At 30.3% G+C, this 57,671-nt stretch carries 42 protein-coding genes and 2 tRNA genes (2 of these 44 running past the window's edge); 7 read left to right on the top strand and 37 right to left on the bottom strand.

The window, feature by feature from the left end:
* On the top strand, positions 1-817 hold the 3' portion of the coding sequence (secA, locus tag BLA55_RS02810; RefSeq protein WP_073372575.1) for a preprotein translocase subunit SecA. 1,757 nt of this gene lie to the left of the window's left edge; only the last 817 of its 2,574 coding nucleotides appear in the window; its start codon lies off the left edge, out of view; the stop codon is at positions 815-817.
* Positions 818-1,002: 185 nt separating this feature from the next.
* Here the strand turns inward: secA and BLA55_RS02805 are convergent, their stop codons facing one another.
* From BLA55_RS02805 to BLA55_RS02775, 7 genes are all read right to left on the bottom strand, one after another.
* Entirely contained in the window at positions 1,003-3,378 is a 2,376-nt protein-coding gene (locus BLA55_RS02805) for a phosphoketolase family protein (protein WP_157089937.1), read from the bottom strand.
* Between the two features lie 241 nt (positions 3,379-3,619).
* Positions 3,620-4,492, bottom strand: a complete 873-nt coding sequence (locus BLA55_RS02800; protein WP_073372573.1) for a MurR/RpiR family transcriptional regulator — start codon at positions 4,490-4,492, stop codon at positions 3,620-3,622.
* Positions 4,493-4,586: 94 nt separating this feature from the next.
* Entirely contained in the window at positions 4,587-6,437 is a 1,851-nt protein-coding gene (locus tag BLA55_RS02795) for a hypothetical protein (protein WP_073372572.1), read from the bottom strand.
* Positions 6,438-6,447: 10 nt separating this feature from the next.
* Positions 6,448-8,448 carry a hypothetical protein gene (locus BLA55_RS02790; RefSeq protein ID WP_073372571.1) on the bottom strand — a complete coding sequence of 667 codons (2,001 nt, stop codon included), beginning with the start codon at positions 8,446-8,448 and terminating at the stop codon, positions 6,448-6,450.
* Entirely contained in the window at positions 8,432-9,295 is an 864-nt protein-coding gene (locus BLA55_RS02785) for an ABC transporter permease (RefSeq protein ID WP_073372570.1), read from the bottom strand. Before BLA55_RS02785 ends, BLA55_RS02790 begins: the two co-directional genes overlap by 17 nt.
* Positions 9,288-10,139 (bottom strand): ABC transporter permease, encoded by an 852-nt coding sequence (locus BLA55_RS02780; protein WP_073372569.1) that lies wholly within the window; start codon positions 10,137-10,139, stop codon positions 9,288-9,290. Before BLA55_RS02780 ends, BLA55_RS02785 begins: the two co-directional genes overlap by 8 nt.
* A complete protein-coding gene (locus BLA55_RS02775) occupies positions 10,123-11,496 on the bottom strand; it encodes an ABC transporter ATP-binding protein (protein ID WP_073372568.1) in 1,374 nt (457 codons plus the stop codon). Before BLA55_RS02775 ends, BLA55_RS02780 begins: the two co-directional genes overlap by 17 nt.
* Before the next feature lie 356 nt (positions 11,497-11,852).
* Between BLA55_RS02775 and BLA55_RS02770 the strand changes: the two genes are divergently transcribed.
* Positions 11,853-13,646 (top strand): ABC transporter ATP-binding protein, encoded by a 1,794-nt coding sequence (locus BLA55_RS02770; protein WP_073372567.1) that lies wholly within the window; start codon positions 11,853-11,855, stop codon positions 13,644-13,646.
* A gap of 9 nt (positions 13,647-13,655) precedes the next feature.
* Positions 13,656-15,524, top strand: coding sequence for an ABC transporter ATP-binding protein (locus BLA55_RS02765; protein ID WP_084107654.1), 1,869 nt, complete (start codon positions 13,656-13,658; stop codon positions 15,522-15,524).
* Positions 15,525-15,562: 38 nt separating this feature from the next.
* Here BLA55_RS02765 and BLA55_RS02760 read toward each other — a convergent pair whose 3' ends face one another.
* From BLA55_RS02760 to BLA55_RS02685, 16 genes are all read right to left on the bottom strand, one after another.
* Entirely contained in the window at positions 15,563-18,025 is a 2,463-nt protein-coding gene (locus BLA55_RS02760) for an endonuclease (protein WP_084107652.1), read from the bottom strand.
* A 155-nt stretch (positions 18,026-18,180) separates the two neighbouring features.
* Positions 18,181-19,029 carry a YhjD/YihY/BrkB family envelope integrity protein gene (locus BLA55_RS02755; RefSeq protein ID WP_157089915.1) on the bottom strand — a complete coding sequence of 283 codons (849 nt, stop codon included), beginning with the start codon at positions 19,027-19,029 and terminating at the stop codon, positions 18,181-18,183.
* A 199-nt stretch (positions 19,030-19,228) separates the two neighbouring features.
* Positions 19,229-20,659: an Asp-tRNA(Asn)/Glu-tRNA(Gln) amidotransferase subunit GatB gene (gatB, locus tag BLA55_RS02750; RefSeq protein WP_073372564.1), complete on the bottom strand. Its 1,431-nt coding sequence runs from the start codon at positions 20,657-20,659 to the stop codon at positions 19,229-19,231.
* Entirely contained in the window at positions 20,649-21,977 is a 1,329-nt protein-coding gene (locus BLA55_RS02745; RefSeq protein WP_073372563.1) for an amidase family protein, read from the bottom strand. Before BLA55_RS02745 ends, gatB begins: the two co-directional genes overlap by 11 nt.
* On the bottom strand, positions 21,977-22,279 hold the full coding sequence (locus tag BLA55_RS02740; RefSeq protein ID WP_073372562.1) for an Asp-tRNA(Asn)/Glu-tRNA(Gln) amidotransferase subunit GatC: 303 nt from the start codon (positions 22,277-22,279) through the stop codon (positions 21,977-21,979). Before BLA55_RS02740 ends, BLA55_RS02745 begins: the two co-directional genes overlap by 1 nt.
* Before the next feature lie 10 nt (positions 22,280-22,289).
* Positions 22,290-23,144, bottom strand: coding sequence for a pseudouridine synthase family protein (locus tag BLA55_RS02735; protein WP_084107650.1), 855 nt, complete (start codon positions 23,142-23,144; stop codon positions 22,290-22,292).
* Between the two features lie 2 nt (positions 23,145-23,146).
* Positions 23,147-23,734, bottom strand: a complete 588-nt coding sequence (gene scpB, locus BLA55_RS02730; protein WP_073372561.1) for an SMC-Scp complex subunit ScpB — start codon at positions 23,732-23,734, stop codon at positions 23,147-23,149.
* Complete coding sequence (locus BLA55_RS02725; RefSeq protein ID WP_073372560.1) at positions 23,724-24,455, bottom strand: segregation/condensation protein A; 732 nt, start codon at positions 24,453-24,455, stop codon at positions 23,724-23,726. Before BLA55_RS02725 ends, scpB begins: the two co-directional genes overlap by 11 nt.
* Position 24,456: 1 nt before the next feature.
* On the bottom strand, positions 24,457-25,203 hold the full coding sequence (locus tag BLA55_RS02720) for a lysophospholipid acyltransferase family protein (protein WP_073372559.1): 747 nt from the start codon (positions 25,201-25,203) through the stop codon (positions 24,457-24,459).
* 2 nt (positions 25,204-25,205) lie between these two features.
* The gene (locus tag BLA55_RS02715; RefSeq protein ID WP_073372558.1) at positions 25,206-25,511 is read right to left on the bottom strand and encodes a 4'-phosphopantetheinyl transferase superfamily protein; all 306 of its coding nucleotides are present in this window, start codon (positions 25,509-25,511) and stop codon (positions 25,206-25,208) included.
* A gap of 1 nt (position 25,512) precedes the next feature.
* A complete protein-coding gene (locus BLA55_RS02710) occupies positions 25,513-25,920 on the bottom strand; it encodes a hypothetical protein (protein WP_073372557.1) in 408 nt (135 codons plus the stop codon).
* The gene (gene gltX, locus BLA55_RS02705) at positions 25,904-27,316 is read right to left on the bottom strand and encodes a glutamate--tRNA ligase (protein ID WP_073372556.1); all 1,413 of its coding nucleotides are present in this window, start codon (positions 27,314-27,316) and stop codon (positions 25,904-25,906) included. Before gltX ends, BLA55_RS02710 begins: the two co-directional genes overlap by 17 nt.
* Before the next feature lie 84 nt (positions 27,317-27,400).
* The gene (locus tag BLA55_RS02700) at positions 27,401-29,047 is read right to left on the bottom strand and encodes an MHO_4530 family protein (RefSeq protein ID WP_073372555.1); all 1,647 of its coding nucleotides are present in this window, start codon (positions 29,045-29,047) and stop codon (positions 27,401-27,403) included.
* Between the two features lies 1 nt (position 29,048).
* On the bottom strand, positions 29,049-31,196 hold the full coding sequence (locus tag BLA55_RS02695) for an ATP-dependent helicase (protein WP_073372554.1): 2,148 nt from the start codon (positions 31,194-31,196) through the stop codon (positions 29,049-29,051).
* Positions 31,197-31,210: 14 nt separating this feature from the next.
* Entirely contained in the window at positions 31,211-31,891 is a 681-nt protein-coding gene (locus BLA55_RS02690; protein ID WP_073372553.1) for an RDD family protein, read from the bottom strand.
* A 153-nt stretch (positions 31,892-32,044) separates the two neighbouring features.
* Entirely contained in the window at positions 32,045-32,911 is an 867-nt protein-coding gene (locus tag BLA55_RS02685) for a glycosyltransferase family A protein (RefSeq protein WP_084107648.1), read from the bottom strand.
* Between the two features lie 163 nt (positions 32,912-33,074).
* On the opposite strand from BLA55_RS02685, the gene BLA55_RS02680 reads away from it, so the two are divergent.
* Positions 33,075-33,165: transfer RNA gene (locus BLA55_RS02680), tRNA-Ser, on the top strand.
* 63 nt (positions 33,166-33,228) lie between these two features.
* Here BLA55_RS02680 and BLA55_RS02675 read toward each other — a convergent pair.
* Genes BLA55_RS02675 through BLA55_RS02655 form a run of 5 tightly spaced genes read right to left on the bottom strand, consistent with a single transcriptional unit; the run spans position 33,229 to position 39,826 of the window.
* Entirely contained in the window at positions 33,229-36,183 is a 2,955-nt protein-coding gene (locus tag BLA55_RS02675) for an AAA family ATPase (RefSeq protein WP_073372552.1), read from the bottom strand.
* A complete protein-coding gene (gene rnc / locus BLA55_RS02670; RefSeq protein WP_073372551.1) occupies positions 36,170-36,880 on the bottom strand; it encodes a ribonuclease III in 711 nt (236 codons plus the stop codon). Before rnc ends, BLA55_RS02675 begins: the two co-directional genes overlap by 14 nt.
* Positions 36,864-37,859, bottom strand: coding sequence for a phosphate acyltransferase PlsX (gene plsX, locus BLA55_RS02665; RefSeq protein WP_073372550.1), 996 nt, complete (start codon positions 37,857-37,859; stop codon positions 36,864-36,866). The genes rnc and plsX overlap by 17 nt, the downstream gene beginning before the upstream one ends.
* Positions 37,860-37,878: 19 nt before the next feature.
* Entirely contained in the window at positions 37,879-39,513 is a 1,635-nt protein-coding gene (locus tag BLA55_RS02660; protein WP_073372549.1) for a DAK2 domain-containing protein, read from the bottom strand.
* On the bottom strand, positions 39,506-39,826 hold the full coding sequence (locus tag BLA55_RS02655; protein WP_073372548.1) for a hypothetical protein: 321 nt from the start codon (positions 39,824-39,826) through the stop codon (positions 39,506-39,508). Before BLA55_RS02655 ends, BLA55_RS02660 begins: the two co-directional genes overlap by 8 nt.
* Before the next feature lie 110 nt (positions 39,827-39,936).
* Between BLA55_RS02655 and BLA55_RS02650 the strand changes: the two genes are divergently transcribed.
* Positions 39,937-40,617, top strand: coding sequence for a recombination protein O N-terminal domain-containing protein (locus BLA55_RS02650; protein WP_073372547.1), 681 nt, complete (start codon positions 39,937-39,939; stop codon positions 40,615-40,617).
* Here the strand turns inward: BLA55_RS02650 and rsmD are convergent.
* On the bottom strand, positions 40,607-41,158 hold the full coding sequence (gene rsmD, locus BLA55_RS02645) for a 16S rRNA (guanine(966)-N(2))-methyltransferase RsmD (protein WP_073372546.1): 552 nt from the start codon (positions 41,156-41,158) through the stop codon (positions 40,607-40,609). The genes BLA55_RS02650 and rsmD overlap by 11 nt on opposite strands.
* A gap of 49 nt (positions 41,159-41,207) precedes the next feature.
* Between rsmD and def the strand changes: the two genes are divergently transcribed.
* Together def and BLA55_RS02635 are read left to right on the top strand one after the other, a co-directional pair.
* A complete protein-coding gene (gene def / locus BLA55_RS02640; protein WP_073372545.1) occupies positions 41,208-41,756 on the top strand; it encodes a peptide deformylase in 549 nt (182 codons plus the stop codon).
* Between the two features lie 13 nt (positions 41,757-41,769).
* Positions 41,770-43,158, top strand: coding sequence for an ABC transporter permease (locus BLA55_RS02635; protein ID WP_073372544.1), 1,389 nt, complete (start codon positions 41,770-41,772; stop codon positions 43,156-43,158).
* 141 nt (positions 43,159-43,299) lie between these two features.
* Here BLA55_RS02635 and BLA55_RS02630 read toward each other — a convergent pair whose 3' ends face one another.
* The 8 genes from BLA55_RS02630 to rpoB all read right to left on the bottom strand — a co-directional run.
* Positions 43,300-43,818: a DUF4256 domain-containing protein gene (locus tag BLA55_RS02630; RefSeq protein ID WP_073372543.1), complete on the bottom strand. Its 519-nt coding sequence runs from the start codon at positions 43,816-43,818 to the stop codon at positions 43,300-43,302.
* 16 nt (positions 43,819-43,834) lie between these two features.
* Positions 43,835-45,133 carry a glucose-6-phosphate isomerase gene (locus tag BLA55_RS02625; RefSeq protein ID WP_073372542.1) on the bottom strand — a complete coding sequence of 433 codons (1,299 nt, stop codon included), beginning with the start codon at positions 45,131-45,133 and terminating at the stop codon, positions 43,835-43,837.
* 99 nt (positions 45,134-45,232) lie between these two features.
* Positions 45,233-48,973, bottom strand: a complete 3,741-nt coding sequence (locus BLA55_RS02620) for a hypothetical protein (RefSeq protein ID WP_157089914.1) — start codon at positions 48,971-48,973, stop codon at positions 45,233-45,235.
* A 179-nt stretch (positions 48,974-49,152) separates the two neighbouring features.
* Positions 49,153-49,229, bottom strand: a tRNA-Ile gene (locus BLA55_RS02615).
* A gap of 60 nt (positions 49,230-49,289) precedes the next feature.
* Positions 49,290-49,685: a 30S ribosomal protein S9 gene (gene rpsI, locus BLA55_RS02610; protein ID WP_073372540.1), complete on the bottom strand. Its 396-nt coding sequence runs from the start codon at positions 49,683-49,685 to the stop codon at positions 49,290-49,292.
* Positions 49,686-49,687: 2 nt separating this feature from the next.
* A complete protein-coding gene (gene rplM, locus BLA55_RS02605; RefSeq protein ID WP_073372539.1) occupies positions 49,688-50,122 on the bottom strand; it encodes a 50S ribosomal protein L13 in 435 nt (144 codons plus the stop codon).
* Positions 50,123-50,315: 193 nt separating this feature from the next.
* Positions 50,316-54,752, bottom strand: coding sequence for a DNA-directed RNA polymerase subunit beta' (locus tag BLA55_RS02600; protein WP_073372538.1), 4,437 nt, complete (start codon positions 54,750-54,752; stop codon positions 50,316-50,318).
* A protein-coding gene (gene rpoB / locus BLA55_RS02595; protein ID WP_073372537.1) for a DNA-directed RNA polymerase subunit beta crosses the window boundary here: on the bottom strand, positions 54,745-57,671 show its 3' portion. 679 nt of this gene lie beyond the right edge of the window; 2,927 of the gene's 3,606 nt are visible here — the last part of the coding sequence; its start codon lies beyond the right edge, outside the window; its stop codon occupies positions 54,745-54,747. Before rpoB ends, BLA55_RS02600 begins: the two co-directional genes overlap by 8 nt.

Genomic DNA, 57,671 nt, shown 5'->3' with positions numbered 1-57,671 from the left:
CGATTCAAGAAAAAGTGTTTTAAATTATGATGACGTTATCCGTCAACAAAGAGACTTAATTTATTCACAAAGAGATTTAATTTTACTATCTGACGATACTCCTTATATTGTTGAGAGAATGATTATTTCTTCAATTAAAACAATTGTTAATAGTGATATTTACAAATTACACAATCATACTTTTGATTATCAAGCTTTATATAATTTCTTACAAGAAAACATCGGAAAAATCATTAAATATGAATTTGATTTTGAAGAAATGAAAACAATTCATGAAGCTGATTTATGAGAATATATTTCTGAAAAAGTTATTAAAGCATTTGAAGATTGAAAAGCAAATGCAATCGAAAATTCGGATGAAACTTATGTTAATTCCGAATTACGTAGAATCATTCTTGGTGTGTTGGATAGCAAATGACAAAACCACATTAACGTAATGGATAAATTACGTTCGAATGTTAATTTAGTTCAATATTCACAAAAAAATCCTTACCAAATTTATACCGAAGAAGGTACCAAGAAATTTGAACAATTACTCGAAGATATTGCATACGATGTTATGCTTTACGTATTTAGAAATTCACTTGGACGTAAGAGTTTGATTTCTAAAGAAATTAGAAACGATGATTTATTTGTTCAATTGCAATCGACTTTTGCTTATTTACCACATTTAACACAAGAAGAAAATGAACAAGAATTGCTTAATTTATATCAATCAATCAAACGTAGAATTGAAGAATTAAATAACAAGCAACAAAGTACACAAAATATTGAATCTCAAAACGCCGCCGGGGAAGATAACAAATCAAGCGAATAATCATTAATTTGAAATTACAAAAACAAAACGAATATACCTATAAATAAGAGATAAAATCTGATTTAGGGTGTGTTCGTTTTATTTTTTTGCTCGACAATTTAAGAAGCCAACTCCGTAACTGGGATAGTAAGCGACAAAAAATCTCCATCGTTAATCGATGGAGATAATTTAATAGATTAAGAAAATTATTTATTGATGTTTTCTCATTTTCAATCAACAACTTCAGGCATGTCGTATCCGTATTCACGAATGTATTCTTTGTGTTGTTTAAGTTTTTGATCCATTAAATCGCTGAAATCTTTAGCTTTGTCACCATAAACAGCATTTGCTGCTCTTTGTGCCATGTGGAAACGGTCCATTTCTGACATTTGACGAATGTCAAATGAAGTAGTAATGTCTCCATGTTCACGGTATCCATGAATTAATAAATTGTGGTTGTGACGTGCAAAGAAAATGTCACGAATTAATGCTTCGTATCCATGGAAAGCAAATAAAATTGGTTTATCTTTTGTGAATAATGCATCAAATTCTTCATCACTTAATCCACGTGGATCAATTGAAGGATGACGTAATTTTAATAAATCAACTACATTAATAAATCTAATTTTAAGATCAGAGAAGTGTTTATTTAAGTATGAAATAGCTGCTAAAGCTTCTAAGTTAGGTTCTGTACCTGAAGCAACAACAACCAAATCAGGTTCTTCGTTTAATAAAACATTTGAAGCTCAATCGATTGCTTTAAGACCTTTTTCAACTAATTCTTTAGCTTCTTCAATTGAATAGAATTGTTCTCTAACTTGTTTAGATGCAACAATTAAATTGATTAATTCTCTTTCTCTTAATGATTTGTCCATCACCGCTAATAAGGTATTTGTATCAGCAGGTAAGTATTCACGAATAAATTTAGGATCTTTATCAGCCAAATGACCTAAAATACCTGGATCTTGGTGTGTGTAACCGTTGTGGTCTTGCTGGAATGCTGTTGATGTAGCGATTAAGTTTAATGATGGATAATCTTTTCTTCATTCAACTTTTGCTGCTTTTTTCATTCATTTAAAGTGTTGTGTAATCATTGAGTCAACAACTCTTAAGAATGATTCATAACTTGCAAAGAATCCGTGTCTTCCAGTTAAAACATAACCTTCTAAGAAACCTTCAGCTTGGTTTTCTGATAATTGTGAATCGATAATTCTTCCGCTAGGTCCGATTGATTCATCTAATCTTGAATCGATTCTTTCAAGTCATTGACGTTTTGTCACTTTTAAAACATCTCATAGACGGTTTGATTTAGTTTCATCTGGTCCAAATACTCTAAAGTTAGTTGGGTTTAATTGAATTACTTTAGCAAAGTATTTACCTAATTCAATCATATCTTGAGCTTTAGTGTCCCCAGGTTGGCTTAATTTCAATGTGTAGTCTTCTCAATTTGGTAAAACCAATTCTTTTGGATCAATTCCTCCATTTGTAATTGGATTCATTGCCATTCTTTTGTCACCTTTAGGGGCTATTTCACGAATGTATGATTTAACTTTTCCATTAGTTTCGAATAACTCTTCTGGACGATATGAACGTAGTCATTGTTCAAGAGCATCAACATGTTGCATTGCTTTAGCGCTAACTGGGATTGGAACTTGGTGAGCTCTGAAACTTCCGACAATTTGTTCGTGGTTTCATTCTTGTGGACCTGTTCAACCTTTAGGTGTGCGATAAATAATAACTGGTCAATTAGGTCTTGTTGCTTCATCAGCTGATTTTTTACGTGCTTCAGCTCAAATTGATAAAATCTTTTCAATCGCCTCATCCAATTTTTGAGCCATAATTGGATGTAATTTTTCAGGATCTTCCCCTTCAACAAAAATAGGATCTCATCCTAATCCTTTAAAGAACATTTCTAATTCTTCATTAGTTTTACGAGCTAAAATAGTTGGATTTGATATTTTTCCACCATTTAAGTAAAGAATTGGTAAAACTGCTCCGTCAGTAACAGGATTAATGAATACGTTTGAGAATCAGCTAGTTGCAAGAGCCCCAGTTTCAGCTTCACCGTCCCCAACAACTGTTGCAGCAATAACATTAGGATTATCTAAAATTGCCCCAGTTGCGTGTGAAATTGAATAACCTAACTCTCCTCCCTCGTGAATCGAACCTGGAGTTTCTGGCGCAGCATGTGAAGCTGTACCACCAGGATAAGAGAAGTTTTTAAATAAATAAGTTAGACCAGGAATGTCTTCTGAAGCTTTAGGGAACAGTTCTGAATAGCTACCATCTAAATATGAATTAGCGATCATAACTTGTCCACCGTGTCCTGGACCTTCGATGTAAAACATGTTTAAATCATATTTATTAATTACACGATTTAAGTGTGCGTACACAAAGTTTTGTCCCGCAATTGTACCCCAGTGACCAATAGGGTATATTTTAACATCGTCCTTTGTTAAAGGTGTTAAAAGTAACGGATTATTTCTAAGGTACATTTGTCCTACAGAAATGTAATTTGCAGCTCTTCATCAAGCATCTATTGTTTTTAGATACTCAGGAGAGTCGTATTTTGTATTTTTAATCACAGCTTTCTCCTTATAATTGTGTGAAAAAATAGAAACATCTTTCTAATTTCAATTTAAAAATTTCTAAAAATTATTTAAAGAATATTTCTATCAAGTTTGGATTCTTTTAATATTATATTAAAATTTGTACTCCTATGAGCAATTAACTTGAATGTGGAATGTCAAATCCGGTAATTTTTCTTTAAATAAAAAATGGAAAATTGAAAATTTTTCACATTTTCATATTCTCCATTTTAAATTAAAATCTTCTGTTATATCATATATCTAAAACTTGTTTTGTGTTAGCAAGTTTTTGACGATTTTGAGGATAATTTTTAATGAGTGCATCAAAAACTAAATCAATCACAACTGCTTGTGAAATTTTTGATGAAATAGGTACATCTTTATCAGTATCATGAATGTTTGCATAAACAATTTTATGGTTAACCCTGTATTGGGGACGAATAAAATTATTTGAAGTGACCACTAAAACTTTAGCGCGTTTTGAATTTGCTAATTTAATTGAAAAGTCGATTTCCATGTTTTCTAATTTATTTGAAATAACAAATAATGTGTCATTTTCATTTAAGTTACCTAAAATTGGTAAAAATACGTGAAAATCTTGACATGCAACACTCGAAATTCCAATTTTAATTAAATTGGCGTGTAATTCTTGAGCGTATTTTTGACTTGAACCTAAACCTAAAATGTACACATTTCGAGATTGTTGGATAATTTCAGCAAATTTGTCGATCTCTCAATGTTCTTGACCGTTTAAAATATTATCAATTGCATATTTATGCGAAAGTAAGATATTTTTATGCTTCATGTTTGAGTTTTTAAATTGCTCATTAAAATAATCTTTATAAAAATCACGAATGACAGAATTTAAGTGAGCTAAAAATTCACGATAATGCTTAAAACCAATTTTATGTACGAAACGACTTACACCACCTTCACTAGTGTTTGATTTGATAGCTAATTCTTTTTGACTTAGGTCAAAATATTCACCGCTAAAACTATTAATGTAGTCTAAAATTGATTGGTCAGTATTAGTTAAATTTCCATTTATGCAGATAAATGGTTTAACAAGTGTGCTTTCTTTAGTTTTGATATATTGTGTTCTATTCATATTATTAATGATATATTTTTTTATCGAATTATCAATTTTTTAACAAAAGTTGCATCAATAAATTAAAAAAATGGAAAATATCCACTTTTTTTATTTAGCTTTTTGTACTATTGTAGTAATAATTCGATACTTTAGATAATAAATCATCACTAATTGGTTGAATTGATTTATGCTCGTAATACTCATTAGTTTGATCTTTTTCAAAATCGATCTTGTAAATTGTTTGAGCATCAGTGTTGACTTCATAAGTTTCAGTATCAACAAAATAATTGTTATAAATTAATTCATATTCAAAATTATTTGTCGGAGTATAGTTAATAAAATCAAAATTCTCTAAATTTGAGTATTTTGAAGCTAATTCTTCACTCTCGAAATTATCTGAAATGCGAATAAATGATAAATATCTGGCTAAATCATTTTTTTCTTCGATAGCAAAGACTGATTTTGCAAATTGATAGTATTTATCATTTTCTAAAACTGAAAGAGCAAATGGATTTTCATATGAATAAATCATTGAATAATCTTGCTTCATTTGTTTTAAGAAGGATTCTTTCAGTTCTGGATCATAATCTTGAAATTTAGAATTATTAATTTCATTTTCTAGAAAGTCTAAATGCACTTGTGCACCATATTCTCTAATTGCTGCTTTTTGATACTCTATTCTTTTAGCTTCTGAATCATTAAAATTTCAACCATTCTTTTTCATGATATTTGGTATTTTTCCAGAATTCTTGTAGAAAATGTTCGAAACTGTATTAGCAAAAATTTCTTCGGTGTTTTTACTTAAATCTTTCATCATTATCACACCATCAACTAAAAGAACATTTTTTGATGGTTTAAGATACTTAATTGTTCCCTCTGGGACATCTTCAAAGTTATCTTCGGAATAATAAGCATCCAAAGCATCACCATTATATAAAAGACCGGCTTGATATTGTTTTTCACCATTCCCTGGGGAAATGATTTTAGTCAATAGTTCCAGACCATCAGCTGTAAAATTAATATTATTTGAGTTAGTAACTTTATATCCGGTACTATCTAAGATTAAGTTACTAAAATCTTTAATTAAGTTTTTGTAGTATCAATTAAGGTTATAACGTTCACTTTCATTTTGATTGTCCCGCTCACCTAAAACGGTACCTTCAAAATATTCGTCAGTGATAATTGGTTTTTTATTCGCATCAATTTCGCCGGTCGAAATAAATGAACTACCATAAAGTAAATTATCACGCAAAGCATCAGTGAATGAGAAATTCGTTACACCTTTATTTTTCAATGTATTTAAAATATTAAAAATCGAATGTGGATCACTTAGACCACTAAATTGATCGATTCCTGCTAAATTGGTATCTAATTCTTCATCACTGATTGAATCAAATGAATTTTGGATTTTTGTAGGATTTCACACAATAGTAGCATCTTGAACATAGTAAGGTAAAAAATACTCTCATAAGTGTACTTTTTCACCATTTGAATCACGTAAGTCTTCCCCTCTTCAATTGGTTTCGAGCATGTGATCATATGATTCTAAATGTTTTCAAACTACAGGTGAGTAAACACTTTTAAGTGTTTGTTTTAATTCTTCTTTTGAATTTATTTTATAGTCCAATTTGAAAATCTTTTCAAAATCTAAAGGTTTTAAATAACCTTTTTTAATTAAACTCGTAACCTGAAAGTCACTACCAATTCCACCGATTGTACGATTATTAACAATAGCATTTGTAAAATCGTTAATTTCAAAAAACTGCTTATAATCAATTGTTTTTGAAATTTCTTTCATGTTATTTTGTGAAATATATGATTTATAGTTGTAAAAATTCGGTTTATATTTATGTGTCAGTTTATATGCAACTGTGGACACAAGAACCACACCAACACCTAATACTGCGAAACATGGAATATAAATCTTTTTTGATATGTTTTTAAATATTGATTTATTTTTCATCCGTTCCTAATTATGATTTCATTTGTTTATAGTATTCTAAGGTAATTTTGCTATTTAAATCATTGCTTACTGGATCGATTTCTTTATGAGTAATTTTTTCAGTATTTGCAATTTTATACAACTCTTGAGCTATAACATCATCTTGACCATCACCATCAAAAAAGTAATTTTTATAGATAAATAAATTATCTAAAGCGATTGGTAATGAATAATTAATATATTCAAAGTTATTAATATTTAAATAGTCAGTATTGAATAATTTTTCTTTATAAGAATCAGATTCTTCTTCAGGATCAAAAGCTAAATCACTTCAAGCAAGTAAATCAAGTACTCAAAGATTTAATTTTGAAGAATCAAATTCTGAATTTTTAACAATTTCTGAAATTCAATTATGTTCCGTTTTAATTTCATTCTCTTCTAAATAAGAACTTAAAGCTTTCACATATAAGTAATTTCAAACTAAATCATGATTGTTGAATTTACTTAAAACATCATTTTTAAAATCTTCAATTGTTAAATTTGTAGTTGCAAAATTTTGTAAAATTTGTGGTTCGTTTTGACTTTGATATTTTTGTACAATATCCGCATAAAAATTATGATATTCATTTTCTGAATCAAGACTTAATTCAAATAATTCAGGACAATTAATTTGTTGAACTAAATATTCTACATATTCTGAAGTTTTATTTTCAGCAAAATCTTCACTAAATAATTCTTCTAATTTTGGAGTTTGTCAGTCTGTAAAATATTTTTGTTGTCCTTTGATAATTGCTGCTTTACGAAGTTTTTCAAATTCTCAATCAGGATGTATTTTCTTTAACTCACGATACTGTAAATAAGCAACATTAGCATTTTGATAAGCTGTTTGTGCCATTGCTTGATTATAAATTTTTGCATTTTCATCTGAAATTGAAGAACTTTGTACGTATCCATCAACTAAAAAGAGATTTTTTTCTGGTTTGACAAAACGTATGGCACTACCATCTTCAACATCAGCATAATTATCACTTGAGTAATATGCATCAATTCCATCACCATTATAAATGATTGCTGCATGCGCTTTGGTGTCGCGTTCAACTGGATTAATTAAGTTATTGACAATATTTAAACCATCGCCAATAAAGTTAATTCTTGATGTATTTTCAACACCAAAACCAGTACCATCTTTAATTAATTGTTTGAAGTTTTTGATTAATCTTACATACGATTCATCATTAACTGAACCAGTAAATTCACTGTCGGTTCTTACGTGTGTATCTAAATTAAAATCGTAAGTTGAACCATAAAGCATATTGTCCCGAATTGCATCAGTTATATTTCAATATTTATAACCTGATTCGTTTAATATTTTTAGAATATTGATTAATTTATAAGCGGAATCTTGATATTCTTCAGATTCGTTTAATCTTTCAAAGTCTATTTCATTAATAGATTCACCTGTTTCTTCATCTATAATTCGATATTTTTGATCTATTTCAACTTTCGAGACATTATAAGCAATAACCGCATCTTGATTAAAATAAGGCATGAAATATTCTCATAAATGTCTTGGTTTATCGAATTTTTCGCCGTTAATATCAGTGGTTAAATACTCATCATAAGATTTCAAATGTTCTCAAGTCTCTTTAGTTAAAATAACTTTTAAAGCTTCTTCATAGTCTTTTTCGTCTAAATCAGGAATATTTAATAAAGAAGCATAATCAATTTTTTTCAATAAATTTTGTTTGATTAGGGACACCGCTAAGTAATCTGTCCCAATTCCGGCCACAGCTTTATTATTAATAATTGATGTTGTAAATTCAGTAATTTCATTAAATTGTTTGTAGTTGAATGTTTGTGCGAGACTATCAATTAAACGGTGTGACATCGATGCTTTATAATTGTAAAAATTTGGTTTAAATTTCTTTTGACTTTTTAGTGTTAAAGTAGTACCTAAAATAGTACCTGCTAAAGCGATACCACCTAGATAGAAAGCTAATTTAAATAACTTGCTTTTACGAATCTTTGCCAATTTTGACCTTTTTAAATAGTTTCTTAAAAATACTTTGTTTTTTATTTTTATCGCTTTCTACAAGGTTTTTACGTTTTGAAAATACATAAATAATATTTCCTAATAACGAAATAAATAACAAAATAGTCCCTAAAACAAGAGCTCAAGATTCGAATGCACCTTCATATAATTTAAGTCCAATTGTCGATGTGTTTGAAACTGTTCTAGTAATAATAAAATCATCAAAACTTAAAACGGTTGAAACCACAAAAGTCATAATAATCGAAGGTAACATGTAAATAAAGTAAGTTTTAAATCATGAACGTACCACAGAGTATCCCAGATCCTGTGATGCTTCAAGCAGGTTGTTATTAAATTTTTCGCTACGTGGTAGCATTAACGAAATTCCATATGGTAAGGTCATAACTGTGTGAGCTACAATTACACGTCATAACCCCTCAGAGTCGGAACTAATAATCCCAAAAAAGATTGCGAAAACCAAAACAAGCCCAATCGCAGTGATATTGTCCGGATTGATAAGTGGGATATTTGAAGTAGCTGTAACTGTCCCCTTAATGGTTTTTTGTCTTTGACGGTAGATTGATCAGACTGTAATTAAGCTAATTGCGATTACTATAACCGAAGTAACAATCGCAATAATAATTGAGTTAACTAGTGCAACATCACGCTCTGAATCAAATAGGTGTAATCAGTTATTTCAAGTAGGACGGTTAAATGTAGTTGTGAATGTCCCTTTTTTTGAAGTTTGATTAAATGAAAATACAGTCCCTGCTAAAAGCGGAATGTACACAAAAGCAAGGATAATGTAAATGTAGATTTTCTTAAAAAAGTTTGCAATTCTACTCATAATGTGCTCCTTTTTTAAGTTTGAAAATTAGCCTTGGCATCAATAAAATGAAACTATAAATACTAATAAAAATAGCAGAAACCACTAAAACAAGTGATGATCCTTTTGCTAAATCGTATTTATTTCCGGGATTAATTGTAATGTTAATTAAGTCCCCAATTAATTGGTTTTGTGTACCATTTGGTAGTAACTTTGCTGAAACTACGAATGTTGTGGCACTACTTAGAAAAATCATCCCAAAACCACTTAAAATAGCTTTTGTCGAATAAGGGACAATTACTTTAAAAACTGTTTGGAATGTATTGTACCCCATATCATTGGAAGCTTCGATAATATTTTTAGGCATATCTTTTAAGACACTATAGATTGGCATAACCATCAAAGGTAAGTTTAAGTACATTAAACCTACAATTAAAAATAATTCGTTATTTAATGAGTTTGAGTCCGAAACTAAGTTAACAAATAAAATTCTTAGTGAATAAATTCTAGCAATTGTAAAAATAGCTAACGGACTTAAAATTAAGCTCATTGAGTAAATTTGAAAAATTTTTGATTTGCTTGAACTAACAAAATAAGCATATGGAAAACCGATTAATAAACATAAAATCGAAGCAGCAACACCAACACGTAATGAACGTAAAATGATATTTCATGTTGCTGGTTCTTTAAGTAAAATTCAGTTATCATTATATCCATTTCCAGAGCTGTTTGGTAGTGGTTTTAGTGCATTAAAGATGATTAAAATAATTGGTAAAATAATCAGTAAAAGTGCAATTAGTAAATACGGAACAATTAAATAAATTTTCTTATTCGAACTTAAAAATAAGCTAATTCTTGAAAACATTTGTTTCGTAATCTCACTTAGCATCTTTTTTCATTAAATGAATAGAGTCAATTGTTCACGATAAATAAACTGTTTCACCAATTTCGAATTTTTTAGGTGTTTCCACATGCATAATTACATCATTTTCTAACTCAACATCTAAGTAGAAATAGCTACCACGATATGACATATTTTTGATTGTACCAATAAGTGCATCCTTGTTTTTTGAATTATTGGTAATATCAATATCTTCAGGTCTAATTAAAGCATCAACTTCTTGATTTTTTTCAAATTCATCACTAGTGTGGACTGTTTTGAATTCTTTATCAAAAATCTTAACTTTATTATCACCTTTAAAATGTGCATTGAAAATGTTTGATTCACCAATAAATGATGCGACTCATTTATTTATTGGATAATCGTAAATGTTTTTTGGTGTGTCATATTGTTCAATTTGTCCACCACGCACAACAGCAATCCGGTCAGATAATTCTAACGCTTCACTTTGGTCGTGAGTAACAAAAATAAATGTTAAACCTAATTCTTGTTGAATGCTTCTTAATAAAACTTGCATTTTTTGTCTAATTTTAGCATCCAGAGCAGAAAGTGGTTCATCTAATAAAAGAATCTCAGGTTCAATAACTAAAGAACGAGCTAAAGCAACTCTTTGCTTCATACCACCTGAAAGTTGGTTAATTGCTTTATTTTCATTTCCTTTAAGACCAACAAGCTCAATCATTTTAGCAATTTTTTCATCCATTTCTTGGTTGGTCATTTTTCGCTTAAAGTGCTTATTTTCAAATGCTTGGACTTTTTGATTTACATAATTTTCTCAATATGAGTATTTAAAGTCAGAATCATCAAGTCAGTCCTGACGTTTTTTATATTGGTGTGTAGTTGGTTTTAAATTTTCTAATTCAGCTTCAAATTTTTGTTGTTTCTCATCTAATTGAGCCATTTTTTTATTTGCTAAAGCTGTTCATTGAAGTTTCTTTTTCTCCAATAGATGAATGTATTTTTGGTTAATTGTTTCTCTTGGTACTCTTTTTAATTTAAGACCATAACGAATATTACCTTCAACATTTAAGTGAGGAAATAAAGCATAATCTTGGAAAATTGTTGAAACATTTCTCTTGTGTGCAGATAAATCTTTAATATCTAAGTTGTTAAATTTAATTTCTCCACGAGTCGCTCACTCAAAACCACCTAATAATCTTAAAATTGTAGTTTTTCCTGATCCACTAGGTCCTAAAAGAGTAACAAATTCACCTTTATTAATTTTTAAATCAACATTGTTTAAAACAACTTTGTCTTCAAATTCTTTAACTATTTCAATTAATTCAATAATTGTATTATTTTCTTTTTTTGAATTTTTCAATTTATCTCCTTATATTTAATAAAATTTTGGTTAAAACTGATTAAAAATCAGCCTAACTACAGGGAGACGCAATCGAAAAGATTTTGTGAGTATTCTTCAGTAAGAAAATCCAATGTTGGATATTCAACATCGCAAAACAAAAACAGTATATTTTTTATTTTTAATCCGATTTCTTTTCTTATCTGTTTAGTCATGAAAAAAATTATATACAAAAAGAAAAAAAATGCTGTTATTTTGTAAATTTTTTTAACTACAAATTTGACCTATAATACATGCTTATAGTGATTAAAATCACAAGACTAAATCAATTTAGAACATTAAATATGCTATAATATAAATCAATTTTAGGAGTAGCTATGATTAAGATGTTTAAATTGTTACCAAAAGACATAAAATATCAATTTTATTTCGGAGTCGTTGTAATCTTTTTTAACGTAATAATTAGTTTGATTTTACCTCTTTTTATTAGTCAATTTTTAAAGATTTTGCTTGAAAAAGATCCACAAAAAATAATTGACATTTCAATTTTTAATACATTCATTATTTTTCAAGGTGTTAAAAGTGTAATTTTTAAAAAATTAATTATTACGGTAATTATCCTGATTTTGCTTGCTGTCATAACATCACTTTCTGGTGTGGTCATTACTACTTGAGCAGGTGAAAAAAGTAGTGAATTTTTTAGAAATAGAACATTTCAAAAAATCCAAAGAATGAGTTTGAAGGATCTTGGTACACTTACTCATGAAAGTTTAATAACCAGAGTTTCAAATGATGTTGCTGTATTCTGGGAATTCATCACCGGGGCAACTAGTACATTAATTAGAGCACCACTTTTAATTGTTGGTGGAATTGTCTTTTCGCTTTTAACAGATTTATCCTTATCATTAAGCATCTTTTTTATTATTCCACTCATGAGCTTTGTGGTATATCTTATTATTAAAAAAAGCATGCCATTAATGGAAGAAAATCAAAAAGTAATCGATAATTTAACTAAAGTGGCTGACGAAAACATTTTAGGTGCTCGTTTGATTAAAAGTTTTAATTTATACGAAAAGCAATCAAATAAATTTAATGAAGTAAATGATAAATGATTAAAAATTCAAATCAAAACTAACAACTTATTCTCACTTGGAAATCCATTGTTCTTTAGCTTAATAAACATAGTCGTCGCTTTTATTTATATAATCGCTTCGCAAAAAGTGCGTAGTGGTGTTATTGATACTAACTTTTTAACTAACGTTAACGTGTTTATTGAATATATGTTCAATATTTCTTTTGGAATTCTTTTATTAAGTATGTTCCTTGGAGTTATTTTTAGAGCAAGGGTTTCATGTCGAAGAATTTTAGAAGTTTTAAATTGACAAATTGAAGATTTAGAAATCACTAATGGAATTGATTTGAGTCAAAATAACGATGCTTTAGGAATTAAAGTTAAAAATTTAAACTTCAAATTCTACTCTGAATCACCAGAATTCGTACTTGAAAATATTAATTTTGATTTAAAACCAAGACAAACATTGGGGATTATTGGTCCAACTGGTTCGGGAAAGTCAACTTTAGTAAATTTAATAATGAATAACTATAAATATAATGATGGTCAAATTTTAATTAATGACATCGATTTACAAAATATTCAAACCAAAAGTTTGCGTCAAAATGTTGGTATTGTTTATCAAGAACCAATGTTGTATAGCGGTACAATTAAGAGTAATTTATTGTTTGCTAAACAAGATGCAAACGAAAATGAAATTAAAGAATCATTAGAAAATTCATGTGCAATTGATTTTGTCCGTACATTTGAAGATAAAATTGATCACAAAATTGAACAAAGAGGTAAAAATCTTTCTGGTGGTCAAAAACAAAGACTTTCAATTGCTCGTACCTTATTATTAAAACCAAAAATTCTAATCTTAGATGACTCAACTTCTGCTTTAGATAACATTACAACCAAAAGATTATTGTCAAATATTAAAAAATACAACGCGACAACAATTATTATTAGTCAAAAAATCAATTCAATTAAACACGCTGACCAAATTATGGTTTTAGAAAAAGGAAAAATAACGGGTTTAGGTTCGCACGAGCAATTAATTGAATCGAATGATTGATATAAAGAAATTTATTTAAACCAATTAGACCTAGATAAATAAAGGATTAAAATGATCAAAAAAGCAAAAATATTAAGAAAAAAAATCAAAGAAAAACCAAAATCTAACTCAGATTTTTCATCAGTTAGCGTTTTCTTTAGGTTAATTAGTTATTTAAAATATCAAAAAAAACTTTTTCTAGTTGGTTTATTATTCTCATTTTTAAATGCTTTATTTTATGTTGTTGGAAGTTTTTATGTCGGTTATATTTTCCGTGAACACTTTGACTTAATCATCCAAAGTGATTCAGGAGCAAATTTCAATTTAACCAAATTTAGTATTGACATTGCAATCTTTATCCTATCCTTTATTTTATACGGTGCGCTCAGATACTCCGAAAGTGTAATTTACGTCCGCTTGTCATTTAATAGTGCTGCAAAAATGCGAAAAGAAGCAATGGAAAAATTGCTAAATATGCCTATTTCATACTATGATCAGAAAAAAGCTGGCGATTTAATTTCGACTTTGATCAATGATATTAATAATGTTGGTAATACAATTTTCAACACAATTAATAATTTCTTTTATAACTTTTTTAATATCTTATTATCAGTTATAACGATGATGTTAGTTTCGTCGGTTCTGACTGTAATTATTGTCCCAGTAGCTTTGGGATTATTTAGTGTTTCAATTTTGGTTATTAAACGTGCTCAACCGCACTTTGTGCGTGTACAAAACCTATTTGGTGAATTAAATGGATACGTTGAAGAAATATTACATAATATCAAAATTATGAATGCTTTTGATCGTAGAGACTTTATTTTTGACAATTTAAAAGTTATTACCAGAAATATAAAATTAATCGCATTTAAAGGGGACACTGTTGCACGCAGCAGTGAACCGTGATTTGGGATGGTAGCATATACCGTTCAATTACTTATTATCATAATTTCAATTTCATTTTACTTAAACAAAGTCCCAATGTACGGAATCAAAGCTTTTGGTTTAGATCAGCATGGATACGCAACATCCGGGACAATCGTTACATACATTTTCTTAAATTGAAACTTCATTGGTCCATTCCAAAACTTGCTTTCTACTAACTTTAGTATTCAAGTAGGTTTTGCTTCAACTTATCGGATTTTTAAAATTATTCACTTACCAAACGATTCGACTAAAGAACTTGAGCACTTAAAATTAACTAATGTTCGTGGTGAAATTGAATTTAAAGATGTTTATTTCAAATACTTACCTGAGTCACCAACTTGACAATTGAAAAATGCTAATTTCACTGTTAAACCAGGGGAAAAAATCGCATTGGTCGGACCAACCGGTTCAGGTAAAACAACAATTATTAATTTAATTAATAAATTTTACAATTATCAGCAAGGTAGCATCACAGTGGATGGACTTGAATTAAAAAATATTGATTCAAATAATCTACGTGATAATATCTCAATCGTCTCACAAGATTCATTCTTACTAAATGACACTATCATGAACAACTTTTTAGTATCGAATCCAAAGTTAACTACTGAACAAATAAAAGATGTCGCTCACTTAACCCAAGCGGACCACTTTATAAATTTATTGCCAAATTCATATGACACTATGATTGAAAATGGTGGTAACGAGTTTTCACAAGGTCAAAAACAAATTTTATCAATTACTCGAGCTCTTTTAGCTAATCGTCCAATTTTAATTCTGGATGAAGCAACTTCAAATATCGATTCAATCACGGAAAAAATTATTCAAAGATCATTAGATAAATTAATGGAAAACAAAACCTGCTTTATTATTGCTCACCGTTTAAGTACAATAAAAAATGTCGACAAAATATTGGTTATCAAAGATGGTAACATCATTGAAATTGGTAACCATCAGGAACTAATCGAGCAAAAAGGTTTTTATTATAACTTATACACTAGCAGCTTTGAATAGGATAAGAAAACACCACTTTTACTAGTGGTGTTTTTGTATTAATTTCTGACCAAAATACCTTGATCATTAAATGTTTCACTTCCATCACCTCAAATTAGGTTAGGTAAATTTGGATAATCGATAAATGGATTTCTTAATCCGCCATAATAATTATCAATTGCGTTATTTCGATCGACTTCACTTAAGTCAACTGGATCGTTATTCGATCAACTTAAATATTCATTTAAGAATTGATCTGTGAAATATGGAAAGACTCCGGTAAATACTTTTCTACCGTTATCTGTTGCCATTCCATTTCTATGTGTCGCTTGGAAGTAGAAGTAAGCTCTAGCAACATCACCTTTAAAGAAATCGATTGGTTCAGAGTATCCGCCACCAACTTTTGTACCGTTTTGTGATGTTCAAGACGGATTAGAAACATTAAAGTGTGGTAAATTACCACGTCTCTCATTTACTTTAGCATCAGTAGGTCAAATAAAGTGAGCATCACTGACAGTTGGAGACACTTTTCCGAATCATGATTGAGGTATTACGTGTTCACGGTTAAATCCAGTACCTTCATTTTTACCTGATTTACCTGAACCTCCTCCACCAACTCGTTTTTCAAATGTGTAATAATAAGGATCTGGTCCACTAGGGTTTTCGCTATAAATATCTCAAATAGTACCATCATTTTCACTATATTTGTCTATAAATGATCTTGTATAGATATCGTATAATGAAGCATAAGAACCAATACGTGATGTTTTGCTTTTTTGAAGTGCATATAAAGACTCTAATAATTCTTTACCTCTTTTACCTTGAAGAGAACTATAATATGAATTAGCTTCATAGTGTGTTGAATTTGAAATTGATAAATCAACTGGTGTACCACTATTATCTGAAGTAGTTCCTGAGTTATTCGGATTGTTTGATGTTGAAGTTCCGCCGGTTGTATTCGACGTACCTGAAACATCACTTGGTTGATTTTCATTATTTGTATTTACTCTTGGACCTTCACCTAAATAAATACGTTGAATATATCTTTTTCCATCATAGTTATACGCACCTTCGAGATCGTATTTATTTCCATTTTTGAAATTAAACTGAATATATTGACTGCTTCCGCTTGACTCCAATTCTAATTTTGAGGAATCTGCACCTGGTTTAAGAGTGAAAATTTCCTTCTTACTGTATAAGAATTTTTCAGTTTGGGGTTGTAAAAATGCACGTATATTTGGATATTTTTTAGCCTTAGCAATAGTTTCTTTTAAATTATCTTCATTTGCTACTATAAATAAATTGGTTGCATCAAATGCTTCTGATGGATCTGTGCCATTAGTGTTAGAATCTGAACTATTTTCATCGACTACAACAGGTTCTTCAGATGGTTGATCAATCTTACCTCAACCAAATCCCTGACTATATTCAACATTATTATAAGTATAGTTTAATGTTACAGAATTATCAGTGTATGTAGCTGTTATATATTTTTTACTTCCAGCACTTTTAACTGTTAATTTTTCAAGTTGAATACCAGGTTTAATTAAACCAATTCTTTTTGGAGATTTGCTATTTCCATTAATGAAATATGTTTCTTCTTCATCGATATAGAGTCTAATTGTGTCTCAATTTTTAGATTTTGCAAAATCAACTTCAGCTTTAAGCACTTCTAATGTAGATCCATCTTCTATTAAAATCTCTTCACCATTGATTTCATCAGCGTCTGAATTTTCATTTGATGTATTATTAGGTTCTTCAACTGGTTTGTTTGAGTTTTCAATTGGAGTTGGAGTATTTGAATTATTATTAGAGCTTTCAATAGTTGATTCAACTCATGGATTCTTAATTTCAAAAACTTGTGAGTATTCTTTTGAATCGTCTGTAAAAGAATATACAATTGTTATTTTTTTACGTTCAATTATTACATTTAATCTAACTCTATTAAATCCTTTTTTAAATTTAATTTCTTCACTTGTTCATTCATCACGGATTTTGAAAACATTTGAAAAATTATCAAAACTTAACGATTTATTTGAACCTAAAAATAACGTTCTCTCTAATGAAATATTACTATTTCCTAATTCATCATTAATGAATTTGATAACTTTATCTTCATCAACTAATTCAAAAACATTGTTTTTATCTTTTTGAATAGTTGTTTTTGGTTCTTCACTTTTATCAGAAGCATTATCTACTGGTGTAGTTGGTTTTTCATCAGTAGGGTTTGAAGGTGTATTATCTTCTTTTGGTGTTTCTTCTTTAGGTCCTTCGGGAGTTTTTTCCTTATCTCCACTATTTTCCTTAGGTTGTTCTTTGCTTCCATCGTTTTTAGGATTGTCAGTTGTTGGAGGTGTTTGATTGTCTTTAGGTTGTTCTGGTGTTTCTTTATTATTATCACCTTGACCATTAACAGGTTCTGTAGGTTTTATCGCTTCACTCTTATAATCACATGCTGCCGCTGTAGCAATAAATGGTAAAACTGATAAATTTGTCAAAATAAAAAATTTGCTCTTCTTCATAAATTAATTATATTATTTTATGTTTTAAATACATTTTAATGACATTAATAAACTAAAAATGTGGTTTTAAAGACAAGTTTTTGTTTATATTCAAATTTTTAATGAAATTTTTTACACATTTAAAACAAAAAAAATGCAACCTAAATTGCATTTGATTAAAATTTGAATTTTCGTCGTTTTGGAAAGGTTCGTTGCGAAACAAATAATTTATAATACGACTCATTAACTATAATTCCTAAAAATAGAAAGTATGATAATAAACTCACAAAAAGAGATAAGTACATAAAAATACCAAGTGAACCATATTTGTTGTAGTTAATGAATTTATAACTGATTCAACCGAACATACTAATTAAAATTCAAATCGGAATACATGAAACCACAATTCCCGAGTTGATTTGACGTCATTTAATTGCGAAGCTTGGTGTAAATCTAAGGAGTGCAAAAATTCCAAAATAAAGAAAAATAAACAGCATTACAACAAAAAAAACGGTCGCTAAAAGGCTATGATTTAAAACTTTAATTTCATTTTCGGTAATCAACAATTTAGCAGCACTAGCAATTAAAAAAGTAATAATAACAAAAAAAGAAATATAAAGTCCTATTCCAAAAACAGCAAAAAAACCTTTAATTCGATAAGTAATTTTCGAAACCACTGAGTTTTTATGATTGTAAATGTGATTTTGAGCTGTTATAAAATTACTATATCCACTGCTACTAATTCATAATGTTGATAGTAGTAAAAGAACAATTCAAGCACCACCAGTACCAGTATTATTTTCTTTAAATTCCTGAATTGTACGACTGATATTTGGGATGATACGAGCTAGAATACTTTCAATAAAAAAATCTTTAAAATTATAGGTATTAAAAGAAATTAATCAGAGAAAAAAATAGACAAAAATTACAATTGGAACAAATGAAACTAGAAAGTAAAAACTAGTTGAAATATAAATAAAATAAAAGTTTTTCGAAATGAATTTTTTGTAGATGCGATTAATCATTTCATTTGCTTTTTTACTATTATTCAGAAACTCGCGTAACATTGTAATGTGTAAGATGAATCAAATGATTTTTTTAATAATAAATTCAACAAAATTAAATTCAAATCGTGACGATCAAATTATGTTATTTACTAATTTAGTCTTTTTAAATCCAATTTTATATTGAGTAATTGGGGACTGAAAACTTTTTTGAAGTTTCCTAAATCGAAAATTTTCTCTTGAGAAGATCTTTAGCAATTTCATCAGATAATGTTGGAGAAATTTGTCCACCAGTTTTTTTCATAGCAGCACCTAAAATCATTTTAAGCACACGCTCTGGACGATCCAATTGTTGTGTAATTGTTGCTTCGTTTTCGCTAATAATTTCAGATAAAATTGATTCAATTACGTTCTTGTCAATAATTTGTTTTAATTGATGTTCATCTAGTAACTTGTTAATATCACCGTTGAATTGTACTAATAAAGGTACAAGTTTTTTGAGTGATTTACCAGATATGATTTCTGAATCTAAAAGTTGCATCGCTTGTGCAATATTTTCTGCTTTTATTCCTAATTCATAAGCTTTTACGTTTTGAGCGTTTGCTAAAGAAACAACTTCAGCAAAGAAGACTTTTGACAATTTGTCGCGATCACTATAAATTATACTGTCAAAAAATTGTGCTAATTGCAAGTCATTAACCAAACTTTGAATGTAAATATTATTGATATTTTCTGACTCGTATCTGATTTTTTTATCTCATGGTAATTCAGGTAATTGAACACTATCAATAAATTCTTTACTTAGTTTAATAAAAGGAATGTTTGGTTCTGGAAAGTATTTATAATCAACTTCTCCAGTTTTTGTTCTCATTACCACTACATCCATTAACGAATCATCAAAACGTTTAGTTTGTTGTAAAATTGGTTCATTTTTCATGATTTTAGCATATTGAATATCAATTTCTTTTTCAATCGCTTTTTTAATATTACTTAATGAATTTAAGTTTTTAATTTCTACTTTGGTACCAAATTTTTTATAACCATAAGGACGTAGTGAAATATTAACATCCGCACGTAATGAACCTTGTTCTAATTTTGCATTCGAAATACCTAAAGCTAAAACTGTTTGACGAATTGCGTCGACATATAAAGCTGCTTCTTCAGCACTTCTCATGACTGGATAAGTAACAATTTCAATAAGTGGTACACCAGCACGATTATAGTCTAATTCAGTTACATCACCAACATGATGCTGTCTGGCTGTATCTTCTTCTAAATGAATTCTTTCGATGTCAATTAATTTATTTTGACCGTTTTCAAGAGTAATTTGGATTTGACCATTTTTACCAATAGGTCTGTAAAACTGAGTGATTTGGTAACCTTTTGGTAAATCAGTGTAAAAATAATTTTTACGATCAAAATGTAATTCGTCATCAATTTCCATTTGCAGAGCTTTTGCTAAAGCTACTCCATTTTTAACAGCTTGCTTATTAATTAGTGGTAAAGTACCTGGATAACCTAAATCAATTTGGTTAGCTTTAGTGTTTGGTTGAGCATTAAAATCAATCTCAATTGGCGAAAACATCTTAGTTTTAGTTGATAATTCAACGTGAATTTCAATTCCAATAATTACTTCAAAATTATTTTTCATCAACACCTCCTAAAATGTTTTCAAAGTACTTGGCAATACCAATTAATTTTTCATCGTGATAAATTTGAGCATCTAAAGCTAAATTAACAAATAAATTATCACTTGTTTGGATTCAAGGAATAGTAATTGAAGGATTACCACCTAAATTTGAACCTGTTAAAATAAAGTCCATATAATCATGCGATTTATTTAATGATGCATCGATTTTTGGAGCGACATCAGCTGATGCTGGGAAAATAACCACATCGTAGTTTTGATGTAAATCATTTAAGTAATCACGAATTACACGACGCACTTTTTGAGCCTTGATAAAGATTTCAGCTTGATTTTCACTGTATAAATAATAGTTACCAAGTACCAAACGTCTTTGGACCATTTTACCAAATCCGGCACTACGTGTGTTGGTCATAATTTCGCTTCAAGTTTCACCATCTTTACGTTGTCCAAAAGCGATACCGTTTAAATTTGATAAGTTCGAACTTGCTTCAGAGTACGAAACAATATCATAAACTGGTTTAATTGCACGTAAAAGTGTATCGTTAACATCAATTTTAGTTACTTGAATATCTAAAGAATTTAATTTATCAATTAATTTTGTATACTCATCAGCGACAAATTTTTCAAGCTTATCCGACACATCTAATCAAGCAACTTTCAGCGGCTTAATAGGACTGACATTGTCGCTCATTGGTACCATAACACTTGTCATATCTTTAGTGTCCACACCATAAACGCAAGATAAAATATTATTCAAATCATCAACATTATGCGAGAAAAAAGATACTGTATCAAGCGAAGAAGCGTACGCAAACATACCATAACGTGAAATTGCACCATAGCTAGGTTTAAAACCAACTACACCATTATATGACGCTGGAAGTCGCACACTGTCCCCAGTGTCACTACCAAGTGCGAACGAAACATTTTTAGTTAATGTCGCAACCGAACCACTTGAAGAACCACCTACTAGTCTTGTAGAATCGTACGGATTAGTGATAAGTCCAAAAGCAGAAAAAGTCCCAGTTCCACCAAGTGCAAGCTCATCATTGTGGACTTTTGCAACCTTGATTGCACCTGCATCAATTAGTTTTTGTACCACAGTCGCATTATAATGTGGATTAAATCCCTCTAAGATTTTGCTTGAAGCTTGAGTAGGAGCATCATTGGTAGCAAAAACATCTTTAATTGTAAAAACAGCATTTGCTAATTTACCACTTTCATTGGCTGATTCGGGATTTTCATAAACATAAGCAATAGTATTATTATTGTCGTTTTTTAATTCTTGAAGTGCTTTAGATACATTTCCTAAAACTTTCATTATTTAACCACCTTTTTAGTAATGATATAGTCTGAATCCGATTCATGTGCGTTGCTTAAAATTTCTTGTTTTGAAATTGAATACGAAGTATCAACTTTATCTTCTCTTAAAAAGTCTACAAAATAGGTCTCATTAATATGTGTCATTGGTTGAACTTCATGTGTATCAATTTGTTTTAATAACATTAAATTTTTTTGTAATTCTTCTCAATCGAGCAAAATACCATTTAACACTTCTTCAGTAGGTTCGAGCATTAATGCATGTGCAATTTCAATTAATTTTTCTCTAGTAATTTGTTTCATGAATTCCTTTCTATCATTTCACTTCGCTAATAAATTCTTGATTATTTAAATAAGCAAATTGATCACTTAATTTTTGTAATTTTAGTGTGTATGCATGCAACATTAGACGATCCGCTTTCTTACCACCATATTTTAAATCACCATAAATTGGTGTACCTAAATAGAATAAAGTTGCACGAATTTGATGCTTGCGACCGGTTTTAATTTGTGCAAATTGTTTTGTGTTACTTTCAAAAAAGTATGTACTGCAACGTTGTGATTTATCACTTTTTTTATTAGTTGAAAAAATCATTTTTTGTTTAACATCATCTTTAGTTAAAAACCCCTCAACTCTTAAATCACGTCCAAGACGGTCCGCTTTATAAACGTAAGTTTTAACAATTGCGTTTTTATTAGTTAATTCTTGCAAAATTTGATAATTTTTAGCATAAATAACTAGTCCGCTGGTTTCTTTGTCCAAACGTCCAATGTGTGAAATTGTGAAACTATCATTTGGTGTAAATTTTAAATAATCCATGATTTGCGAATCTAATGAATCATCGTTTGAGTGCATCACCACACCAGCTTTTTTGTCTACAATCAGAATATTTTGATCTTCATAAACTACTTTAAAATCTCTTTTTTTTGATTTTGTAATTTCTTGGTCTAAAATTTCACTTTGCTCTAGTCCATAAACTCAAATTTCATCGCCTTGTTGTACGACATAATCTTTTGAAAAATTTCGTTGGTTGTTAATTTTTATATCTTTTTTACGAAAAAGACGTTCCAATCTTCAAGTTGGAACGCTCGGAAAATATTTCATTAAAACTTTGATTAATTTTCTTCCGTGGTCGTTTTGTGTTGCTCTAATTTTTGATAAAGTCATGATTACATCTCTCTCTGACTAGCAAATAAATCAAAATCATTCGTTTCCACTTCTTCATCTTCATCATCAGAAACATTGATAAAATTGAATTCGCTTAACTTTGGTAAATCGGATAAATCTTTGATTTTGAAATAATCATAGAATTTATTGGTAACACCATATAAAACTGGATGTCCCGGTGTTGGTGAAATACCAACTTCGGCAACTACACCTTTAAGTAGTAAGCTATTAAGCACTTGGTCGCTTGCAACACCACGAATTTTAGAAATTTGACTTCTGGTTATTGGTTCTTTATACGCAATAATCCCGGCAACTTCGATCGCTGCATTTGAAAGTTTTTGTTTTGAAACTGTATTTACAACTTTTGAGATGTATTCTTTAACAGATTCACGAGTACTTAATTTATAAACACCATTGAATTCAACAACTTTAAGACCGCCGTCTTTTGAGTTATAACTTTTGATGAAGTCATTCATTACTTTTTTAGCTTCGCTATGATTATTTAGTGAAAATGTTAATTGAATTTGTTCTAAATTAATTCCTGCATCACCAAATACATATAAAAGAGCTTCAATAATCTTATCTTTCATATTCAGGTCCTTTAAATAATTTTATTTTGTCAAATTGTGAATCTTGTTGAATTACAATTTCTTGTTTACGTGATAAATCTAATAATGCAAGCAAAGTAATAACAAAGTGATTAAGCGATGGAACACTAAAAACTTCTTCAAAACTAACTTCATCACGGTTTTTAAATAAATCGCGAATGTAAAATTCTTGATCTTTAGCTGTTAAGTTGAATGTTTTTAATTTTGTCACACGTAAATTTTGTGCATAAACACGCTCAAACATTTTTCTTAATGTAACAATTAATTTTAATGGATTTGAGTGACCATCTAATTTAGTATCATCTTTATCAACAATATAATCATCTAAATCGCTCATCGTTTTAATGAAAATATCCTTACGGAATGTTTCTTGTTCACGTAAAGCTTGTGAAATTTTTTTGAATTCTTGATATTCCGCTAAACGTTGAAGAATCAAATTTTTATCTTCTTCGACTTGAACTTTTTCAACCGGATCGCTTAAGATCATTTTCGCTTTTAACTGCACTAAAGTCGCAGCCATAACAAGGTAGTCACCAGCAATGTCAATATCATTTTCTTTTAAATTATTAATAATGTTTAAATATTGAGTTGCTAATTCAACTAAATTAACTTGTAAAATGTCAATTTTTTTATCTTGAACCAGACTTAAAAGCAAGTCCAAAGGACCATCAAAATCGTCTAATTTAATGTCGTAATTATTCATTTTATTTTATTTCGCTCTCAACAATTTTACGTACACGTTCACCAACCGCTTTAGGTTCTTGTCCGATAAAGTCCATTGGTTTAATTGGTTTGTGGAAAGTAACTGTAACAACTAATTTTTTTGCTCTTTTTGAATTGAATGCTTCTGAAGAATTTGAAATTGTAACAGGTACCACTTGTAAAAATTCATTTTGTGCAACTTTGAAAGCTCCACCTTTAAATTCTCCGAGTTCATTTGGAGTACTTACACGTGTTCCTTCTGGAAAAATAACTCCATAAGTTTTGTTCATTTTAACAAATCTACCGAATTCACCAAGCACTTCCAAACTTTGACGGAAGTTGTTACGGTCAATTGCAAAAGTATCAATTAATGACATTGCATTACGAATTAATCTTTTCTTTAATAATTCTTGTTTAGCAATAAAAGTTGGAATTTTATTCACTTCAGATTGTTCGTATGATTGTTTTTCAAGTGCTTGTAGCATAATTAAAGCATCAGCATTTGATTTATGGTTTGGTGTTAAAATCACTCCACCATTATTTGGAAGATTGTCGTAACCTTGAACTTCGACTTTAACACGGTACAACTTTAATAATTTTTTGGCATATTTTAGTAAAAAATCATTTCTTTGTTGTTCGGTTAACATATCTGGTGTACGACGATACTTACGTGCTTGAGAGTTGATTCTCATCATTCTGATTAGTCAAATTGGACCAAACAAAATTTTCTTTAAAATAATTAGACTCATTTTTACTCCTTTTTCATTACAAAAGCTACTAAGAAATCTTCTTCATGTGAAATACTGATTCAAAAATTTGGATGCTTAACTCCTTTATCAGTGATGTCCAATTTAACTTGATCAAAGTGACTATAGCTGTTGTCACTTTTAAAAATCGCTTCTTTGATAGCTCAAATTTTGGCTAAAAATATTTGCTTTTGTTTTTCATTTGTAATGTTTTGATAAATTTCGTATTCTTCTAAATGTAAAAAACGTTGAATGAAAGCGTCTGTTAAATTTGCAAAACGACTAATTTTAGCAAGATCAACGCCAATCATTTTATTTGATTACTAAATCAATGAAAAATTCACCGATTAAATTATTTTCGTCACGGTTTTGACTTAAAATATAGTTTAATTTGTAAACTTCTTCATTTTCATTTTTAGTGTGTGTTAGTGATTTTAAGAAAGTATTAATTAAAAATGTTTGATTTTTATTAGTTCCATAATTTACAATAAACTCAACATCTACTCATTTATTAAGTGATAAATTTAATGTGGTTGGACCAGCAAAAATATTTACATCACTCGAGTTAATTTCAATACGGTTTGCAACATTTTGACTTGGTTCGTTGAATAAAAGAACATCGAAATCCAATTCGTTTAATCTTTCTAATTTTGCTTCAAAATTAGTGTAAACTGGTTCGTTTGAACCTTGTAAAATTTTTGACTTAAATTCAATTGTCATTTTTTAAACGTCCTAAAATAATTTCTGATCCAAAAAGGTAAATAGCTTTTGCTAATTCAGGTCCATGTTCAACATAAGTGGTTGCTAAACGAATTGGCATAAATAATTTTTTACCTTTTGCACCGGTAATTTCTTGAGTTTTGTTAATTGCATTTTGAATTGAATCGACACTAAAATCACTGTCACTTAATAATGAAGCAAAAGTACGTACAACAGTTGCATCATCGTCTGAAATTTCCGTTTTTACCTGTGTATTAGCACTTAAATACATTTTTAAACTTTCAGCTATTTCGTTCATTGTGATTGCACTTTGTTTGTAAGTGTCTAAAAATAAATCTTTTCACTCATCACTAAAGTTAACTTGATCTAAATTGATGAACTTAGCAATGATTGAATTATCATAATTTTTGATGTATTGTTTTGAGAATCATTGCATTTTTTTAATATCAAATTTTGATGGTGATTTACTTAAACGAGATGGATCAAAATGAGCAATTAATTCTTCTTTAGTCATTAATTCTTTTGCATCAGCTGATGTTCATCCTAATAACGCTAAAAAGTTGAACACACCTTCAGGTGCGTATCCTTCATTTTTATAGTCTTCAATGAATTGTTTAAGAGTTAAATCACGTTTTGAAAGTTTTTGACCTTCCATGTTGGTGATAATTGTTAAGTGTCCAAACTGTGGTGCTTCTCAACCTAATGCTTGGTAAATGGCTAATTGTTTTGGTGTATTTCCAATGTGTTCTTCGCCACGTAGCACGTGTGAAATTTCCATATCATGGTCATCAACAACTACAGCAAAATTGTAAGTTGGATATCCATCAGATTTGTAAATAACTCAATCAGCTAAATCACTACTGTTAAATTCGATGTGTCCACGCACAATATCTTCTCATGCATAAATTTGATCTTTAGGCATTTTTAAACGAATTGAATATTCACCTTTTGACTCACGTTGTGCACGTTCTTGTTCAGAAATTTGAAGTCACTCAGGATTATATCTAAATGATGGAATTCCTTTTGCGTCGCTTTCTTGTTTTTGTTGTTCTAATTCTTCAGAAGTATCATAAGCTTTGTAAGCTAAATTTTGAGAAATTAATTGATCAGCAATTGCACGGTAACGATCAAGTTTTTCACTTTGACGGTAGTTTCCGTATTTTGGATTCGGTTTAAGCGGACTCTCATCAGGAATAATCCCTAATCATGCTAAATTATTTAATTGACTTTCTTCACCACCAACCACGTTTCTTTTTACGTCAGTGTCTTCGAGTCTAAATATAAAATCACCATTAAAATGTTTAGCGAATAAATAACAAAATAACGCTGTTCTAGCACCACCAATGTGAAGATATCCGGTTGGACTTGGTGCGTATCTAGTTCTTACTTTTTTCATAAAGCTCCTTATACTTTAATATATTATAAAGTAATAATTTTTAATTGTTTCAAAGTTATAAAAACCTGTTATAAAAACAGGTTTTTAAGTATTTTCAAGTTTAATTTTAGAAAATTGCGGTAAGTAAGCTGCATAAATCCCTGTTTTTTTAACAATGTATTTATCTAGTGCAAAATTTTCTAATTCGTAGAATAAACTAATCTTGTTTGATTGAGCGATTTGGTAAATATTGACGCAATCAAAAAAAGTTGATTCATCATTGATTTTTTTACTAATTTGTTCACTAATCACTATCGCTTTTAAATTTGAAGAACCTAAAAAATTCATTAGCGGTTTGTTTATTCTTTTAACATACACAGCACATGAAATTGAGTTTTCTCTTAAAATTTTAATTTTCTTTTTTAATTCTTCATAATTAAACAGATTATCAAATGAGTAAATTAAATAAGTTATTTTGCTTGAAGTATCGTAATTACTTAACTTCATAAAATTCTCTTGCGAAATTTTGACAATAATCCGACTCGCAAGTTTACCGATTTCAATTTCTTTTTCCTTTGAAATAATTTTATTAATTCACAAAGGTTCGTATAAATAAACTAAATATGGTATTTTGAGAAAAAATTCAATTACATCTTTGCTCATTCCGTTGATTCAGACTGAAAAAACGTTGTTTTTGGTTTTGTTTTTAGATTCGTAATTAACAATTGAATTCTTAATTAATAAGAAATCACTAGTTAAATTTTTATTTCTAAAAGTATTATATAGAGAAACAAATTCAACAAATTCAGGTTTATAGACATCTTTAGGTTTAAAATAGTAAAATTCGTTACTTAATTTATTGTTTTTGATGTTATATAAAGTGTATTTGGACTGATTGACTAAATTTTCAAAATCATCTAAATCAATCATTCTTTTAAATTCAATTACACTCGCACAATCGACCATTTTTTCATATAAACTATTTTCGTTAAGATTTTTAACAATTGAATTAATCTTTTTGATATTGGTTAAAAATGTTTTTTTAAACAGAATCATTATAATTCCGTCTTTACTGTACAATTGCACTCGATTTAACTTTAAACCAAAACGATCTAAAATTTGTTCAATATCTGAATTTAAGATTTCATTAACAAAGAAAAAAGGTTTTTTTAGAAGTGTTAAAGCTAAAAAAGGACCACGAACCAATTTTTGCATTGTATTATTTTTAGCATTGACAAATTCAATCTTTTTACTATTATGATCATTGTTAATTCGTCAATTAATGTTACAGATAAAAATACCGTCATCTTGTGGAAAAACTCTTAATTCACAAATAGTATTTTCTAATCTTTTTGTACGAGAGTCTATTTTGAATAAAATACGTTCAAAAAAAGTTAAACGTTTGTACAAATTCATATTAAGTTGCAATTTCAAACTAACACGATGAACAGCATTTTGTTCAAAATAAATCTTTAAATCTTTTTGATTTTCAACTTCGAAAAAGTTTAAAAATTCGCTAAAACTAATGTAATTAAAAGGTTCAAATTTCAGTTTACGTGCATCAAAAAGAATTGGAAATAATGGACTTTTCTCGTTAATACGAATCACACGGTGGTTTAAAGTGTCTATTTTAAAAATAATTACACCTGTGGATACTCTTAAGTTGATATAGTAAATTCAAAATACAGCTATAAAAAGTAAAAATAAAATTAATGAAACGACGCAACTAACTAAAATTACTAACTGAATCATCTTAAACCGACACAATCACTTTTATTGCTGGATGGTTTTTACGCAATGATTTTACTTTTTTATCTTTAACAAACTCAACAACAATAGTGTCCCCTAAAACCTCTAATACTTGTCCCTCTCCAAAGGTGGTGTGAGAGATAATGTCCCCGGGGATAATGTTGTTGTTTACTTCTTCATCATCATAGTCTTGCACGCTTGCGGTTTGTGATTGAGCTAAGATAACATCATTTAAATCAATCCCCATCTCCTCGACGAAGCGAGAGGTTTCTTTTGGTATATCTGTACCAATTAAATTACCACGTGAATCGGTAATGAATAATTTCTTTTTAGCACGTGTAATAGCGACATAGGCAAGTCTTCTTTCTTCTTCCATTCAGTCCTTACTATTATCACGATTTAAACCTTTGTAACTTGGAAAAATTTGTTCAGTCATACCTACAACAAAGACATTATCGAATTCCAATCCCTTTGCCGAGTGGACAGTCATTAATGAAACATAATTTGAAAAGTCATCATATTCGTCCCCAGCACTCATTAGCGAGACCATATCTAAATAGTCCTTAAGTGATTTATTGGGATTTTTTTGCTCTCAAGTTTCCATACTCTTAATTAATTCACGCACGTTATCAGTTGCTTGTCCACGCATGTTAACGTTTTGCTCGATTGCTTCGAAGTATTTAATTTTTTCTAAGAATTTTAATAAAACAAGTGAGAATTTATTTTTTTCAAGTGCTTTTCTAAAGGTTAAAATGTCCTTTAATAATGGAAAAATTGATTTGACAATTAAACTTTGTTTGATTGGTAATTCTTTGTAGTGTTTAAGGACACATTCAAATAATCCCATCTCTTTTTCTTGAGCAAATTGTTTTAATTTAGCCAAAGTACTTTTTCCAATTCCACGAGCGGGAATATTAATTATTCTCTCAAAGGCAATATCTGAACCATCATACAAAACACGTAAATAAGCGAGTGAGTCCTTAATTTCGGCTCTTTGGAAGAATTTGGTACCATTGAAAATTTTATGATTGATGTTTTCGTTGATTAAAGCCTCTTCAAAAGCTCTTGAATAATAATTTGAACGATATAAAATTGCAATATTTTTAAGTTGAATTTTTTGCTTTTTAAGTTCGTTGATTTTTTGGACTACTCAACGAGCTTCCGCTTCGTTGCTAAAAGCATGGAAAAATTCAATATCGTCCCCTTCAGGGTTTTCGGTTTGTAAGTCTTTGTTGAAACGGAATTTATTGTTTTTAATTAATTTGTTTGCAGCACGTAAAATTTTCTTAGTTGAACGATAGTTAATGTCTAAAACGATTGTTTTAGTATCTTTAAAATCTTGATCAAAGTCTAAAATTAAATCTACTTCAGCACCACGTCATTCGTAAATTGTTTGGTCTGGATCACCAACAATTGTAATGTGAGCATCTTCAGGGTTGTATAAGTATTTAATAATTTTGTACTGTAAATCTGAAGTATCTTGAAACTCGTCAACTAAAATATATTTGAATTTGTTTGCTCATTTTTGAACAACTTCAGGATAAGCTTCAAATAAATCGTTGACTTTTAAGATTAAATCGTCAAAGTCTAAACATTTATTTTCACGTAGTTTTTTGTTGTATAAAGAGTAAACTTTTGGAATAATTTCATCAGAATTTAAAGCTTCTTTTAATTCACTTTTTGAATAATGATGATTTTTTGCTCATGAAATGTAATTCATCATGTTCGAAAGTGAGATTAAATTAGTTTGAATGTCTAATTTTTCATAAATTTCATTTAAAATCGCTTTTTTATCAACTTCATCTAAAATTTGAAAATCACTTCTTAGACCGATTTTACGTGATTCTTCACGCAAAATTAATGCACAAAGTGAGTGAAAAGTTTTAATTGTTAATTCATTTGTGAGATTTCCGCAATATTGTCTAATTCTAATAGCCATTTCATTGCAAGCTTTATTAGTAAAAGTCACTGCTAAAATTTCTTTCGGGGCAATACCGAGTTTATTTACTAAATAAGCAATTTTTCTAGTTAAAACTTTTGTTTTACCACTACCAGCACCAGCAACAATACGTAAAGGTGAATCAAAATATTCAACAGCTTCTTTTTGTTTGGAATTCAAATCTTCCAATAAATTGTTATTAGCAACTTTCATAATTCTCCTTAAATTTAATTATCATTTCTTTCTGCTTTATCTGATAAAACGTGTATTATTTGACGTCTTTGTAGTAACATTGGTTTTAAAATTATTTGTTCTTGTGTGACTAAAATCGGTTTTTTTCAAACTACTCGAGTGTTTGAAATAATATCAATTAAGGCTAGACGTTTTTTTGAAAATAAAATAAACAAATAATTTAAGATTGTCATTAAAACTCAAATTGATGAGAGCGAACTAATGCAAGCTCAACCGATTTTTTCAAAATTACTCAAGTTCAGATCATTGATATTTTTTGGTGTTAAAACAGCATTGTTGTTTAATTTTTGAATTGATTCGTCATTAAAAAAAAGAATCATTCCAAAAAATACCAAAATTGGTAAAGTGATTCATAAAATTGCACGTTTAAATAATTCTTTGAATTTTAATGCTTCATTTTTTTGATTTAAAGTTTTAATCTGACAAATTCATTGACCAAGAGTTTTAGTTTTTAAAACTCAAGGAATGTATAGTCAATAAACTAAAATAAATACGTTAATTAAAAATGGTAAGCTATAAAAAGCAAGAGATGAAAATTTTTGTTCCTTATAACTTAGTAAAAATACAACTAACGAGATAAATAATGTCGTAGCAAAAAAATCAATTAGATTGGACGCGAATCTAATTCAAAAATTTGCGTTTTTGTATTTAATCATTCTATTCTAATTCTCCTAAGATCTTATTTCAGTTATTAATTGGATGCGAATTTCTTAATCAATTAGTTTCAGTATTGTCAAATTGCATATAGATATTCGTTTCACAAAAGATCTTATATTCGTTTGATGATTCATATTTTTTAATAATTTCTTTTAACTTATCTTTAAATTTGTGACTACGTTTTCCAAAACTTGTTTGTAGTTCATAATCGTATTGATGTTACGATAATTTGTGTCAGTTAATAGTCCAGCTAAGAAAATTTTGATGAAAAAGTATTTTGCATAATTAAACTCATGCATTAATTTACGGTCCGAAGTTTTAAAAAATGGTTCTAATGCATCAAACTTGGTAATGAATGAATGCGGATTAATTCAGTTGTCGACACCAAAATATTCACGTTTAATGCGAATGTCAATATATGAATAAGTTTTAGCTAATAATAATAGACGATAATTTAATTCAATAGCTAATTTAGTATCAGTTACAGTTGAAGGTTTAAATTTAATCAACTTTTTAATCAATGATTTTTTGTAAATTTTATTGAAAATGAATGGAAATGAATAAGCAATAATATCTGGTGAATCAGCAATTTTAATTCTAGTATTGACATTTTGAATTCTAGGATGTGGTTTTCAAGCTATCGAACCAATCATTCTTGGTTTAAATTCTAAAATGTCCACATCTAAATCACTTGCATAAGTTGAAATTTCACGTACTAAATATTTTTTAATTGTCGTATCTGAGTTTAAAACTGTAACATATTCACCTTTAGCTAAGGCAAATGCGTTTGCTAAAGTATATTGAATACTTTCACGACGACTATTAACTAAAAATTTCAATCGCGAACCAAAAAATTCATAATGTTCTTGAATAACATCGAATATTCTCTTGTTGTTTGAAGATTTATTTAAACATAAAATAATTTCAAAATCTTGATTGTCCTGTTCGGTTAAAGATTTTAAAAAATACCTTAGGTCTCGGTAATCTTCGGTAATAGAAGAAATCAATGTCAATTTCATAAACGCCTCGCACAAAAAATAATGTATATTTTTATATATATAATTTTAACATATTTAACCATTAGTAATCTTATTAAGAGCAAATAGGTGTAGCCAATAAAATGGTCAAATCATAAAAAAATTTGATATTTTAAACTTTTAATGTATAATAATGGAGCAATTAGGGACAGTACTCAAGAGGCCGAAGAGGTCGCACTGCTAACGCGATAGGGGAGGAAACTCCCGCGGAGGTTCGAATCCTCTCTGTCCCGCCATTGAAAAAGACCGCTGGTCTTTTTTTATTGCTTTTTTGCAAAGAAAAATCGGGATTGTCCCGATTAGAAATTTTGTGATTGGTGTTCATCATCAATCATTTTTTTTGCTTCACTAAGTTGAATTGAGAAAAAGCTGGTAATCCCACGTTTTTGCATGGTAGCCCCAAAAAGGTCATCCATACGTGACATGGTACCATGACGGTGTGTGATAACTAAGAATTGAGTTTTGTTTTTGAGTGACTGTAAATATTCAGCATAACGTACCACGTTTGCTTCGTCTAATGCTGCTTCAACCTCATCTAAAATACACAATGGTAATGGTCTAGCTTTTAAAATACCAAATAGTAATGAAATCGCAATTAGAGATTTTTCACCACCAGAAAATAGTCTTAAGTTTTTAACACTTTTACCTGGTGGTTGAGCTTGAATGCTAATTCCTGATTCAAGAATGTTGTTTTTATCATTGAATTTAATATGTGCTGAACCGCCACCAAACATGCTGGTAAAGACATTATTGAATTCTTCATTAACATCATTAACAATGTTACTCATTCTTGAAACAATAATTTTGTCCATCTCAGCAATTGCGCTTTCGATGGTACTTTTAGCTTCTTCAATTTCATTTTGTTGAGCTTTTAATTCATTGTAACGACCTTCAACTTCTTTAAGTTGTTCAATCGAATCTAAGTTAACACTACCAAGTTCTTTAATTTCTTTTTTAAGACGTTCAACGAACTCTTTTGCGTCCGAAACAGGTAAGTCTAAGTGATAATTTTCTAGTGCAAAATCTAATGTTAAACTGTAATAATTTAATAAACGTGCACGATATTCACCTAGATAAAACTTATTACTTTCAAATTGACGATTTTGTTTATTAAATTGATTTCTTAATGAATTCAATTCTTTTTCCAATTCGTTTTTATCTATTTGATAGGTATTAATATTCATTTGAATAATTTTTAGACGTTCTAATTTAGCTTTTAATTCAACTTCATTCGATCTTAAACGTGAAGTTAAAATTTCTAAATTCTCCCCTAAAGTTGTTGTTTTAGCTTCAACATCAATCACTTCATCTTGAGTTAAATTCTCGAGTCTTAATTTATTTTCCATGAATTGAGTTTGAGCATCATTTTTTTGTTTTACTACTGAAACAATGATTTTTTCAAGCTCAGAATACATTTCATAGTGACTTGCTCTTTGGTCCTTAAGATTAAGTAATTCAGTTCTTGATTTTTGTAAGAATTCATTTAATTTTGGTAAAAATTCTTCGATTTCTTTAATTTTGTCATCTAAACCTAAAAGGCTATCAGTAATTGAAGTGTCCTTTTCTCCACCGACAACAACTCCACCAGCACGTATAATGTCTCCATCAAGTGTCACAACCATATATTTACGGTCTAAGATACGAGCAATATTATTTGCTGAATCAATATTATTGGCAACAATTATATTTCCAAGTAAGAACTCTTTTAAGACATTAAATTGTTTATCTGTTTCCACCAAATCACTAGCAATCCCAACAAAACCATTTTGCCCCTGTAAGACTAAAACATGATCGTCGCGAACGCTTTTACCTTTAATAGTATTAAGTGGAATAAATGTTGCACGACCACCTTTATTTTGTTTTAAAAAGTTAACTGCATTAACTGCTGTTTCACTTTTGTCCACAACAATGTGCTGTGTTGCGTTGTTTAAAATTGTTTTGATTGCAAGAGTATATTCAGCTTTAACGTTGATTAAATCGGAAACTAAACCTTTGTAACCTTTAAATAAGTTTTTATTGTCCACAATCGTTTTTGTACCTTTAAATAAGGAGTTTTTAGATTCTTTTTGGTCTTTAATAAATTCCAAACGAGATTCTAATTTAATTTTTTTATTTTGTTTATCGTTGTATTCTAATTCGATTGCGTTAATTTGATTATTTAATGCTTTAATTTGTTCTTTAGTGTTATTAATTTTTTCGTTAATTTGGTTTTCTTCGTTTTTTAAATAATTAATCTTGTGCTGTAATTTTTGTAAACTATCTTTTAAGTTTTCAATTAGATCTTTTGAATCTGCTTTGATTTGACCACTTAAAATCATTTGTTGTCTTTGTTGTTCTTTCGCTTCAATTAATTCATATTCACGAATTTGATCTTGAATAGCAGATTTTTCACCAGATAATTTTTGAATTTCAGTTTGTAAAATGCTTTGATTGTTTAAATCTTTGCTAATGTTGACACTTAATTCTTCAATACGTTGCGAATAACGCACATCAGTTTCCTGAACACCACTCAATTCATCGCTTAAACGTTTTTGTTCTTGCTCTAAACGATTGATTTCATGTGCTAAAAGTGCAATTTCGACATTTTTTAATTCTTCACTTTTTTGTTTAAAAATGATTGCTTTTTGAGCTTGTTTTTGTAAAGGTAAAACTTGTCTTTCAAGTTCTGAAACGCTTGTATTAATTTTTCCTAAACTAATTGAAACACTCTCTAATTTGCGTTGAGCTTCTGTTTTTCTAAATTTATATTTTGAAACTCCTGCTGCTTCTTCGAAAATTAATCTACGTTGTTCATCAGTGGCCTCTGCAATATCTGAAACAGTACCTTGTGAAATAATAGCTAATGATGATTTACCAATACCAGTTTCCATCGCAAGAGCTTTAATGTCTTTTTGACGTGAGGGAAGGTCGTTGATTAAGTAAGTGCTCCCTTTACCACGCTCCATAATTCGAGTAACTTTTATAAAGTCCCCTTCGAGTGAACTGAGTCCCTCGCGGTTGTCGAAAATTAAAGAAACTACCGCTTTATTCATCGCGGGACTAGTTTTAGAACCAGCAAAGATTACGTCTTCCATTGAATCACCACGTAATTCACGAAAACTTTGTTCACCTAAAACTCACTTGATAGCATCATTGATATTACTCTTTCCTGAACCATTTGGTCCAACTATCCCAGCCACACCACCAGTAAATTTAAGTGAAATTGGATCTGCGAATGACTTAAATCCATGAGCCTCAATTTTAACTAATTTCATTGTCTTCTCCAATTGTTTTTAACTTCTTTAAAGCGTCAGTTGCCGCATTAAATTCAGCTTCTTTTTTACTTAATCCCTGTCCTGTACCAAAAATTTGTTTATCATGCATTACTTTTGAGAAAAACGTTTTATTTGGTAACAATTCAGTAATATATTTAATATGTTCACGACTAAAAGTTTGAAAATGTTCTTGTAATTGTGTTTTTACGTCTTTATTGTTTTTTGCGTGAATATCATCAATAATTGAAAAAACATATTTCGCAACAAAGTCTTTCGCTTTATTTAAACCTAAATCTAGATAAATAGCTCCTGTAATTGACTCAAATATGTCTGCCTGTACCTTTGGGGAACTTTTAGCGTCACTTTCAGCCTGTCCATTTGAAGTTTTGATTAGTCTTGGTAGTCCAATCGCTTGTGAAATATTTGAAAATGTTTCAGTGCACACTGCTTTTGCTCTTAAGTTAGTTGCTTGTCCCTGTGTCAAAAAGTGGTACCGTTTAAAAATATACGCACTAGTTAAAAATTGAATAATCGCATCCCCAAGAAATTCTAAACGTTCGTAATTTTCAAGTTTTGAGTTCTTAAAATTTTTTGACGAATGTGTTAGTGCAGTCATATAAATGCTTGTATCATTAGGTTCGATTTCATTATAATGAAAAAATTCTTCTAAAGTTTTTGCTCTAGTTATCGTATTCATCTATTGCTCTTTTCATTTTTGTTAAAACATCTTTTTCAAGACCGAGTTTCATTTGATTTAAAGCTCCTAAATAAGATTTTTTATCACTTGATCCGTGACATTTCAGTGCTAAATGGTTAACTCCTAAAATTCAAGCAGCACCAACGTTACGATAGTCAAAAGATTCAGCTACATCTTTAAATGCATTTCTTAAAAATAAATAACCGATTTTACGTGTCCAACTAGCCATAATATTCTTTTTGATTAAATTTTTAAAATTAAGAATCGCACCTTCAGCGGTTTTTAGAGTTATATTACCGGCATAACCGTCACAAACCACTACGTCTGCAGTGTTTAATAATAAGTCACGTGGTTCAATAAAACCTTGATAATTAATCTTAGTGTCCCCTCGCATGATTTGGTGGGCTTCTTTAGTAATTTCTAAACCTTTATAATCTTCAGTTCCAATATTTAACAATTTGACGCTCACTTGCCCCTTGTCGAAAAACGCTTTAGCTGCTTCAGAAGCTAAAATAGCTCACTCGTGCAAATATTCAGCCTTAGTTTGTAAATTAGCCCCAACGTCCAAAAGCAAAAAGTGTCCCCGATTAATGTTTGGCATAATCGGCATAAAAGCAGGACGAGAAATCCCAGGTAAACGTTTTAATATGAATGTACTTAAAGTCAAGTATAAGCCACTATCACCACAAGAAATAATTGAATCTGCCTCATTGTTTTTAACTAAATCAATAGCTACTTTTAAGGATGAATTTTCTGAAAGTGCACTACGTGGATTGTCACCTAATTTACCAACTATTTCATTATTAATAATTTCGATATTTTTTTGATTTGGATCTAAAAATTTACGAATCTCTTGTTCGTTTCCTACCATTTTAATATAAAAATGATCATTGTGTTTAAGAAAATCAACAGCTGCTAAAACAGCTGATTCAACACCATGATCATTTCCATTTACATCCATTGCAATTATGTATTTCATAATCAACCCCTTAAACTTCTTATTCAGCACCGATTAAAAAGTGGTAATTTGGTTGTTCTCCGTTGATGATTTCGATTTCTGCATCACATTGACTTTGAATTCAGTCCGCAAGTTCGTTAGCGTCTGTTTCCGAAACTAAATCACCGTAATAAATTGAAATTAATTCATTCTTTTCAACAATCATTTTTTTCAATAATTCTTGTGCTGCACTCATATAATCATTTTTTGATGCAATGATTTTACCTTCAAAAATCGCGATATAATCACCTTCTTGAATGTTTACACCGTTAATTTTTGTGGTACGAACAGCTTGTGTAACTTCCCCAGAAAGCACATCCTCTATTGCTTCGTTCATCATTTCAGTATTATCCTCAGCTGAATTTTCTTTGTTAAAGTTAATTAGAGCTGAAACACCTTGAATTTGTGTTTTCGACGGAATAATAATAACGTCACGATCACGAACAACTTGAGCTGCTTGTTGTGATACTAAGAATACGTTTGAATTGTTTGGTAAAACAAAAACAGTTTGAGCATTTACTTGGTTAATTGCTTCGATAATATCTTGTGCACTCGGATTTTGTGTTTGGCCACCTTCTACGACGTAGTCACATCCTAGTTCTTGCATTTTTTCAATAAATCCATTACCTAAATTACATGATACCACACCACATAAATTCACTTTATCAGCGGTATTGTCATTTGCTTTTTTAAGCACTTCAGCATTTGCTTTAGAGTTGTTCGCTTGTTCAGTCATGTTTTCAGATTTGATTTTTAAAAATTCACCATAATTTTGTGCGAAATTTAGAAAATCACCTGGTCTTAATGTGTGTCCGTGTACTTTTAGAATGTTTTCATCATTAACAACCACTAAACTTGAAGCAATTTTTTCTACTTCAGTAGTAAATTTATTCTTGTCGAAGTTTTCATGATCATTTAAGTCGACAATAAATTCAGTACAATAACCAAATTCACCATCAAATACTTCAGTGTCTTGAATGAACTTGTTAATATCTAAATCTTCATTAGTAATTTCAATTGGTTGTCCCTTGAAGTATGACAACATTCCTAAGAAAATGGTATAAAGACCCTCACCACCACTATCGGTAACCCCAACTTCACGCAGGGTTTTAAGTTTATTCGGTGTGTTGTCGCATGAAATTCTTGCGAATTCAACAACTTTAGTAAAGAAATCTAAAGTCGAAACTTCTTTGTTAGCAAATTCTCTTTCTAAAGATTCATAAGTTTCACGGATAACAGTTAAAATTGTCCCCTCAATTGGTTTTAAAACTGCACTATAGGCCTTTTTAGCTGCACTTTTAAAAGCAATTAATAATTCTTTAGTTCCGGCACTTTCGACTCCGATTAGCCCATTAGCAAAACCGCGGAAAATTTGACTTAAAATTACACCAGAGTTACCACGAGCACCAAATAACATTAGCTTGGCGATTTCATTTGAAGCTTTTTCGATGTTTTCTTCATTAAACTTGTATGAACTTAATGCGGATCCAATTGTACTAGACATGTTTGTCCCAGTGTCACCATCTGGGACGGGGAAAACATTTAACGCATCAATTCTACTTTTATTATTAGATAAAGAGTTAGAACCCGAAAGTATCGATTTAGCAAACTCATAACCATTAAGTTTGTTATTCATAACTTACTCCTTTAACGTAAACTCTTAAATTGAATTTAGAAATATCGTGTTTTTTTAGTACAAAACTTAATTGTTTGTAAATACCATTAATTAATTGTTTTGCAGATATTCCATGCAAAATGTTAACTCGACACTTAAATTCTCAAGACTTATTTACTTCTTCAACTACTAACATATCCAAAATATCAATTTCTTTTTCTTTTACATCATCATTTTCAATCGAAACACTCCCGTGGATAGGATGAATTTCCGCAATACCTGGAGTTGAGTTCAACACGTTTAAAAAAATTTCCTTAGCTTCTTGAATATTCATTGTACCTCGTGATTGTGTAATTCATTTTTGAATTGAAAAAATATACTTTTAAACAGTAATTAAAATTATAAATTTTTCTATGAAAAACAAAAGAATATAATAAATAAATAATGGCTGAAAAAATTACACAAGGAATTTGTCTTTTTTATCAACAAACTGGTGAAAATGAATTCATTGTTCATTTTCTTTTTGATACTGGTTTGAAATCATTTTTTGCTCAAGGTTTAACAAAACCACTGAGTAAAAATCGCTCGAATTTAATCTCAGGAAGTATCTGCGAAATTGAATATTTCGGTTCACGTTTAAATGACAAGATTGGACGTTTAAAAAAGTCTAATTTAATCAAACTTCCTAACATAGAAAATTTCGCTAATAAAAAAACAATTACAAGACTAATTGAACTATTTTATAACGTAAAAAGTAAAAATGATTTAATAATTTTATACAATGATTTTATCGAAAAATTAGGTCATTGTAAAAACGCTGTAATCTTGAGTATTTTTCTTGCTCGCAGCACCATTTTTTTAGCCATTGCTCCTAATTTTAAATCTTGTACAGTATGTCATAAAAGCAATCAAATTGTTCAGTTTGATTTAACACAAGGTGGTTTTTTGTGTTATGAACATCAAGTCGCAGTAAAGTTCAAATCGTCAGTAACCATTCAAGAATGATTCTTACTTTTTAATGAACCGCTAAAGTATTTTGAAGTCATCTCAAAAAGTAATAATATTGAAATACTCAATCTTTTGCTCGCCTTTTACCGTGATAATGGATACTATTTTAATTGGTAAATTTGACTATATAAAGAATATGGATTTTTCCATATTTTTTTTGTTTTTGAATAATAAAATCCTTTGGTAAAGAAATTAAATCAGGATTATCAGTCTCAATAATGATCACTCCATTTGATTTTAAGGTTTTATATTCTTTAATTTTGTTTAATAAAGTATTAATTAATTCATATTCAACATAAGGCGCGTCCATGAAAATAAAATCAACTTCAATTCCTTTTTTTGAGTCTAAAAATCTGTTTGCATCTTCATTGTAAAGATCAATATTGTTAATTTTTAAAAGTTCAAGGTTGGACTTGATAATTGAAAATGCACTACGGTTTTTTTCAACCGCGATTGCTTTCATTGCTCCACGTGAAACTGCTTCAATTGACCATGCACCGCTACCACTAAATAAGTCAAGTACAATTGAATCTTCTAGATTGAAATGAATGCTTGAAAAGACAGCTTCACGTACTTTATCTGTTGTTGGACGTGTAATTTGCTCTGATGGTTGGTTAATTTTACGACCACCGTATTTTCCACTAATAATTCTTAACATAATTAAAATATATCACTAACTATTTAAAATTACAATATATAATTTAATTATGTTTAAAGTGAATATTGTTAAATTACCTGAAAAGGTGTTAAGAGAAAAATCAAAAGATGTTCCAATTCCTCTGAAGCAAGAGGATATTGAATTAGCTGAAAAAATGATTTATCACGTTGATGATAGTCAAACACCTAATACTAAATTCCGTCCTGCTGTTGGAGTTGCTGCTGTGCAGTATGGAGTGCTAAAAAGAGTGTTTTACATTCACGTTAAAGATGTAAACGACAATACAGTTTTTCGTGATGTAATTTTTAATCCAAAAGTTATTTCACATTCAAACACATACAGTGCCTTAGCAGAAGGTGAAGGTTGTTTAAGTGTACGTGAAAGTTGACCGGGACAAAAAGGTTATGTTCCGCGTTATAGTCGCATCATTGTTGATGGATACAGTTACCTTGAGAAAAAACAACGTAGATACGATGCAAAAGGTTATGTCGCAATCGTCTTTCAACATGAACTCGACCACTTAGATGGTAAATTATTTATCGATCGAATCGATAGAAAACAACCATGAAATAAACGTGACAATATGGATTTATTATAAGAAAGGAGTAACTATGAATTCACAAGATTTACAAAAATTTTTATATATGTTTCTTAATTGAGAAAAAGCACAATCTTGAACTTGATTAGCAATCATTATTGTTGTGACAATTGGTTTCCTTATTGGTTTTTTCTTTAAATTACGCGGTTTAATCGCTACAGTTATTACATTGATTGTAAGTTTCGGTCTTGCTTTAGTACTTGCATATGCATTCAAAGGTCTAATTGTTAAAATTCCTATCGAAGCTTTTGCTCAGTCTGATTTTGGCAAGTCCGAAAATGCTGAAAAGTCAATTCAACAAATTACTAATATAGCATTTAGTATTGTAATTCCATTATTGTCATTAGCTCTTTCAATTTTCGGTTTCATAATTATGTTACCTATTTTAATTGTTACACACACCAAAGCTCAAAGAAGAAAAAGATTAGAAAATCGTTTTAAAAAGGAAGTTATTCAAACAATCGTAACTGAAACACATGAAGTTTCAAATACTAATGATGAAGCTTTAACACAAAGTGAAATCCAAGAAAAAACAAATAATTTAATTCAAAAACTTATCGACCCAAAATCTCCTTTCTTAGTAAATTTATTTAAGAAGCTTGCATTTGGAGCTGGTTTAACATTAGTTATGTTACCAAGTGCTGGATTAGTTACAAACGTAATGTCGCCAGATGCAAAAGGAGCAAATACCTCGTTTACAAAATTCGGAGTAAAGGTAGCGACATTCTGACAAGGAAGACCTATTTACGAACCAATTGAATTGATTAAAGCTTTAATGGAGTCATCAAAAATGACTGAAGAACAAATTCAAGAAGAAAAGAAAAAAGAATCAAGCGTTGTTCTTGTTAAAAAAGTTGAAACTGATGAAAAAGGTGAAGAACGTGAAGTTGAAGTTCCTGCAACAATCGAAGAAGCATATCCTGTTTTAACTAAAACTGAAAACACAGAAATTTTCAAACCTTTAGTTGTAGCAACTAAAGTGGTTGATACCGATATTGCTAAAGAAACAATTAAAGAAAACAAAGAATTAGTTAAAAGTCTTTTAGAATATGAAAAACTTGACGAATTATTAGATCAAAGTTTAGGAAATAGAAAAATTCAAGCCCATGATATTGATAAAGTTATCGAAGAATTAGAAAAATTAACCGAAAACGAAAACTTCGAAACAATGGATTTTAGCAAATTAGGTTTACCTGAAGAAGCTGCTTTAGCAATCGATACATTCAGATACACCAAAAACGAATTACTTCCTAAATCAGGTATTGAAGTTAATGACCTTAAAGAAATTGGAACTAAATTATTAGACAAATTTACAGACTCTAGTGTTAGCAAAGAAGATAAAAACCGTTTAATTAATACAGCATTAAAATTTATCGGCATTGATGTTGAAAACACTAACTAGTAGGTTGATTAAAATGTAAAAAGCAAGGATGTTGTTAATTGCAATCTTTGCTTTTTTTGTTGCTTATTTTACCCTATATGTCGCTCCCTGGACACAAAAAATCTCCACCATTAAGAGTGGAGATTTCTGATCTAAATTTTATTAAGTTAATTTCAAATAAACTCTAAAACCACGTGCAGAATAGTAAGAATCAGCACTATTGTGATAAATAAAAGCTTGATTATATCTTTTATCACCAAAAATTGCACCACCTAAAGCACGAATTTCTTTTGGTGCTTTTAACCAGCTTGATGTTTTTAAATCGATGTCTTTAAGTTCTTGTAAATAAAAATAAAACTCTTTATCTACCAATTCGACACCATTTTTGATACATCATTCTTGTGCCGAATTTTCAGGTGGAAATTTTTTTCGCTCAATTCTAGCTTGCTTATCATAGCAAAAGCTACGACGTTGTGGACTTTCAATTGACATTTCGACCAAATATAATTCATTTTGATATTGAATTAATTCAGGCGATTCTAAAAATTCAAGTGCTCTTTCAATCTGAGAAATTAAATTCGTTTTGGATTCTAGAATAGATTCTAGTTTTTTAGTGTGAGTGTCATTTCAATTTGATTGAGGATTAATCAAAGGAATTAACTTTTGTAAAATTGAATTCATAATATTTGATAATAAATTATTTTTTATCTAACATTGTAAACATATTCTTTTTGTAAATTTCAACACCAGGTTGGTTGAATGGATTTACACCTAATAAGTACGCTGACATTGTTAAAGCTCTCTCGAAGAACATAAACAATGCACCTAAAGTTTCAGGTGAGAAGTCTTTAAATGTAATATGAATATTTGGTACTTGTCCAACTTCCACGTGAGCTTTTTGAGTCGCTTTAAATGCAATATTATTAACGTTGTGTAAGTCGTTTCCATTTAAGTACGACAATTTGTCAATATCTTCGTTTGCATTGATGTTAAATTTAATATTATTTTGTGGTTGTTCAACAGTTAAAACTGTTTCAAATAAGATTTTTGATCCATCTTGGATCATTTGACCTAATGAGTGTAAATCAGTTGAGAAAATTCCACTAGCTGGCCAAATCCCTTTACCGTCTTTACCTTCACTTTCAGCAAATAATTGTTTTCATCATTCACTAAAGTATTGCAATTTAGGTTCATATGATACCATCATTTCAACTGGATATTTGTATTTTTCGTGTAATAAGTATCTAGTTGTTGCATATTGGTAGGCAGGGTTTTGTGAAAGGTGTTCAGACGATAATTCTTCATTGGTAATTCTCGCACCTTCTAAAATACGTTCACCATCAATTCCGGCGCAATAAAATGGAAATAGACCAACAGCACTCATTACTGAGAAACGTCCACCAATATCATCAGGTACGATAAATCTTTCATATCCACGTTCTTTAGCTAATTCAAAAAGCACACCTTTTTTAGCATCAGTTGTTGCAACGATATATTTTGCAGCTTCTTCACGACCAATTTGTGCTTCAAGTGCTAGTCTAAATTCTCTAAAAGCGATTGATGGTTCTAATGTTGTTCCAGATTTTGAAATAACATTAATCGCAAATTTTTTATCATTTACATAATGCAATTTTGATGCTAAAGCTTCTGCAGAAATGTCATTTCCAGCAAAAACTAATTCCATTAATGGTTTCTTGATTGGATATTCTCCATAAATAAATTCATAACCGGTTTTAGCACCTAAGTATGATCCACCAATTCCAATAACCACAACGACTTCAACACCATCTTCAGCTCATTTTTGAGAAATTTGTTTCATTCTTTGAACTTCTTCTCGGTCGTAAGTATTAGGTAAATCATATCAACCTAATCAATCTTTTTCTTCAACATTTTTATTTAAAACATCATGGTGAATTTTTTCAACACGTGATTTTAATAACTGAATTTCTTCAGGATTTTTCAAAGCATTTTCTAAATCTAATTTTAAATATTTCACTGTTTCTCCTTTTGTACTAATTATATAATTTAATTCCAAAATATAAAAAACTAACTCATAAAAAGAGTTAGTTAATGTGCAATAAATATTGTTTGACTGTTATTGTGTAACGTCGTCTTCAGAGAATGTGTGTGTGTATTCTTCTGAGTGTGTTTTATTAATTTTATCGAATAATTTGTATTTAAGTATAATGGTTCTTTTTCCATTATCTTCGCTTGTTTCAAAAATAAGTCTTACTGATCTTTGTTTATCGCTAGTGTTGTCATGATCTGTGTAACCGGCAATTCTTACTTCTTTTTCTGTAGAAGTCTTATCAGCATCAATTATTTGATCAGCAGAATCGGTAAATCCAAAATTAGGTAAAATAAAAATTTTAGTTTTATCCTTTGCTCTTTTATTTACTTTTCAACCATCACGTTCATTATCAATTCTTCTTCCTTTTTGTTCGGTTGAATACAACTTATTGAAATGTTCTAACGTAATACCACTAACTTTAAATACTTGATTATTAGCAGCTAATTCTTTAGCTTTTTCAAAATTAGATTTTTCTTCTGTTTCTTCTTCAGTTTCAGTTGTAACTGTCGGCACTTCTGGAGTTGTGTGAGTTATGTTTTGAGTATATTGATTATTGTCATATGTATAAGTATATGTCAATTGATTGTCATCAAAGGTTAATGAAACAACTTTTTTACTATTTTCAGTTTCAGTTGCTAATTTACTTAAGTCGATTCCTTCTTTTAAATCGAATGCTTTAGCATCTGCTTCATTAACTAAAGTATTAGAATCTTCTTTTAATGTGAATTTAATTGTATTTGATGAATTTCCTCTTGCAGCTCGAATTGCTTCATTTATGACATCATCAACTTTATTTAATAAAATGTCACTTGGATCGAAAGTTGAAGCTACCGGATCTTCGCTTGGTGCAACTTCTGGTTGTTCAGTATCAACAGGCGCTGGTGCAGGTTCTACAGGTTTTGGAGCTGGATCAGGAGCTGCTTTGTAAACCGCAGGTTGAACCATTCTATGTTGGTTAAGAGCATTATAAATGTTTGTTACTTGGTATCGAATTTTCTTAATTTCTGCAACATCTTCAGCAGTTAATTCACCAATATTTCTATTTTGGAAGAAGTTTTTGATTCTTGAACTATTTCCACTAATAAATGTTTTGGTATTTTTTAGAACTGAGTTTAAATTTTCAACTGATTTTTCTAATGCTGTAATTTTTGCTTCATCATCAGCAGTTTTATCAACTTTTTGTTTTAAATTACTTAACTCGTTATTCATATTTTGAAGTAATTTAGTTTTTTCGTTTACTAAAGTAGGTAATTTATATGATCATAAATAATTTGTTAAGCTGTAAAGAATAATCGGTTCTTGAATTGATTTATCTTCTTGAATTCTTGCATCAACAACTTCTTTTGTTGCCTGTGCTACTGATTTGTCTAACTCATTTTTGATTTTTGTTAACACTTTGTTGTATTCAAGCACTAAAGTTGAAATCAATCGATCTTTTTTCGAACCTAAAGATGAATTAGCTTTCATATCCAATAGTTTTTGCATTCAATTATCTAAATACATCATTTTTTGGACTGGATTTTTGTCTAATTTATCAACATTTCAAAGTTCGATGTTTTTGAATTTAGCAGCAGATAATTGTTGATTGACATCTTCAATTCAATCTGGATCGATAAAATCACCTAATGATGATAAAATAGTTTCATCAATTTTTGCATTTCTTAATTCAGTTAATTTTGAAATTAAATCTTCAGTAGCATTAATTGCTGCAGTAATTTTTTCACTAACTGGTAAGTCTTTAGCGAAATTCTTAGCTGATTTTAAAGATTCATTTTGACTTTTTAGAGCAACGAGTTGAATATCTCAAGCTTTTAATTTTTCTGAAAGATCTAGTAATTTAGTAACATCACGGTAATATTTGAATTCTAATTCATCTTCTGGTTGTTTAGTCTTAGTAGTAGGTGACAATGAAAATTCTTGAACATATTCAACACCGTCATAAGTATATTTTAGTTCAATATATGTGTCATAGTAATTATATTCAGTGAAAAATTTATTAGTATTAGTCTTTTTATCTAATCAAGTTTGTCATGTGAATTTTGATGGATCAATCCCTTCTTTTAATTCGAAACTTTTTTGAGGCGGAGTAACACCATTTACAAGATCACCATCTGAAAAGTAAACTCTAACCGTTTTATAGTTTTTTTTCTTAGCATATTTAATGTCATTTTTAACATTCTTTAAGTTTGTCATGAAGAATGCTTTTTCAATTGAAACTTCTTCATCAACAAGATTTGAATCTTTGGTTGAATTTTCATCCGTTGTAGATGTTTCTGACTTAGGAGTTTCAGGTTGTTTTGGTTCCTCGGTTTTTGGTTCTTCAGATGTATTAGTTACTGTTTCGAATTTGAACACTTGAATATACTCTATACCTTCATAGGTATATTTTAGCTCGATATGATCAGCAAATGGTAAATATACAGTAAAATCTCTATCGATATTTTTCTTTTTATCGTGGTAAATTTGTCATTTGAATTTTGTTGAGTCAAGACCAGTTTTAAGTCTAAATACTTCGTTTGAACGACCATTTACCAATTTTCCATCAGCGAAATAAACTCTAACATCTTTAAAATTTTTGCTCTTAGCATATTCAATGTCATCTTTGATAAGTTTTCAATCTAAAACTGTAAAGGCAGCATCTGCTGTTCCAACTTCATTTTCTGCTGGTTGAGATGGTTCCTTAGGTTGTTCTGCTTCGTCTGATAAAATAAATTCTTGTTTGTAAGATTTATTATCATATGTAAACTTCAAGGTAGCAGAATTAGAAGTATATTCAACATTTAAGTATTTTTTGCCAGAACTCTTCGAAGTCTCAATAGAAGATAATTTACTTAAATCTAAACCTTCTTTAATTGTTGCTATTTTTTCACCATCATTTGTCACGAAATTTTTGTTTGTTTCATCAAAGTAAAATCTTGTGGTTACTCATCCCTTAGAAGTTGCGATTTCAACTTCAGATTTAATTTTTTCTAAATCTGGTGAAATTGCAATATCAAAAGCATTAGCATTTTCAATTGGTTTTTCAGGTTGTACACCTTGATCTAAAGAAATTTCCTGTACATATTCCTTGCCGTCATATGTGAATTTCAAGGTTACAGAATTTTCGGTATAGCTAACGTCTAAATATCTTTTACCTTTACTTGAAGTTTCAACTTTAGACAACTTTGTTAAATCTAAACCTTCTTTAATTGATGCTAATTTTACATCTAAATTATTTACGAAATTTTTGTTTTCAGCATCAAAATAGAATCTCACAGTTGCTCATCCTTTAGTTGTTGCAAAATCCACTTCTTTTTTAATATTTGCTAAATCTGGTTGGAGTGCAAGCTCAAATTGAGCGGCTTTTGGAGTTTCTTTAGCTGGTGTTGCTTTAACTTGAATATTGAAAACTTGAGTATATTCTGTTTTATCGTATGTATAGGTTAAAGTAGCATTCTCAGAATTAATCTTAACAACAATAGCGTTGTTGGTTAATTTTAAGTTTTGCACATCTAATTTAGATTTTAATTTTAAAAACACTTTATCATTAACACCAAAACCTTTGTTTGGAATTAATGATAAGGCTACTTCATTGGATTTATTATCAACTGTTTCTTGTAATAATCCTTTAAAAGTTTGCAAATCGGCAATTTCAAATGCGTTCGAAGCGTCGACTTTTTCATTTGCAGGTGCACATCCTTGTGCAGAAAGTGAAGCAGAAAGTGTTAAAACCATTCCGCTTGATAATAATAATGTATAACTTAATTTCTTATTTTTCTTCATCATGCCTTTATTTTATCTAATTTAGATAGTGCAAATTAAATAAATTAGAAAAATTTTTTTAATTGAAATTAATAAGTTAAAAAGTTATTTTTTCATGATTTTTCTATGAAAATGTGGAAAGTTCTAAACAAAGAAATAAAAAGACATCCGGCTTAAAGGATGTCCTAACACAGTTTGTGATATGGTGCGAACGAATGGACTTGAACCATCGACCTCACGATTATCAGTCGTGTGCTCTAACCAGCTGAGCTACGCTCGCAAATGTATACCTATTATACCATAAAAATGGTTAATAGGTAAATTAAAATTATATTTTTTATTAACGTTTTGAGAATTGTCTTGCACGACGTGCAGCACGAAGACCAGGTTTTTTACGCTCTTTAGCACGAGCATCTCTTGTAAGCATTCCAGCAGGTTTTAATTTAGCACGATAGTCAGCACTTGCTTCTAATAAAGCACGTGCAATCCCTAAACGAATAGCACCAGCTTGACCGCTTAAACCACCACCTACAACATTAACACTAACATCAAATTGTCCAACTGTTTCAGTTAAAACAAAAGGTTGATTTGCATCTTTTAAATAAATATCAGAAGTTAAGTAGTCACGAGCTTCACGTTTGTTAATTACAAATTTTCCAGTTCCTGGTTTGATAATAACACGTGCAACTGATGATTTTCTTCTTCCTAATCCACGATATTGTAAATCTTTAGACATAATTATTTAACCTCTAATCTTTCTGGTTGTTGTGCTTCATGTTTGTGTTCTGGTCCGGCATAAACAAATAAGTTACGACGTTGTTGGTTACCTAATTTTGTGTGTGGTAACATTCCAAAAATAGCTTTTTGTACAAGAGCAGTTGGTTTTTTAGCTCTTAATTTAGCAGCTGTAATGCTTTTTAAACCACCTGAATAACCAGAGTGTGAGTAATAAACCTTATTTTCTTCTTTTTTAGCTGTTAAAACGATTTTTTCTGCATTAATAATAATAACATTGTCTCCCATGTCGGCATTTGGAGTGAAATCTGGTTTGTTTTTTCCTCTTAAAACTGTTGCGACTTGAGCTGCTAAACGTCCTAAAATTTGACCTTCAGCATCAACAACGTATCACTTTTTATTAGCAGTTAATTTAGTTGTGATTGTAGTTTGTCTCATTGCTTTCTCCTTAACGTTAATAATTAGAATTTATATCGGTCTTTATAAATTGCTTTACTATTATAACATAAAAAAAATTTTTTAAATGTATTTTAAAAAATGTGCAAAATCTTATTGATTTGCTGTCAATAAAATAAAAAAACAATAAAATTTTTTCACATTTTATTGTTTTTCCTAATTTAGTTATTATCAATTAAAATTCAGATTCATCCATGAAATCGTCAGTGTAGTCAAAATCTTCACTTGCTTCTTCGATGCTTTCATCGTATTCTTCATCGTAAATATCAAGATCTTGGTCTTCACCAAATAAATCGTAATTATTTTCTTTATTTTGTGATTCATCACCTCAAAAATCAGATGGATCTCATTTGTCTTTGAAGTAACTTCTTGGATCACGAATATCATATTTACCTTTTAATTCGTAATTGATATTTGTCCCAGCTGGGATTTTGTGACCAAGAATAATATTTTCTTTAAGTCCTTCAAGATAATCAACGCGTTCAGAAACTGAAGCGTTAACAAGGATTTTAGCTGTTTCTTGATATGAAGCAGCAGCTAGGAATGAATCACTTAATAAAGGAGTTTGTTTAGCTCCACGAATTTTAACTTCACCATAAGCAGGTTTTTTACCTTCTGAAATTAAACGTCCATTTTCACGTTGGTAGACAAATGTATCTACTAATGAACCAGTAAAGAATGATGAGTCCCCCGGATCGGTAATCATAATTTTTGATAACATTTGACGAATAATAATTTCGATATATTTATCAGAAATTGTAATCCCTTGTAGACGGTACAATCTTTGAATTTCTTTTAATAAGTAGTTTTGTACAGCACGTGTATCAACTGCTTCAAGTAATTCAGTTAACACGATTGGACCTTCAACTAATTTTTGTCCCGGTTTAACGTGATCACCAACTGCTACACGTAATTTTTGTGAAACTTTAACTGGATAAGTCTTGTTATAGTGTTGTCCATCAGCAGTAGTTGCATCAATAGTAATTAGTTGTACGTCGCTTTCGTGACCATCTTTATCATGTGCAACACGGATATCTGAAACCACACCACTAATATCTGAAATAACAGCTGGACGACCTCAAGGAGAATCGTAGGCGTCAATTAACTCGATCAATCTACCAAATCCACCTGTAATATCTTCAACCCCAGCAACCCCTCCGGTATGGAATGTTCTCATAGTAAGCTGTGTCCCAGGTTCACCGATTGATTGAGCAGCAACAACCCCAACAGCTTCCCCAATATTAACGATTCTGTTTGATGCTAAATCTTTTCCGTAACATCTCTTACATACACCATTACGAGTATGACAAGAAAGTACTGAACGAATTTCAACTTCTTTAAGTTTTAGTTTATTAATAATTAAATCAACTAATTCTGGAGTAATTAATGTATTAGTTTTAATTACTTCAATACCGTTTTCATCAAAAATTGGTCTGTTTGTGAAACGACCTTCGATTCTTTCGGCAAGGGATTCAATAACTGTGTCAGTTTTGGTATCGCTAATATCTTTAACTACAAAACCAAAGTCACTACCACAATCCTCTTCACGTACAACAATTCCTTGAGCAACGTCAACTAAACGACGTGTCAAGTATCCCGATTTAGCGGTGTTAAGAGCAGTATCGGTAAGACCTTTACGAGCCCCGTGAGTTGATGAATAGAATTCGTAGGCAGTTAAACCATCAAGGAATGAAGATTTAACTGGAATTTCGATAGTACTACGAACAACACGGTCATTGGCCGCATCGGCTTTTAGGACCTTAGTGTTGTTACTCATAAGTCCACGCATACCAGCTAATTGAACGAAGTTTGATGAGTTACCACGAGCTCCGGAAGTAAACATCATGAATAGAGGGTTACTTGGATTTGACTTAGTAACTTCTTTAAGGTCACCTTCTATGTTTTCCTTAATTTCAGATCATTTTTGAATTGTTAAGGTATAACGTTCATCGTCAGTTAAGTATCCTTTTTCAAAGTATTCTTTTAACTTATCAGTGTAAATTTCACCTTCGTGAATTTTTTCTTTAGTTGAAGGGACTGTCGTAACGTCATTCATCGAAATGGTTGTCCCAGAAATGGTTGAGTAGTAGAATCCAGTATTCTTAATACTATCAAGAATTGCAGCAACTTTATTCGTATAGTCAAATCAAACAAGTTCTAATAATTTTGTGTAATCATTAATTGTTCAAATTTGATTTTCATTTTTGTTTTTACGTGTTAATTCATTATCAATACGTTTAAAGTTGTCTTTGATTAATGTTGCTAAAGTTTGAGCGTGAATTGGATCAATTACATCACCTTTGTAATCAATTAATGAAGCGCAACGAATGAATGTATCTTCATAATTTTCACGATTAACATCATTAATTACACCAGCAATATCTTCCATTGTTACTGTTGCGACGTATTTTTCGTAAACTTTACGAACAATTTTAGCAATATCTTTTTTACTTAAAGCTACATTAACTGGTAATGATTTAATATATTCTTTAAAATCGTTACCGTAACCTAAAGTATATTCATCAGCGTTTTTAGCTGAAGAGTGAATCGCTTCTGATTCAACCATTTTAACAGTACCATTTGACATGGTTTTAGCGGTTTTGGTAATTCTTTTACCAAAAATAAAGTCGAAATCATTTGGAAATAGATCATTGAAAATAAATTTACCAACTGTTGAAATTACGTATTTTTTATTTACGTCCTTAGTTAGACCATCTTTATTAATCGCACTAATTGGTAAAACTACACGCGAGTGAAGTGTAATAAAATTATTTTCATAAGCGCGTAACATATCTTCTTTGGAAGCGAAGTAAAGTCCTTCACCTTTAGCACCTTCTTTTTCCATTGTTAGGTAGTAAAGACCAAGAATGATATCCTGTGAAGGGTTAATGATAGGTTCCCCATCTTTAGGTCCAAGAATGTTTTTTGACGCAAGCATTAATTCTCTTGCTTCACGTACTGCTTGGTCCGAAATAGGAACGTGTACAGCCATTTGGTCCCCGTCGAAGTCCGCGTTAAACGCAGTTGTTACAAGCGGATGCAATTTAATCGCTTTTCCACGGATTAGTACAGGTTCAAAAGCTTGAATTGAAAGACGGTGCAAGGTAGGAGCACGGTTAAGAAGAACAGGACGTCCCTCAATTGCGCGCTCTACATATGGTCAAATCATTGGATCTAATGATTCAACTTTTTTCTTCGCAGCTTTAATTGAGTTAATGTTTTGGTCACCTTTGATAATTTCACGAATAATTCATGGCTCAAACAATTTTGCAGCCATGTCACGTGGAATACCAACTTGGTGCATTCTTAAAGTTGGACCAACAACAATAACACTACGACCAGAGTAGTCAACACGCTTACCAAGTAAGTTTTGACGGAAACGTCCTTTTTTACCTGTAATTGCGTCAGAAATAGATTTAAGAGGTCTTGAATCTTTTGAGACAACTGGGGAAGGTTTCTTACGCGAGTTATCAATTAAAGCGTCCACAGCTTCTTGAATCATACGGTACTCGTTTTGTTTAATCAACATCGGAGCATCTGATTCGTTTCATTTTTCAAGACGGTTATTTCTGATAATAATGCGACGGTAAAGTTCGTTAATGTCACTTGTTGAGTGACGTCCACCATCCAATTGAATTAATGGACGTAAATCAGCAGGGATAATTGGTAAGTTATAAATCAACATGCTGGTTGGTTTTTGACCAGATTTGATAAATGAATTAATAATGGTTAAACGTTTATATAATTTTGCACGTTCTTGTACCTTGGTACCAGTTAAACTTTCCCCAACTGGGATTGAATTATTAATTGCATCAATTTCTGATTGAACATAAGCAGCTTCGGCTTCAAGATCAATATTTTTTAATAAGTATTCAATCGCTTGTGAACCGGTACCAATTTTAGCATCAGAGTATTCATGAATAATGTCGTTGTATTCATAAAAATCGATTCCGTAATCTTTACCCATCTTTGACGACGCATAAGTTCTTAATTCTTCAAGTGCCATCATGATGTCTTCGTACTCATCACTATTTGGTTCAGCTTTTTTAAGCAGTTCCATTAAAGTTGCTTCGTAAATTCCAGCAGCTTCATTAATATCAATAATTGAATTTTTCTTAAGTGATTCAAGTCCACCATCTTCTAAAACGATGTGCGATTTATAGTAAATTAATTTTTCTAAATCAGCTTTAGCAACTGGTTTGTTTGAATCCTGAACTCTTAATCCTAATAATTTAGAAATAATTGAGTGGTCAATTTTAAAGAATCAAAAGTGCACAACAGGGTTGTGTAATTTGATGTGTCCCATACGACTTCTACGTGTGATTTTAGGTAAAATTTTTGGTTTGTACTTTTCACAAGCAGGTGTTTTTGAACAAATTGTATTTTCATCACTTCTTTTGTATTTTGTACCACAAATTGGACATTTAAAATCAGTAGTAGGACCAAAAATTAATTCGTCAAAAAGACCTTCACGTTCTGGTTTATATGATTTATAGTTAATTGTCTCAGGTTTGGTAACTTCACCATTAGATCATGATAAAACATCTTCATTAGTCGCTAAACTTAATGAAATTTTATCGATTAATAAGTTATCATCGTTGTAATTACTCATTATCTACCTCTCCTGTTTCGATGTGTTGTAAAAATTCATCTTCAATGTGAGCATCTTCACGTCTAATTTTAACCGGATCTAATTTAATACCTAATCCTCTTAATTCGTAGCTCAATACGTTAAATGATTCAGGTGTCCCTGGTTTAGGTAATTCTTTCCCAGTAGCTAAAGCACTATAAAGTGTGTTTCTACCGTTAATATCATCTGATTTGTAAGTTAAAATTTCTTGAAGAACATTAGTTGCACCATAAGATTCGATCGCTCATGTTTCCATCTCTCCAAATCTTTGACCACCATTTTGACTCTTTCCACCAAGCGGTTGTTGAGTAATTAATGAGTATGGTCCAACACTACGTGCGTGCATCTTGTCATCAACCATGTGGCTAAGTTTTAACATGTACATTACACCGACTGAAACAGGATTATCAAATTTACGTCCAGTAATCGGATCAATTAAAGTTTGTTTTCCAGTTTTTGAAAGTCCAGCTTCAATTAAAGCTTCTTCAATGTCAGTTTTCTTAACCCCATCAAATGATGGTGTTACGAATTTGGTATTTAATTTACGTGCAGCCATTCCAAGGTGAATTTCCAAGATTTGACCAATGTTCATCCGCGATGGAACCCCTTGAGGGTTAAGCATAATATCAACTGGTGTACCATCTTCTAAGTGTGGCATGTCTTCTTCAGGTAAAACGATTGAGATAACCCCTTTGTTACCGTGACGACCAGCCATCTTGTCCCCAACTTTGATTTTACGTTTTTGAGCGATTGACACTTTAACAATCTTATCGATACCATCTTCTAAAATATCACCTGTTTCACGACTAAGAACTTCAACTCCAATAACGGTACCATTGTGTCCGTTTTTAACTTTTAATGAAGTATCCTTGTCTGAAGAAGGTCTTTGTTGTAAAATGGCCATTAAAAGTTTTTCCTCTTGAGTTGGATTTTCTTCCCCTTTTGGTGACACACGTCCAACTAAAACGTCCCCAGGGACAACTTCTGAACCAACTACAACAATACCATTAGCGTCTAAGTTACGCAATGAGAATTTTGAAGCGTTAGGTACTTCAGCAGTTAAACGGTCATTTCCAGCTTTTGAGTTTCTGAATTGAATTGTTTGTTCTTCGATGTGAATTGATGTATAAACGTCATCTTTAACAAGACGCTCATTTAGAATCACAGCATCCTCAAAGTTATATCCATTTCAAGTAGTAAATGCTACAAGAACGTTTTTACCTAAAGCCATTTCACCATCTTTAAATGATGAACCATCAACTAAAAGATCCCCAGTTTCAACATAGTCACCAATTTTAACGATTGGTTTTTGATTGATAACTGTCCCTTGGTTTGAACGCTCAAAATTACGTAATGAATATTTATCAGTCATCCCTTTGTCAGTTTTAATGTGGATTTTTTGTGAATCAACATAAATAACTTCCCCAGAGTTTTTTGCTGTTAAGTTATATGCTGAGTATTTAGCAATATCAGCTTCAATTCCGGTTGCAACTAAAGGAGCTTCAGCTTGTAAAAGTGGTACAGCTTGACGTTGCATGTTTGACCCCATAAGTGCACGGTTAGCATCATCGTTTTCTAAGAAAGGAATTGCACCAGCCGCAACAGAAACCATTTGTTTTGATGAAACTTCTAAGAAGTCAACATCTTCAGGACGAGCAATTAAATATTGGTAATTGTGTCTGATTGTAAGTGTTTCATCAATAATACGATTATTTTCATCAACATGTACTGAAGATTGAGCAAATTTATGTCCAATTTCTTCAGACGCTGTTAAATAGTGTACGTCATTATAGTCTACAACTCCGTTATTAACTTTGTAATATGGAGTTTGTAAGAATCCCATTTTATTAACCTTTGAATAAATTGCGTAGTTTAAAATCAACCCGATGTTTGGTCCCTCAGGGGTTTCAATTGGACAAATTCTTCCATAGTGAGTAGAGTGAACGTCACGAACTTCGAATTGTGCAGTATCACGGTTAAGACCACCAGGTCCTAAAGAAGTCACACGACGTTTATTTGAAACTTCTGCAAGTGGATTGATTTGGTCCATAAATTGTGAAAGTTTTGAAGAGTTGAAGAAGGTTTTCATTTGGTTGGTAATTAATTTGTTGTTAGTTACGTTTTTTGCGGTTATTTTTTCAGGTTCTTTCGCCCCCATTCTTTCGCGAGTAGTTTTTTCTAATTTGGTTAAAGCAACGTTTAATTGATTTTGAAGTAACTCACCCACTGAAACAATTCTCTTGTTAATAAGTGAATCAGGATCATCATCTTGGCCAACGTTGTCAATTAAGTTAAAGTAGTAACTTACAACTGCAACAATATCAGAAACCAATAAGTGTGGTTCAACTGATTTAGGATCATTACCAATTACTAAAACTGGATCTTCAGCATTGTTTTCCATTCATTTACGATTTGGATAAACTCAAACTTTAGCAATTTTGTTTCTTTTAAGTAAAGTTTTGTTGTTTTCATGTAGTTTAAAGTACACTAATTCAGGATCAATACCATCAATTGCTTCAAGTGCGAAAACACCATTCTTGAAGTTCTCGTTAATTTCGTGAGCAATTTCATGTGTAATATATGTCCCTTTTTCAAACACAACTTCATTTGATCTGTTTTTTAAATCTTTAGCTAAGAAAGTGTCAATAATACGATCAACAACTGAAAGTTTGTTATTTAACATGTAACGTCCAGTATTTGATAAGCTGTAACGTTTTTTGTCAAATAAAATGTTTGGAATTAATGATTTTTTAGCATCATCAGAGATTCTGTCCCCTTTTCTGATACCACGGAAAAGTTCTTCTTGACATAAGTCTGTAATTTCAGCAGAACTTAAGTTTGTTTCATTAATAAATTTGTCTTTTGCAATTGTTTCTTTTAAAACTGCACTGTGTCCAAATA

The organism is Mycoplasmopsis pullorum, from assembly GCF_001900245.1.
Lineage (GTDB): Bacteria > Bacillota_I > Bacilli_A > Mycoplasmatales > Metamycoplasmataceae > Mycoplasmopsis > Mycoplasmopsis pullorum.
Note: the sequence above shows the minus strand (reverse complement) of the source record. Positions and strands in the feature narration are given on the sequence as shown.